Below are 57078 nucleotides of genomic sequence, written 5' to 3' on the forward strand. Positions count from 1 at the left end.
ATCCACGGCGTGCGCACGACACGAATCACAGCGCTACGCACCGTCCCCGCGGCCGACCAGCTCGGCATGACCTCACTCGTCGTCTCCTTCCGGGGCGACACCGAAGGCCCGGAGGTGCGGAACGGCGCCTCAGGCCTCGGAACCACGGAATGGCCCGACGTCGACGCGGCGATCGCCTACGCGCTCGAGCACGGCGCCGAACGCGTCTTCCTCTTCGCTTGGTCCATGGGCGCCAGCATCGCCCTACTACTCACCGAGCGCTCCCCGCACCGTGAGGCGATCGGGGGGCTGGTCCTTGTCGCGCCGTCGACCGACTGGCGGACCGTCATCCGCTATGGCGCGCACAAGGCACACCTCCCTGCATTCCTGGCCGCTGCTGCAGCAGGAGCCCTCGCCGGCCGCCTCAGCAGCCGAATTGTCGGCCTCGTCTCCCCCATCGACCTAGACGGTAGACGCCCTGGACTGGACCCGCGGCTCCCGCCTGCAGGTGCCGGCCCTGGTCATCCACTCCGACGGCGATACCGAGATCCCCGTGGTCCTCAGCCGAAAGTTCGCGGCCGCCAATCCTCACCAGGTCACCCTCGTTGAAATCGACGGCGCAGAGCACGCCTGGGAGTACAACCTCGACCCCGAGCGGTTTAACGCGGTCATCGCGGACTGGGTAAGTTCCACGACACGCTAACGGGGGTCGCATATAGGGACGGCTAATGCCCCTATACCGGGTAGTCTGCTGCTCGTGCATAAATCCGGAGCTAGTGAGACGGCTGATTCGGCCGACTCTGCAAACACGCCCGCGAGCCTGCCGTTAATCCCGGGATTAACGCGACAAGATGAGCGCATGGCAGGCAGGAACGCTGGTAAGAAGCGCAACTACTTCGTCCGAGGCAACAAGGACGCATGGAGAGCGGACCTTCTGCTCTCGCCCTTCATCGAAGAAGCCATCGACAGTGCCGCCGCCGAGTCAGGAAACTACTCGCCGGCGCTCTACCTCGAGCTGTTCATCCGCGAGTATGTCGCGGAGCACGGCCACTTGCCTGCCGTCCCGGTCGCACTGATGGAGTCATCGGAGGTGTCCTCTACGGCAGCCGCTTAAAGAGAAAGGGCCGCCTTACGGCGGCCCGTCCCAGGTTTTCACTCTGGAGCTCAAGTCCCTCACTCGCCAAAGTTTCGGCTTGAGCTTCTTCCCAAATAAATCCGGAATGGCCCGGAGGCTTTTCCGTACCCTCTGAGAGGAGTTGGCAGCATCGTAACCCAGATTTCGGGTTCCTGCACGTGCGCACGCGTCCCGCGTGTCGGCGTGTCGGCCACAGATCGCTCCGTCGCCCGTCTCGTCGACGTCGAGCTTCCGCTGTCCCTCTCCCCCACTACTTCCCCGTCCCGCCCCGCTACGACGACGTGCGCGGCCGCTGACGGGTCGCATCCTGCACGCCCGATCGACCTGGTCGACGGCGCGTGCGCGCAGCTCCTCACGGTGAGGAGGACGGTCACCTGATCTAGCGCAGAGACCGCGGCCGGCGCCTGACGCCCGCCCTCACCCCGCACCGGTCGGACCCGCAACAGCGGCCCCGACGCATCGCATCGAAGGAACGCCGAGTCACAGTCGGCGACCTTTGTGCGCCCAAAAACAGAGCCGAGCACATACCGGCAGCTTTGCTGCGCCCATTTTCAGGCCGGAGAGGTCACCAGAAGCCATGAGAACACACGTCGCCCCGATGCGCGGCCGCCGTAGCGCGGCCGACGCCGGCGACCGCTCATGGCTCCCCACCCCCGGCGAGGTCGCCGAAGCCCTCCATGCCCACGAAGCGAGCGACACGTTCCGACCGCCGAGGCAGCGGGGTGAGCCCGCACCGCGCAGTTGGGCGATCCACGTCCCAGCCGAGGAATGGGCCAAGATCCCCGCCTGGTGGTCCGGCGCCCACTGGTTCGACTGCGTCATCGACTGGCTGCACTCCCCCGAGCGAGAGAAAGCCCGGCAGCGGTGGCACGTCGCCGATGCCACCCTGCTGGCGATCGCGCACGTGCTCCGTTACGCCGCCGAACCGGCTACCGGCCGCCACGTCACTCTCTCCTACGCGACGATCCGCGCCCGCGTCCTGGCCAACACCGAGGCCGCCGAGGGACGCACGATCCGGCTCAAGGCCGACGAGAGCGTGCGCCTGGCCATCCGCACCCTCGAGGCCGGCGGTTTCGTGCACGTCCACGCCACGGGCCGGAACCTGCTCTCCCGGGAGGAGAAAGCCGAGGCGTTCGAAACGCACGGCGGCCACCAGGAGCAGGCCGCCAACGTCATGGCGCTCACGCTCCCCGCCCTCAAGGCTGTGGATAACTCCGCGTCTCTAGATCCCGTTTTGGGCCTAACCGCTTCCGTCCCGTCAAAACCTTCTTCTTCGGTAGATCTAGAACAACAATCCCCAAGGGGAATGGAGCGCGCTACGCGCGCCAGGCCGAATAGGAACAAGGGTTTTTCTGACGATCCGTCAGCAAACGTCCCCGAGAGGGTACGATCCCTCGACAGACTGCGACTTCTCGCGCACCTGGACCGGCACTACGGCGGCTCTCTCGCCGGTCCCCGACTCGGCAAGACCGGGAAGCTCCTCACGCGCCACATCGGCCAGCTCGACCACGCCCTCACCGCCGCAGGCGTCGACCTCGACGCCTGGACCTGGTGGCAGATCGCCGACCTGGTCGACGCCCGCCACTCCGGCGACAAGAGCACCGCCCAACAGAAGATCACCGCGGCCGCCGACCCACTGCGCTACTTCATCTGGATGGTCAAACAGGTCATCACCCCCGGCGAGAAGCCCCGCACCATCATCCGCACCAGCCCCGTCAAGCACGCCACTCCCTCCCCCGCCCGAGACGACGGAAGGCTGCCCCTGGCGCCGACCTCCGCGGAACGCCAGGCGATCGACACCACGATCCGCGAGATCCATCGGCAGCGGGCCGACGAACTCCAGGCGCAGCGCACCCGGCGCGCCACCGAACGTCGGCGCATCACCGACGTCCTCCTCGGCGAAGGCATGCACCCCGCCGACTTCCCCGCCGTCGTCCGCAAGCTCCACACCGAGGTGCAGCAGGTACACGAACTCCTCACCACCCGAGGCTGGCAGCTCGACCACGTCGAGCTCGGCCACGGCGACATCGTCTGGATCAACCCGAAGCAAAAGGCCGACATCCCAGACGACGCTGACCTGAACACCGTGACCACGATCCGCTTCGCTCCCCCGGCGACGGCCGATGACCACAACACGTACGTCGTAAACAAGGCCGGATCTGCTCACAGCGACCGAGCCGTCACCCTCGGCGAGCTGTTCCGCGAGTTGTAGTTACAGACTCTGTAAGTCACGAAGTCACGAAGTCACGAAGTCACGAAGTCTGTAACTTGGGCGGCCGTGTGCTATCGTACTCACGGAGTTACAGAGTTCCGAACTACGGAACTACGGAACTACGGAAGTACGGAACTACGGAAGTACGGAAGTACGGAAGTACGGAAGTACGGAAGTACGGAAGTACGGAAGTACGGAAGTACGGAAGTACGGAAGTACGGAAGTACCAGACTTTGGAACTTACAGAGCAAAAACGGAGCGATGGACCTGAAACTTACAAAGTCACGAACTCCCGAAGTCTGTTAGTCACGAACTCGCAGACTTCCAAAATCACGAACATACAGAGTTGCGAAACGCCGCGGGCGCAACTCTGTAACTTCCGAACCTACAGATTGGATAGGACCATGAGAATCGTTGCTGTAGCAGGCCAGAAGGGCGGGATCGGCAAGACGACGTCGGTGATGAACCTGTCGGCCGTACTAGCCAAAGGCGGGAATCGCGTCCTCGTGGTGGATGCCGACGGTCAGCGATCAACGACGTGGTGGGCTGGCAATGGGGGAGAGGATCTACCGTTCGACTTCGCCCCGGACGTTGATCCCAAGAACCTCGCTCGCTTGCGAGAGCTGCCCTACGACCTCATCTTTGTCGACACTCCGGGCAACCTCGAAGCTACATCGACGCTGTCTGCCGTGCTCGATTCCGCGGATTTCGTGATTCTGCCCCTGGTGCTCGACCCTCTCGCAGTGCAGCCGCTCGTTCGAACCGTTAAGTCTCTTGTGGAGCCTCGACACCTCGACTACCGCGTGCTTCTCAATAACATCGACCGCCGGCGAGGCGACGCACACCTCCAGGATTGGGAGGGGATCGTCGACAATCTGGGCCTTGCGCGATTCAAGAACCACGTCCGCAAGTCGGCGAGCGTGACCGACGCTCCTCTGACTGGCCGGGTCGTCACCGACTACACGGATACGCGACAGAACCGGGCCGCGATCTTCGACTACAACTCAGTCGCGCTCGAGCTTCAATCCATCTGGGCAAACGCCCCCGTTCAGGCAGGAGCAATCTGATGAGCCGCAAGGACCTCTCGACGCTGCTCGACAAGATCAACACTGACGACGTCGAGCCGCTGCAGCAACAAGGCGACTCTTCGCCAGCCTCTGACCCTGTCGTGGCCCCGCAGGCGCTAGCCGCTCCGGATGCCGAAACGCCGCTGGTGAAGTCAGCGTCGCCTCGAAAGCGGCAGCCTGCCCAGGCCAAGAAGGCTGCTGAACCCGCCGCGGCCGCGGCGCCGGCCGCTGTCGTCCCGGCGCCGGCCGGGGGAGAGCCCCTGTATCTGCGGTTCGTTCGCAAGGAGACCCGTCTTCGCGAGGAGCAGTACGAGACGCTCACGGAGTACGCGCGCAAGCTGAATCGAGCAAAGGCGCCTGGGGCAGGGGAGCGGATCACCGAGAACACCCTTATCCGGATCGCGATCGACCTCCTGATCCCGCACCTCAACGAGCTCAATGGAAACGACGAGGCACAACTCCGGGACTCTGTAACTAACAGAGTTTAGGGGCGAGGCCAGCTCACGTCGCCGGGAGATACCTCTGGGCGAGCCCTGACGAAACGTGCCGCATGACGAATTGTGCCGCCAATGATCGAAGTGTCCGCAGAGATTTCGACAGTGAGTGGCTCGATAAGCGTGAGCTTGGTCTCGCGTTTCGGCTGGAAGCGGTCGTACGTGCGAGACGAGATGACGTCGGGCCACGGATGATCCGCTGATGCGGGTCGGACTAGGGGAGTGAGCGCGCGGGCGGCCGTAGGCCGCACGGGTGTCGTGCGGCCAATGATTCGTAGCTCGCCGCCCTCATACCGGCCGAGAATCAGCTCGCCCGGCTGGGTCAACGTACCGGTCACCGCGCCCGCAACGACCTCGAAGGTGTCGCGATGCTTCACCTTGATCCTTATCTGCACTTGAACCGATCGTCCAGCCCTGCCATTTGTTCGATCACCCGAAGTTGACGACGGCTCGTGCTTTTGTGGGGCGTAGTCGATCAGCTGACATCTGAGCAAGTCCGCAAAAGTGACGACACAGGAATCTGCGTCTCGGCCCGATAGGTTCAAACAAGGGCGCTATTGGGGATAGCGGTTGAGAATTCCTGGGGGTGCTTCGAGGCGGCAATAGCCGCGATTGGATGATGGCGTCCGCGGGCGCCTGAAATTAGGGGTATTCAAATGATCAAAGGGAAAGTTGCTTCACTCATTGCTGCGGCGGCATTGGTTGCCGGGTCCGTCGCGGTTGCGGCGCCGGCCATGGCAGACAATTCGAACAGCGGGAACGGCTGTACGGCGACCGTAAAGACGCCGTCAAAGTCGGGGAACTACATCCATGTCGCCGGGAGCGCCTCGTGCAGCGCAAGCAGCTACCGATCGATGAACGTCCAGCTGTGGCACTACTACGATCTGCTTCCGGCCGCGCTGGTGACGACCGCCTACGACTCGGGAACGAAGACGAGCTACAACGTCAGCAAGAACGTCTGCGACAACGGTGGCACGACGACCTACTACACCAACGGCGCGCTGGAGAACTCTGGTGGTGGCATTCTCGTGAACGTCGGCGGTTCGGGCACGATCACCCTTAGCCATTGCTGACTCAAGAACGCATGACTGTATCCGCTTCCTCCCTCATTCTCAAGCGGGGGAGGAAGCGGGTGCTGTCTGACATCGCCTTTGAGTTCCGGCCAGGACTGAACATCGTTCTAGGACGTAACGGCGCTGGAAAGACGACACTATTGGAAGCCCTCGCGCTCCTGAAGGAGCCCGTGCTCGAGAGAGTAGCTTTCGGCCAAGATTCCTCCCGTGCCATGGATCGCAAGTCTCTTCTGGCGCGCATCGGATTCATCGCCCAGTCGGCCGACGCCTTCCCGTCGTTTACCGCAACCGAATCTGTCGAGTACGCGGCGTGGTTAAAGGGAGTCCCGAGCCGGGAGCTGACAGTGCGAGCAGCAGAAGCGCTTGATCGCGTGGGGATGACCGAGCATGCACGGACGAAATACCGAAAGCTTTCTGGGGGCATGAAACAGCGCGTCAACATCGCCGCGTCTTTGGTTCACGATCCAGCGCTGTGGATTCTTGATGAGCCGACTGTGGGACTCGATCCTGAGCAGCGCACTTACTTCCGAGGGGTGATTGCCGAGCAGGTGGCGACGTCCACCGTCATTCTGAGCACGCATCTGATCGATGATGTGGAGGACATGATGGCAAACGTGCTGGTGATCGGTGGTGGAGGCGTGATCTTTTCAGGGTCGGCCGCCCAGCTCGTCGCATGGGACGACGGCTCAAGCCCCGGCACAACGGCGTTGGAGCGCGGCTACGCCAGGTTGTCGAAGACGAAGCTTGATGCTGCGTGAAACACGTACTGCTTGAGGCCACGCATTCGCCTGGACGGTTCTTCTGCGGCGCGTATGCGGTGCTGGTGCTGCTGGCTGTTCTGGGGTTGCACAAACCCGGATTGTGGGAATGGGCAACCACCACTCAATCGTTGACGGCGTCGATCGCTATCTTAGGTCCGGCCGCTGTGGGCGCCGTCGCCCTTGAAGCGGGGCTACGCATGCGGCACAGTCATCGACTCGAGCTGAGGCAATCCGTCATCGGGGTGCTCCGGCCCGTGCTTAGCCACTACCTCGCGAGCCTCATTTGGCCCTTGCTCGGATTCGCTGCGGGCATCGTCGTTACTGGTGCGATCATGGTGCTCCAGAACGGGTACGGGACTCCGGTGTGGCTGTGGCTCCTCGCGACTGCGGCCGGGCTCATATTCGCCAGCACCTGTGGCTTCGCAGTGGGGATCTTCGCCACGTTTCGCTGGTTCGTCCCTCCGATCGCAGCCTTAGTCGCGTACTTCCTATTCATCCCGTTTAGCCAGTTCCTTCCAAACGAGGCTAGGTGGGTTTCTCACCTATATTTCATTACGGGTGACGCAACAGAGCTGTTCTCAGGCTATCGGTGGTCGACACTGGCCGGAGAAGCGATCTGGTACGTAGCGATTAGCGCGGTGGTCTTCCTCGTGTGCGTAGCTCGAATCGGGACTCGAGTCAGTCGGCTGTTCGTCGTTGCGCTTCCCGCCACTGCGGCAGTCGCTGTGGTTGGGATCTTGCTTGTTGCCAGCGGCAAAGGTGTGATCACCGAAGGCTACGTGCGGCCGGTTTACGCCTGCGCCGACGGGCGCCCGCAGGTATGCGTCGCGGAGCCATACAAGGCAGCCATTCCAGCTCTCGAGCGGCAATTCGAGCAGTTCAACCGCAAAACCGTCGGCACTTATCTCGAAGCCACGAAGCTCCAACAGAGCTATGCGGGGTCCGCCCAAGATTTGGACGGGAGCCGGGCGATCTACCTTCAAGATGTCGGAGTATCTGCCGCACCGATCGCGCTACAGATGTATGTCCAGTACACGCTCGCGCCGAACTGCCAAGGCACCGCCGAGTTCCAGAACCTCGCCGAGATTGTGTATTCGTGGCTGGTTGCCCAGCCGGACCCGTACGCTGCGCTCGAGGGAAAGGGTCCGGTCGGCGCGGCATCAGCGCGCTTTGAGCGAATGACAGAGAGCGGCAAGGTCGCGTGGTTGAAGGCACACGCCCAAGACATTCGGACCTGCTCGCTTACCTCTGCGGCATTCTGATGCGAGGGAGCAGTCTCTTCCTCAAGTCGCGGCGAACGCTGCCCTACCTAGCTGTCGCGGCCGTGGTTTTTGTTACCGCGTTCCTTGCCCGCGAATGGATCGTCCGACCCCATGAATTCGGCACACTCACCTTCCCTCTGGCCATGGTTGCCCCAGCGTTCTACGGCCTGGCAATCGGCGCGCTCTCTGGTTCACCGACACCCGAGTTGGACCGAGGCGCGACACGCAATCTCGTCCGCGCTCGAGGAGCCCAACTCGCATTTTTCCTGGTGGTTGCAGGCATCTTCGTTGGAGCCCTTGCCACCTCCCCAATCAATGGCCAAAGCATCCTCTCGGCAGAACGCAACCTACTCGGATTCACTGGCATAACGCTCGTTTGCGCTGCCATCGTGGGTCCCAAATTGAGCTGGTTTATCCCGCTCGCTTGGATCACCCTTCCTCCGTTCTACTTCGTCAATCGAGAAGACGACCCAGTGGGGATAGCGACCTTCTACGCGCAAGCAGACGATCAACTCAGCTCATTGATCTTCTGCCTCATTGTCGCGGGGGTGGGTCTGGCGTTGGCGGTTGGTTTCGAAACCGCTCGGTCTCCGCTGCGGGTGCTCCGCTAGCTTGCTTGCGCAAGCCATGAAGTTGCGCTTTCGTTAGAAAGGGTGATGACGTGGCGTGCTCGGTGCGCGTCTTTCAAGTTGTGGTCATCGCCAGAGCTCGGATTCAGATCTAAATTCGAAGTCGGCGACACATCAGCGTACGAACGCCCGGAAGGTCGGCATCGGTAGGTCGACAGCTCCTTCTGGCCGGAGCCGGATTGTCCGCTCGCGTTTGGTGCGCAGATGGTCTAGCGTCACGTCGATCCCCTCGATCTCCCCGCGCCAACCCTCAGCTTCTGCGCGTTCTCGACGTCCCAGAAGGTCGGATTCGAGGTAATCGAGTCGGGCGATCATTTGCGGCTCGACGTGAAGCATTGGGCAGCGTACGCAGGCGTGTTCGTGCGCGCATGGCGTTCCGTACGGGCGACCGCACGAGCCGAGCTCGACTTTGCGCTTGTCGAAGTGCTCCTCGAACTCTTGCCATTCGGAAACGGTTGTGTCGCGGTATTCGTCCTGAGGCCGAAGTCGCCGACGTCGGGTCAGGTGGAGCTGGTAGTGGCGGACGACGTCTTCGTCGAACACGGCGACGTAGCCGCGCGTTGTCTGGAGACTCGCGTGACCGAGGAGAGCCGCTCCGATGTGAATGGGTAGTCCGTTGTTCACGAGGTCCGTCGCGAACAGGCGCCGGAAGTCGTGCGGGGTGAAGGTCAGTCCTGCAAACTGCGGGTAGCGGCCCGCCACTTCTTGGCAGGCGCGGCGGATCATTCTGGCGACGGTCGTCGGACTCATCACACCGGTGGTCTGGCCGCTGCTGCGCTGGAAGAGGAACGGCATCGGTTCGGTGTGCTGCCGCTCGTGGGGGTCCCAGCGGCGCACCAGCGGGATCGCCCCGAACTTGTCCGTCTGTCGTCGGATGACCTGGGCGACCACGTGGAGAAGTTCGGGCGACATCGGGATGACACGCTCCCGGTCCGTCTTCGACGGTGTCACAACGAGCAGTGCGACCACCTCGCCATTCGAGCGCCGATATTGCCGGATCGAAAGGTGGGACAGCTCCAACAGCTCCTCGTGGCGGATGCCGGTCAGGCGTAGCACCTCGATGATCGCCCAAGTCCAGAAGGCCCGGGTTTCCTCGCTCTGGATCTCGATGCTCGGGCCGCCATCGGCCCGCTGAATCCGGAGCAAGCCGCTCTCGGGTGAGGGCTCGAGGGCGGCACCGCGACGTGCGCGCGGACCGGCGTGAGGGAACGTGGCTGCGTTTGGCGGTGACGTGAATCGCAGATAGCGGACGCCGTTCACCTCGAATTCGGTTTCCGCGGATGCCCGGGCCGCCGCGAGCAACGCGGTCATCTGGTCACGCACCACCACGACGTGGTCGACCAGCAACTCCAGCAGCGGCTGGCGCGTGCGGGTCCGGTCGGCGATCCGCTCAGCTTGTCGACGTCTGCCGGCGCTGTAGCCGCGGCTGGCGATCGGCGGGATCGGGCACCGGGCGACCCACGGTCCCCAGCGTGCCGGGTCCTCGATCGCCCAACTCTGGATGTCGAGGTAGAGCGCGCGGACAGTGACCAGGAGATCCCAGATGCTCTGGCGAGGACGTCGGCCCTCCGTGGTCTGTACGGTGTCGATCTCGGCGCGCCAGGCTTCGTATGTTGCCTCGTCGAGCTCCAGGCTCGTCTGGTCGGGGTTCACCCGCTCGATCACGCACCAGAAGTTGCGGGTCAATGCCCGGACCAGGTGGCTGAGGGTGGAGTAGTCCATTCCCAGTGCGCCGCGGTGAGCGATGTAGTCGATCAGGAGCTGGCGCACCCCGGCGTTGGAGACGCTGTATGAGTCGACCATTTCTGCCACGCTCTTCCGCCCGCCCACCGTGGCGATTCGCATCGTCACGGGAGTTCCCGCCGGGAACTTGTCGGCGTCGAACAGCACCTGCCAGACCAGGGCTCCCGCCAGCTTGCGGGTGTTCTTGTCCCGAGCGGTGCTGACCTCGCGCAACGCCAGACCGAAGTGCATCAAACCGCCCGGTGTGATGTCGGAGGCAGGGATGGCCTGGACGGCGAGCATGTAGGACAGGTCGGTGAGGGTCTGATGGCGCGACTTCGCACTCACCGGAGCAGCTTCGACCGCAGCCGTAAGGGCAGCCAGGTCGTCGTCTCCGTGTTGGCTCGCGATGAAGATCTTGAAGAAATCCGAGACCGCGGTCGTCCGCAGCACGCGCAGCGACGGGACCAGGACACGGAGAGCAACTAGCCAAGAGAAGCCGCTGGTCATCGTCCAGCTTGCAGCCGGCGCCGGGTTGAGCGACATCAGCCCGGTGGTCGAGGACTCCCAACCGCTCGCGTCCCACCGCTGCTGCCAGGTGTCACCCGGGAAGGCGCTCAGATGCTCGGCGAAACGCCGGATCGAGCGTGAGCGCTTATCAAGCTGGATAGCCGACCGCGGAAGCACCGAGCAGGCAGCTGCGACCAACGCTTCGATCGGCGTCGCGCTCAAGTCTCCCAGCGGCTGCGGCAGGCGAGGCTGCGGTGCGAGCGGCTCAACGACGTCGGCATTGCCCCAGGACTTCTTCGACGGCTCCTCGGAGCCGGTGTCGCCGTCGTCCGGTGCCTCTCTCCGGCTCCAGACACCGGTCGTCGACACCATCGCTCTACTCATGGGCGTCTCCGAAGACGATCGCGATGTCCTCGGCGGCGTAACCGGTCGCGAACCGTGGCGGCGGCGGCGTCGGGCGCGAGTAATGTTCGTGCACCTTGTCGATGACCTCCTCGATGCGCGGCGTGGTGTAGATGCTCGTGGTCCGCAGGTCAGCGTGGCCGAGCACGACCTGCACCTCTGGCAGGGTAAGCACGCCGCTGTTGACCATCCGCATCGCCGCCGTGTGTCGCAGATCGTGCAACGTCCAGTTCGTACCAAGCCTGCCGTTCGCTCGCTGCAACACACGGCGGGCGGCGCCGTAGGTCAGTGGGCTCGGCTCTCCCCGAACGGTCCTCCAGAGCGGCCCGCTGGAGGCATCATCGAAGCCCCGAAGGTACCGGCCAAGCCACATCAATGCTTCCGGTGACAACGGGACGAGACGCCGCTCCCGCGAGCCCTTCGAGACAACCGACATCCGCTGGCCAGCCCAGTCCACGTCCTCGATCTGAGCTCCCAGCATCTCCTCGGCGCGCGCTCCAGAGCTGACGAAGCAAGCGAGCAACGCCCGATCACGATCGCTCGGCATCTGCGCGAAGAACTCCTCCCACATCGCATCCGGGATCGACCGCGGCGCACGCGACAGTGCGCGCTGCCTGTAGGCCCCGCGCCGGTACGCTTGCCGAGGTTCAAGCGGGCTGCGCTGAGCGAGCGCGCGACGACGTGCAGGCGACTCCGGGACCGGGTTGACCACCGGCCCTCTGGCCCAATGGGCGTGGAACTCGTAGAACCCGTGCACCGCGGCCAGTGTGAGATTGATGGTCGCCGCACCGTAGCCTACGCCGAGGTTCGGTTTGCCTGTCTTGAGGTTGACGCCCGGGGCGCCGGCCTTGAGGCGACGCTGCGGGTTCGGTGCGACGCGGAGCCAGCCCACCAAAGCGGCTGTCTCCGCCTCAGTCGCCAGATCCCAGCCGACCTCGAGCTGCCAGAGCACCCTGAACCAAGTGAGCGCGGCGTAGCAATACGACCGGATCGTGCGAGGACTGTGGTCGCCGACGACCATGTATCGCACCCATGCGCTGACAGGCTCCACGACCCGGCCTTTCCCGTCGAGCAGCAGGTACGGCTCCGTCGGGCCCGGCCCGGTACGCACTTTGCCCACCCGCGCCAGCGGGACCTCGCCGGTACGTAGCCCGCGGCGCACGGGGTCCTCCGAGGTGTCCGGTTCGGTCACGCTAATGCTCCTCGCCACGGCTGGTCAGGGGCCGCACCACCGGTCTACCAACGCGAGATAGCCCGCTTTGGCGACGCGCTGGTAGTGCAGTCAACTCACCAGTCTCGTTGGCCGCCTCGGTACGGCTGCCCACCGCCTTTGACCACGACGCCCTCGATCCCACGGTCGGGCAACTCCTCGAACCAGCGCCGGCCCTCAGCGGTATCGGCAGTGGTGTCGATCAAGCTCAGTGGCGGCCGCCAGTCGACCGCGAGCTGTTCGAGTGCGCGGCGACGTTCGTCGTAAGGCAGGCCACGAAGGTCGCGGCCCCCTGCAGCGAGGATGTCGAAGACCACGAAGTCGATCGGCTCCTCGTCGACCAGCCGCCGGCGGCGCTGCTTGCCGGAGGCGAAGCGGCGCTGCAGAGCGTCGAAGTCGAGTCGTCCGTCCCTCCAGCGCACGAGCTCGCCGTCGAGGACGACACCCGCCTCTATCTGTTCGGCGATCGCCGCGGCGACGTCGGGGAACGATTCGGTCAGGTTCGTCTTCTGGCGCGACCAGAGTGTCACCCGGTCGACGTCGACGACCGCCGCCGCCCGCCACCCGTCCAGCTTCGGCTCGTAACCGCTCCCTCCGGGCAGCGCTGCCGCCTCTGGGACGCGTTCGGCGGCTTTCGCCAGTGCTAGGTCGATCTGGCCACGCAACAGCTCAGGCGGGCGTACAGCGGGGGAGGGGTCGAGTGCAGCGAGCAGATCACCCATCGCGTCGAATCGCTCGAGGACCTCCGAGAAGTCGAGCTGCGTAAGTCCAGGGGCAGCGATCTCGTTCCAGCTGCGCGGCGCGGCCGCGAACGGTCGGGCGGTGCCGCGCAGCGAGTAGGGAGAGATGGTGGTCTTCTTGGCGTTGTTCTGCGACCAATCGATGAAGACTTTGCCCACACGACGTTCCTTCGGCATGGTCGAGATGACCTCGGCCGGGTGGTCGGCCTCGAGCGCGCGTGCGAGCTCATGGGCGACATCGGAGACTTGGTCTGAGGAGAGCCGGCCGTCGAGGGGCACGTAGACGTGGATGCCCTTGTTCCCGGAGGTCACGGGGAAGGTCGCAAGGCCCATGTCGTCGAGGATCGCCTTCGCCCACAACGCCACCTGAGCGCACTCGGCAAGACCGGTTCCTTGGCCTGGGTCGAAGTCGAGCACCATCCGCGTCGGCCGGCGGTCAGTGTCGAAGCGCCACTGCGGCACGTGCAACTCGAGCGCCGCAGTCTGCGCAAGCCAGACGAGCGTCGCGCGATCGGTGACAACCGGGTAGCGCTTCTCCCCGCCCGAGTGAAGGATCGTCTGGCGCAGCACCCAGTCCGGCACGCCCATCCCGAGATCCTTCTCGAAGAACGCCTCGATCGGCGCGGCGGCCGAACCGACGCCGTCTGGCCAACGCTTCCGTGTCACAGGACGTTCCGTCAGGTGGGGGAGCAGCGCCGGTGCGATGGTCGCGTAGTAGTGAATGACATCGCCCTTGGTGGTCCCGGTCTCCGGGTATAGCACCTTGTCCAGGTTGGTTAGGCGCAAACGACGACCATCGACCTCGACGAGCGGGGTACCAACCATGGCCCGACGGTACCGCGGGGAGTCCGTCGAGCCTATGGACGATGTCGAGGGCAGTGGCCGAAGGTCGTCGTGTGGTTCAGGCGGCGGATTCGCCCGAGCCGAGCTCTTCGCCCGCTCGCCAGAAGTTGAGCGTGCAGACCACTCCCGCGATCACGAGCAGCAGCCCGAGGGCGAGGAAGGACAGGGGGGCGGGCAGCACGGAGGCGGTCTCCTCCGGCGACGCGCCCGGTCCGACGGCGTCGGAGAGCGGCGTGAGCGCCAGTACGGCCACCATCGCGCCGAGACCCGCCAGCCAGAGGTCGAACCGCCAGCGGTAGTCGAACCAGCGCCAGAACTTCTGGCCCGCCGCAGGCCGGCCGCTCACGATCCGGCCGGAGCGCAGCGCACGCAGGTACGCCGTCTTCTTGATCAGCGACACCGCGGAGGCCACGGTGACGCCGAAGGCGATGGAGCCGTAGATCAGCCAGTACTGCGCGAACTGCTCGGAGCCGTCGACGTCGCCCGGCCAGCCTCCGGTGAACCACGAGATGACGGGGAGCCCGACGAGGACGAACGACACCACGAGCCCGACGACCACCCAGAGCACGTGCCAGCCCGTCGGGAGCACCCGGAAGCGCGAGATGAAGGTGGCATTCGGCAGCACGGTGCCCGGCGGCGCGGGGTTGCGTCCCATCCCGCCGCGGCGGACCTGCTCGCCGGCGACCAGTCCGCACATGGCGAAGAGGGCCAGCACGCCCGGCACCGCGCTCATGCCGACGGCGGCGAGCCCGCGCAGGTCGTCGGCGCTCGACGCCTCGAGTCCCGGAGGGTCGGACGCGATCCAAGTGAGCAGGATGCCGCCGCCGATCAGGAGCAGGAGGGCGACGGCCGCGAGCACGACGCCGATGATCGAGAGGACCTTCCCGAACTTCCGGTTCGCCTCGGCGACGTGCGCGCGCCGCGCTGCGAGCGCCTCCCCGGTCAGTTCCTCCGTCACGCCGTGCATGTCCCTTCGATTAAGGCCGCCGACGTCGACGAGCGGATGTCGCAACCACGACACGACGTTACCGCTCCGGCCCTACGAGAGACGGGACGCCAGTACGCTGTCGCGCGTGGCCCTCATCGCCTTCCCGCCGGGCGCGGACGACGTCCCTCTCATCCACGCCGCGCTCGGAAGACCGCCCGCCGCGCGCTGGATAAATCCCGACCACATTACGAGCCTCATCCCAGTGACCATTCAGGGTGAGAACGACGTCGAGCTGGTGGTCGATCACAAGCTGCAGGGGTTGCCGGAGGGCCGCTGGCACCTCGGCCGATATCGCGGCGTCGACGAGGCGCGTGCGGCCTGGGATCAACTCATCCAGCACATCGCCGCGCACTCCCATGATCCGAGGCATCCATGAGCGATTCGTCTGAACTGCGACCGACAGAGGACGACTGGATTGCCTGGATCCGAGAAGCGTCCGAGTTGATCGAGCGCGAAGACTTTGTCGTCAAGGCCTCCGATGAAGTTGTGTTCAAGCAGCTCTGGGGCATCTGCGTCCAGGCGATCAGGCATGCGCGCGCCTACGTGCTGCTGGTCGATGCAGATTTTGAACGTGAGGCGATGGTGCTCGCGCGAGCGGCGCTGGAGCACGCCGTCACGGCCCAGTGGGCGTTCCACCGGCACGACGGACTCTCGAAGTTGCGGGTGTCGATGGTCCGCGGTGAGAAGGAGAACATCGAGATGGTGGGTGAGTGGTTCAGCGATGCGGGGCTGCTCGCGACGGCCGCAGCGATCAGTGTCCCGCAGGGGAGGGGGCTGCCATCGTTCACTGACATGATGCGCGATCTCGACGAGGAGCGCTTTCTCGAGAACTCCTACGGCAGTCTGTCCCTGGCGGTGCACGTACGTGCCAGCACCCAGACCTCCTACTTCGCCGGAAGTGCGGACGACCTGGTGCTTCGCCACGTTCCCGCGCATGCGCTCAGAGGTCCCGCGACGAACATGGCGGCCATGGCGGCCATGCTCGCCGTTGCGGTCATCATGGAGCTGGTCGATGATCAGGAGGCGCTGAGCCGGATCAACGAGGAATCAGAGAGGCTCATTCTGCCGCCCACGCTGCGCCCCGGTATTCCCGAGACGAAGCGCCGCCCCGGCCCGGGGGAGAACACCCCGTGGTAGAGAAAGCGCGGCTGAGTTCCGGCTTACAGCTCGTGCCGATAGACATCGACCTCGCCTTCGTGGATAGGGGCCGTCTCGTCTCTCCGATACTCCCCTTCCCACCGGCCGTTCTTGCCAAAGAGGACAGAGGTGGGAACGAATTCGAGGTCGAACTTCTGACTGACACCATCCAGTGGCCCGCCGTGATGCACCGTTGTGATTTCCATTGCCGCATGCTGCGCCCCAGCGGGGCAGTGCCGCAATAGCGCCACTTACGGGTAGACCCAGCCGGTCAGCGGGTCCGCGCACAGAGTGGGCATGACCCAACACCTTTTACGACACCGAAAGAGCTGCTGCCACGCGGCAGTCACCCCGCGCCCCGTGCGGAAGGCCGAGCGGAACATCCTGGCGGACGTCGCCAATCTCGTCGCTGTTCTGACCGGGGTCGGCATCCTTCCTCTGAACCCCATTGCTGCGCCTGTCGGCCATGCGACGTCGATGACTATCGTCGAGCGCATGAGCGATGTCGAGGGCTTGGAAGAGTTCGGCGGACTCGCACGCTGGTGCAATGTGGTCCTGCGGTACCCCGACGGGCGTACGGAACCTCATCGCATCATCGCGGTCGACGGCTACCTCCCGAGCGAGTTCAAGCGGCCGCTGAACGGCTCGCGGACGGTCTACGAGACTTTCGTGCTCACGAGCACTGCCGTCGACGTTGCTGTGTACGAGTGGCGAGACATCGAAGAGCGCTAAGCCGGGTAGGGCCCTCACGATGTAGAAGCAACGGGTTCGACTGGCTCGACTGAGCTCAGGCGTCCTCTCGCGGCTCCCCGGTGCGTGGATCGAGGCCGGCTCGCCAACGCTCGCGCTGTTCCTCGGGAGTGATGATCGACCCGTCTGGTGCTGTCGCTGGGGAGATGAAGGCTCGCTCTTCGAGCGCCAGCTCGCAGGCGCCCGTAGCGGCTCGAAGTTCGTCGTAGTAGCCCAGTGGCCACCTTTCCGAGCGTTTGAGAGTGAAGTGGTCGACTCGGTACTTCATGAGCGTCTCGCGCGTGACCTGGTTGACCGCGGGTCCGTACTCGATGATGAAGTGGATCCTGCTGGCGGCGTCGTCGACGATCAACCAGACCTTCTCGCCGGCGCGCAGGACTCTCCTCGCAACCTCCCTCACGATTCGAACATATGTTCTAATGGGCTCGCAAGGAAGGAGGTCGGCAGTGGGTCAGAATCGGCGCTATCCCGGCGCGGGGATGGACCGGGTGATCGAGCAGATCGTCACGCGCCCCCGGCCCGTGTGGCTGACGAACGAGGAGATCGACCTCGAGCACGATCCAGCCGTCGAGTCGCCGACGCCTACGCCGGCGGTCGCCTTCGTGCGGTTCCACGAAGCGGTGGTCCGCCCGGAGGTCGAAGTTCTTGCATGGAACGAACATGCGGTGCGGATCCGCTTCACCACGCGGGACGGGCAAAAGCACGAGGGGTGGGTGTGGAAGGACGCCGTGCGTAGCCGGCCACGCAGACAGGTGTCGCCGCGTCGTTGAAGCCGCGCGATCGTGCACTGCAGCTGCGCGCCTCCGCCATCTAGGTAGTGAGGGGAGGGGCTATGACCGCACGACGCTATGGACCGGTAGAGATCATCAACGCCGGCATCCGCGATGCTCGGGAAACCTTCGCCTGGATCTACGTCGAGCTCGACCGCGTGCGCGCCGCCTCCGCATGGGTCTGGCATCGAGCGTTTGTCGATCCCGCCGTGCCGCTGCTGGATGGTGTCGAGCGGCTACCGTGCCACCCGGCTCCGCCTGGCTTCGGTGGTCAGGAACTCGACCGGCTTCCTGCTCCGATTGCCCTCGACCGGCTCACCGACGACGGCTTAGTCCTCTATGCGGTCGGCGTTCGTTCGGCTGCTGCCGAGCGCGCGGCGCTAGAGCGCGCCCTGGAGAAGGCCAGCGCTGAACTCAACTCCCTTCGCGCGATTCCTGATCGCGCAACGCGGCAAAAGCTGGCGGCTGTCGGCATCCGCAAGAACCCGGTTCGGGAGACTGGCCAGCCCCTTCTCCCGGCCACTCCTGTTCCATGGCCCGACGTGCCCGTGCGCATTCCAGGGACCGACCGATACCTGGCGCCCAGAAACGAGATGGACGATCGCTCCAACGACCCCACCATCTCAGGCTGAACACGAACGGAGTTCGACCGTCGGTCGTGCAACATAGCCTGGCCTCATGCACATCCGAGGCCTGATTCAGTCCACCGTCGTGACAGAGATCACCGCGGAGGCCGACGACGCGCAAGAGGCGCGCGCGATGATCGAGGAACAGGTGCCCGACGGGTACGAACTGATCCAGGTCCACAACTCCATGCCTCGCGGTGGCCGCGTGATCGCCACCGGCCGGATTCGCCCTGCGGCCGTGAACGAGCTCGATGCCACCGGCTCCGACTACCAGGCCGCCCGAGCTGCCCTCCTGGCGAAGATGCCGGCGGATCACCGCCTGCTCAGCGTCCTCTCGCTGGACTGAGCGCTAGTCCGTCCAGCGAAGGTTGTGGAGGCGGAATGCGTCCACAAGTTCCGGCGTCTCCGGGTGCAGCTCGAATGTTTCCTCGTTCGTCAGATGCCCGCTGGTCACGCCATCTGCGGCGCGCTCGAAAATCGCCCACATGCGGTACTCGTCACCGAAGCGAGAGGTGAACTGGATCCCGTCGACCAGGTCGTTCTGGTTCTTGTCCCGCAGCTCGAAGATCCATCGGGCGATCGAGCGGGTGAGGTCGCGCTGGCGAGCGTCCTTCAAGACCGAGGTGTCGAGCTGGATCGGCGTCAGCTTGAACCGGGCGAACGGGAAGCGGGCTTGGATCGCCGCAAGGCTTTCGCTGTGGGTGACGAAGCAGTACCGGCCGGTCTGGTCAGCTTTGCCCCCGAAGCGCTCCTCGAGCCATCCGTAACCGACGGTGCCAGAGGGGGCGTCCGGGTAGAGGTCGACCTCGCCGGCCTCGTCTTCGATCTCGTCGAGTTCGGCGTCCGTCTGCGGCTCAGGCCGGAACTGCGCGAGCACTTCCAGTAGGCACGCCAGCAAGCTCTCGCCGGTGTAGAGCGTCCGGAAGAGCTCGGCCAGCTGGTCGTCCCAGCGGCCATTAAATCGCCCTGCGTCGTTCGCGTACCGCCAATCCGCCCATGCCCAGGGGTTCGGTCGATAACCGACCCGCCAGACTTGCTCGGAGACTTCCGCGATAGCCAGCCCCATCATCCGATGAAGGCGAACGCCTTGGCGGCCGCCATCACCTCGGGACCGACTTCGGTCGGGTCTCCCTCGCGCAGTACGCGCGCCGGAGAGGCGTCGTTGAGGGCCGGGTTCATGCCCTTGAACCAGGACTGGACCGTGACGGCCTCGTTCCGCTCACGTAGCAACGCGGCGATCTGGTAGGCGACGAAGAGTCGATCGCGGTCGGTCTCGCCGGGCTCCCGAGGGCCGACGGCCCACTCTGCTACGGGCTTTGTCGACTTGACGTTGCCGATGTAGGCGACCAGGCGCACGCCGATGATGTCGCGGAGCTTGCTGACCAGTTCGGGGAAGGTCGAACGCACCGCATCGTCGTACGCGCGCATTCCCGGCTTCTGGGTGGTTGTGGTGGTCATACCGCGAGAATACTCCCACCGACTGCAAGAACACTAGCAATTTCAGCCCAAAAAGCACCGTCAATACCGCCCCTCGAATCGCCCCAAAACTGGCAGGTACGGGCGTAAATGAGCCGAGGAGGAGAAGGCGATCAGTCGCGACAAACTACGGCGCGCCGTCGAAGCCGCTTCTTTCAAGGACGATTCCGAGGATTAGCCACGGCGCGAATCGGAACATGCTCCAAGGCGTGAAGACGGGGTGGGACTGGTCGCAACGTCAACCGTTCCGAGGATGATGGTTCAGCGGCCAGTCCCAGTACGTCACGTTAGCGTGGCGCTGCCCGGGCTTGCGAGCCAACGGGGTTGACTTCGGTTCCGGTTGCGTGGAGCGTGCGTGGTGGGTGCTCGGGCGGGCGGAATCGGACCGAGACAACGGTTTAGGGCCGACTCAGGCGGACGATCCGCTCGCCCGAGCCGGGGTATCTTCCGCTCGTATCGTGATCCTCCGTGTTAGGGCGTTCTGGAGGATCTGCGCCGCTAGTTGTTCCGGGAGTAGGTGGTGCTCGGCCGCTGCCTGCAGTAGCCGGACGTAGTCGCGGCTGCTGAAATGCGCGGTCAACGAGAAGCCGCCCCCCGGGGCTGCTCGAGCGAGGAATGCTGCGTCAGTCGTCCTGTCCATACCGCAAGGATGAGACAACGATTCACGCCGGCACCACCCCACTCACGTGAAGGAGATCACAGCTTCGCCGACACCAATGACGACGAGTGGTCGGGAATCGCGGAGCCACTCGTTGCGTGTCCCCCCGATCCGGTGGATGGTGGATGGGCGTAAGGGGATGGTTGAGATGGGCGTGGATGGGACGCGCTGCGTGGCGTGCGGCGGGAATTTGGCTATGGGGCGTAGGTTGGCGCCGGCCGCCAGGGGGCGTGGGTAGTGGTGACGACGCGGGCGCAATGCCTGAACCCGCGCTGCTGCCCCTCGATCATTGCAATTCAGGTCCCCTCCGGCCAGCCGTCGCAGGGGGCTTGAGGTATCTGTCGCGCGTTAGACGCATCGCCGATCTGTGGAAGCCGCGGCTGGGGGAGGGGTCCCGGCGCGAAGTCGGGGAGGGTCGCGTCGGGACCCCGGTTGTGTTGCTCCCGGTGAGGAGAGCGCTGCGCTGCGGAGCACAGTGATGCTACCAACGTACGGGTCGCGGAAGCTGTCTGACGATATTCCGGCGCAGATGCCTGAGAGATTGTGCAGGAATCCCGAATGTATTCGGCCACCCCTGCAACAGGCGAGGGGCGCCCTTTCCTATGTAGGGGCTCGGGGGGTTTCGATGATGCGGGTGAACGCAGCAGCGACGTGGATCTGGACCTGATTTCGTCCTGATTTCAAGACCCGCCTCTTGTGGGGAGACCGACACCGGTAACGGCGCCTGGGCAGCAGCTGGTCGCTTGGCCAAGTCGTGTTTGTTGTGCGGCGCGGATGCCGGACGCCGCGCAGGACTTGCAGCCCGGCTTCCGTGTTAGGCGTGTTCGATCGTCAACGATCAGATTGCGAAGGAAGGGGGCTAAGTCGATTGATGGCGTCGTCGGAGTTGCCGTTTTCGTTCCCTATCTGGGCCGGGACCTCGGGAAGGGTGATCTTTGGTCGATGATGGTGCAGAGGTCGTGATCCGAGCACGGCGGCGGCAGGCTCGGCGGGCCGCGCCCAAGTGATCGGCTGACCAAAGAATGTGACAATTTGGTAACGAGCGCATACCATTACCGGGTATTCCCATCGCGAAACTTGAGTTCCTTGCTCGGTTCGCGTCCCCCGGCGAAAGGCATTGTGTGGCACGCTTGAGCACGCCTGCGGGCAACTTGTCCTCGCCTCGCGACCTCGTCGAGCCTCACGCCGCGCTACGATCTGCAGCGACGGAACGGCGTTCGAACCCTCCGACTGTAGTGGGCGCTTTTTCGTCTCGACGTGAGAGACACGCCTTCGAACGCCGCGAAGTCGAGTTGGGTCCTCGCAAGACACCGGGTCGACGAGCTCAGCAAGCCGTATCTGCCTCGAGCCGCCGGGCCAGCCGTCGAGTTTCAGCGTCCCCGAGGCTTAGCGATGACGCCCTTTTCACCGAAGGTAACAGCCCGATGGCGCTTAGTTCGCGCCGGCTCGGCAATGGGCGGCCAGCGAATGCACCTTTTGCCTATCGGTCCTCAACAACGAGCAGATTGCGGAACCGGCGACTGCGCTCGATCTGGGCAAAGGTTGTTGTGGTTGTAGCGGCGAGTGGGCTCGTTGGCACAGCCGCGTTGCCCGCGTACGCCTCTTCAACTGACGGCTCCGCCACTGCGTCTCGAGCCGGTGCAGCAGTGCAAACGTTGCTGAGTGGCGGAGTGGCTATTCCAGCGGCCGCGCGGGACGCCTTCTCGATCACTGAGAACAGTGCGAAGCTGGACTCCACGGTGGAGTCGACCGTCTCGCCGACGGTTCAACGGTTGGCGCAGACTCTTATGGTCGCAGTTGGGCAAGGACGGTTGACAGGGTACGTTCCCGACCACATCCCGGAGATCCGGAACCTCGCGGAGGGCCGTGCCGTTCCTGGATGTGGTGTGGACTATCGGGTGCTGCAGACCATTGAAGTCGCGTTAGCGAACTTCAATACCGTCGGCGTCAGTGATATCAACCGACGGTGTACTGGTCAGATCGAGGGTGCCGGTAGTGCGTCCTCGCATTACGCCAACGGCGGAGGTCATGCCGTGGACTTCTATCTTCTCAATGGTCGCCCGCTCACGGGCGGAGATCCAGGCTCGCTGAAACTGATTCGCGCGCTAGATCCTCTGATGCCGCCGGATACAGATTTGGGTCAAGTGGGCTGCCGGGGGAGCGTGGCCGTCACCAACTTTCTGCCGTTCGACGACACCTGCGATCACCTCCACATCGACTTTCGGCAAGCGCAAGGCCCGACGCTCAAACTCTTCACCTAACCTGTAAACGCAGACAGGTCATCCGGTCTGCTGCCTCCCACCCAGCACCGCTCGCTAAGATGCGGGTGCCCCCAACCGTCAACCCCAGGACTGAAACCATGACGCTTACGCGACTTGACCCGAACCGGGTCGCTGCTATGCGTCGGCGTCGGATCCTACTCTCAGTGCTGTCCCTGTTGGCGTTGGCGGTCGGGATGTTTGTGATGACATCCATGAACTCGACGCACCCGCATGAGGTCGTCGCGGCTTCGGTTGGCAGCCAATCGAACGCCCACCCTGTCGTGACCCACGCGCACATTGCGCCGCCCATTCTGCTGGTTGCGCCAGCCGCAAGTGCACCCGTGAGCCTGCAGAGCTCTCCGGGACCGCAGTGCGATACCGTCTGCGAGCTCAGTTGTGCGATCGCCGGCGCTGCGTGCGTTCTGGTCGTGATCGCGGCCGCCGTCTCCCTCTTCGCGGTAAGTAGGGGGCTTGCGCTTGGTGACCTTGTGCAGCGATTCGTGCCTGTCGCCATATCGTCGATTACGTCTGTCCGAGCGCATGGTCCGTCGCTAGTCGCGCTCTCGGTAAGCCGCACCTAGACCGGCATTCTGGAACCCACGGCGCAACGCCGACCGGACTAGCAAAGGACTAGTGGTTGGCTGGCCTGGGCTTTTTGCGCTCCACTGCTGTGACGTGATCGACGCGTCTCGTCGAATGCTCTCTGTCACGCACCTTCCCCGTCATTCGGCGACTGAATGCGGCCTCCGGTCGGCATTTCTCGTCGTTACCGTTTCGAGCGGACCTACGGGTCTTCTCACGCAAAAACGTCGGAGCCTTTCGCCACGATGCCCGCACATTCTCGCCACCGACAAAGCGCGAACGCGCTTCTCTCGACCGCCTACCAGCACGAATCACGCCGCGCCCGACGCGACGCCGAGCGGCGTCGACCAGTCAGCCGTCCTGCGGCCGTCGCAAGGCAACGACGTACCCGCAAACGGTGGGCGCCTATTGCTGCACTGGCACTGGCCGGAACCTTGTTCGGAACCTACGCCCTGCCGGCCTATGCGGTCGTGCCCGGCGAGCGGCAACAGATTGCAACGGCGCGGCCGGGAGAGTTGCAAACGGTAACGGTCGCCGCCACTGAGCTGGCACCCGTCGCACGCGAAGGAGTCGCAGTGACCGCGCCGCCGAAACCGAAACCAAAAGCCACAGTCACTGCCCCGAACAGTGTCCGGCGGACAGCGAACACGTTCACAAATGACCCCGCTTCCCCGATCCAGTGGCCATTCGATGTTGGCGTGCCCATCAGCGACGGGTTCGGCTACCGAGTCGCGCCCTGCTCTGGCTGCTCCTCCTATCACGAGGGCATCGATATGAATCCGGGCGCCGGGTCCCCGATCCAGGCGATCGCGGATGGCGTCGTCCGCGAGGTGGGAAATCCGTCCGGAAGCCTGGGCGTGTACGCCATCATCGACCACCAAATCGACGGAGAAACCGTCAGCAGCCTATACGCCCACATGGCCTACGGTTCGCTGGCACTCCGTGTGGGACAAACCGTCAAAGTCCGGCAACTGGTCGGCCTGGTCGGCAGCACCGGCGCCAGCACCGGCGCCCATCTGCACCTCGGCATCTCCGTCAACGGAACCCCGGTCGACCCCTTTGCGTGGCTTACGCAGAAAGTGAAATAGCCATGCGCTCTCGCATCCGTCGGCACACCTCGGCCCTCATCGTCAGCACGCTCGCGGTCGCCCTCCTGCTCAGTGGTTGCAGTGCGACCACACCGGCGGCTCCGAGAATGAACGTGCTCGGACACGTGCATGGCCTGGATGCCACGCACGGTCGCATCTTCGCCGCAACCCACCAGGGAGTGTGGGCGATCGACGCGGCGAAACTAGGAGATGGTTTCGCCACCGAAACCACCGCCCGGGTCGGCGATAGTAGCCAGGACACAATGGGGTTCACCATCGCCCGTTCCGGCGTCATGTTCGCATCCGGGCACCCCGACCCCGGCAACAACCCGCAGCAGCTACCCGCGAACCTCGGTCTAATCCAAAGCCTCGACGCCGCACAAACCTGGACAACCGTGTCGCTTGCCGGTCACACCGACTTCCACGACCTCGTTACCGCCACCACAAGCGACGCCCGGGTACGGATCTACGGCTTCGACGCGGCCCAACAGCGCGTCCGGATCAGCGATGATGGCGGTCACACCTGGCACGATGGCGGGACACTGTCGTTGCGGAAGCTCGCGGTCAACCCAAACGGGCCGGATACGCTCCTTGCCACAACCCAGGCCGGTGTGCAGATCAGCCGGGATGCTGGCATGACCTTCTCCGCCCTGCCCGGCGGACCGATGCTGTATTTGCTCGCCCCGGTGGATGCCGCACCGGGACAATTCGTCGGCGTCGACGTCAGCAAGAAGATCTGGGCAACCACAGACGACGGTTCCACCTGGGCGCGGAAGGGAACGTTCGACACTCTGCCCGAGTCGCTGGCAACAGTGCAGGGCGCGTCAAGACTCTGGATCCTCGGTGCCCATGCCAACGGAATCGTCGCGACCGCCGATCACGGCGCCAGCTGGGTCACCTTGATCGAGGGCACCCCATGAGCGCCACACCGGGCTCGACGAAGAGCACCCGTCGAGTCCGACCAATTCGAGTGCGGTGGCCAGCGGCTGTGCTGATCCTGACCGTTCTACTCAGCAGCCAGCTAGTGGCAGCAGGCCCGGCACGAGGCGCCGACTATCCGTCCTGGTCGGAGGTTGAAGCCGCACGCTCAAGCGAGAGTGCGAAAGCAACCGAAATCAATCGGATCACCAATCTTCTGCGCACACTGGAAGACAACGTCCGCACCGCCGAGGCGGCAGCAGCCGACCGTGGCAGCGACTACGAGAAGGCGCAAGCACGACTCGATCTAGCAAATTACCGCGCACAAACGCTGCGTACTTCGGCCGATGCGGCGCAGGCGCTCGCGAACGCATCCCAAGCACGCGCCGGCCAACTTGTCGCCCAACTTGCACGCTTCGGCAACGGCGACCCGACCACGCTGCTCCTGCTGAACGGGCAACGAGCAGAGACGCTGCTGTTCCGACTCGGCACCATGAGCCAACTCACGCAACGCTCCAATCGGGCCTTCGCCGCCGCCACCACCAGCGCAAACACCGTCCGATCACTTACCCGCCAGGCCGATGCCGCCCAAGCCGCTCTGGCGAACCTTAGCCGCGCAGCCGAAAAGGCGCTGCAGGACGCGGTCGCTGCCAGCCGCACTGCAGCGAACCAGCTGGCTGAACAGCAACAGACACAGGGAACCCTGCAAGCCCAACTGGCAGTGCTGGTCGAGAATCGCAAAGCGACCGAAGCCGACTACTGCAAAGGGGAAGAGGCCCGACGTCAGCAAGAAGCGGCCGCCGCAGCCGCCGCAGCCGCCGCTGCTGCCGCCGCCGCTGCTGCCGCTGCCGCTGCTGCCGCGGCTGCGGCAGATGGTGCACCGGTGCCGTCGGGGGACGGCGGGCAACTCGGTGGACAGGGTTGGGCGAAGCCGGTGTCCGGATGGATCAGCGACCGGTTCGGGCCCCGCCCGGACAAACCGGTAGCCAGTTCGGGCGCATTCCACTACGGCACAGATCTTGCCGCCGGTTGCGGCACCGCGATCTTCGTCGCCGCCCCCGGACGCGTCGTATACGCAGGCTGGCTTGGAACCTACGGCAACTGGGTGCTCCTTGACCACGGCACCGGGGTGATGACCGGGTACGCGCACATCCGCGGGGGCGGAGTCCTGGTCAACGTGGGCCAAACCGTTCAAGCCGGCCAGAACATCGCCCAGGTCGGTACGACGGGCGGCTCCTCCGGCTGCCACCTGCACTTCGAAGTCCGCGTCAACGGTAACCGGATCGACCCGCAACCATTCATGAGCGCGAGAGGAATCACCCTTGGCTAACCGCATCATGCGAACCATCAGGCTGCGGACCGCCCTCACCTCGGTGGCCGCAGCTGTCATGCTCGTCGTCACGCTGGCGGGGTGCAGCAGCAACAATGATGCCCTCGCTCAGCAGTACAAAGACGGATCCGGGAAGAACTACGTCGCCGGCGACGGCACCATCACCGAAATCAAACCCCAGAATCGTGCGGCACCCGTCGCATTCGCGGGGAAGCTCGAAGACGGCAAACCGATCACTTCAGCGACGTACGCCGGGAAAGTTCTGGTCCTCAATTTCTGGTACGCCGGATGCGCCCCCTGCCGGGCGGAGGCACCAGCACTCGAAAAGACATACACAAAATTCGCCGGACAAGGTGTCGAATTCCTCGGCGTCAACGTCAGGGACCAAGCCGACACCGCCCGCGCGTTCGCTCGCACCTATGGGGTGACCTACCCCAGCGTGCTCGACGCCTCCGACGGCGCCCTGCAACTGGCGTTCAGCGGGATTGTCGCCCCCAACGCGGTCCCCACCACACTCGTCGTGGACAAGGACGGGCGCGTCGCCGCTCGCATCCTGGGCCAACTGCCGGACGCGTCCGTGCTCAGCGCACTAATCAGCACCGTTCTGACAGAACAGGGACCGTAACACCCTTCCGCGCGTTAGGAGCCCCCCGCAAACCCCTCACCGAAAGCCCTTTCATGAACCGCCATCTCAGCATTCCCAGCCCCGACCCCGTCTTCGCGCAGTTCACGGTGGGTCCGCTTACCATCCACACCTATGCGCTGTGCATTCTCGCCGGAATCGTCGCAGCCACGTTGATCACCTCCAAACGACTCGCCCAGCGCGGCGCCCGCGGCCCCGTCGTTCTCGACATCATTCTCTGGGCGGTGCCGTTAGGCATCGTCGGCGCCCGGTTCTACCACGTCTTCACCCACACCGGCGACTACTTCTACCCCGGCGCGAACCTGTGGAACGTGTTCGCCATCTGGGACGGCGGAAACGCCCTCTATGGATCCCTCATCGGCGGAGCCGTCGGCGCCTACATCGGGTGCCGGCAAACCAAGATCCGGTTCTGGTCCTTCGCAGACGCGCTGGCACCGGCCATGCTCGTCGCACAATCGCTTGGACGGTTCGGCAACTACTTCAACCACGAACTCTTCGGCCTGCCCACCACGTTGCCGTGGGGCCTGCAGATCGAAGCGAGCAATCCCAAATTCCCTGCCGGCCTGCCTGCTGGAACGCTCTTCCACCCGTTGTTCCTCTACGAGATCATCTGGAACCTGATCGGGGTCGGCATCATCCTGGTGTTGGAACGCCGCCTCAACTTGCGATGGGGGCGAGCCTTCGCCGTGTACCTGATCTGGTACGGCCTGGGCCGGAGCTGGCTGGAAGCCATCCGGATCGACCCCACCAGTAACACGTTCCTCGGTATCCCCGCCAACGTCTGGGCCTCCTTCCTCCTGGTCGCGCTCGGCGCGGCGCTCTTCCTCGTGCAAACCAAACGCCACCCCGAACCCGAGGACTCGCCGTACCGCGACGGCCACCAACCCGCACCCCTCGACGACCCGAATCCCGCCGTCACCACCGCCCCAGCCGTCGACGATGCTGCAGGAGCCCCCGAAGACGAACCCCGGTCGAACTCGATGCGAAAGCCGTCCGATGTCTAGGCCCCTGGACCACATCGACGTCAGACCACCCGGTGCGAGCAGAATCACCGAACCGGCGCTCGGGTTCACCGGATGGATGCGCTGGATGTGGCGACAGCTGACCAGCATGCGCGTCGCCCTGTTCCTGCTGCTGCTGCTCGCTCTGGCCGCCGTCCCCGGATCCCTGGTCCCACAACGCAGCTCCGACCCCAACGGTGTCGTTCAATACTTCAAAGACAACCCGGGCCTCGCCCCAGTCCTGGACAAACTCCAAGCCTTCGACGCCTACACCTCGTTCTGGTTCTCCAGCATCTATCTGCTGCTGTTCATCTCCCTGATCGGCTGCGTCCTGCCACGCACGATCCACCACCTCCACTCCCTGCGCGCGACACCACCAAGAACGCCCGCCCGACTATCACGGATGAGCGGCTACACCTCCATCGAGTTGTCAGCTGGTCGGGGAGCCGCCTCGGCGGCAACGGCCGCCACGGCAATCAGCACGGCGGCAACAATTCTCCGCAAACGCGGCTACCGGATTGCCGCCTTCCCCGGCACGCAGGCCGCTGGTCGGCGGGAGCTGTCGGTCAGCGCCGAACGGGGCTATCTGCGCGAAGCGGGCAACCTGACCTTCCACATCGCCTTGGTAGGGATCCTGATCACGGTGGGAATCGGCGGCGGGTTCGGGTTCAACGGCAACCGGGTGGTTGTCGAGGGGCAAAGCATGATCAACACCCTCGCCGCCTACGACTCGTTCAACCCCGGCCGCTTCTTCAGCCCCACAGAGCTGGCACCCTATTCGCTCACCCTGAACAACCTCGCGGTCACCTACGAAACCCAGAACAAGCGGGCACGCGGACTCCCGACCGACTACACCGCGACCGTCACCACCCAAACCCAAGGCTCGCCAGACAAGACGAGTCGGACAATCAAAGTCAACGACCCCCTGTCGATCGGGGGCACCGACGTCTATCTGCTGGGAAATGGGTACGCCCCCCGGATCACGGTCCGCGACCCGCAAGGCCACGCCGTGTTCAGCGACTTCATCCCCTTCCTCCCACAAGACGCGAACCTCACCTCCCTCGGCGTCGTGAAAGTCCCCGACGGACTTGCCAAACAAGTCGGTTTGATCGGGTTCTTCTACCCCACGAAGTCCACCGCACGCACCGGCGCGTTCTATTCCTCGTACCCCGACCTCACCAACCCCGTTCTGACGTTGAACGCCTACTCCGGCGACCTCGGCATCAACACCGGGGCACCTAAGTCCGTGTACGCACTTGACACCACGAAGCTCACCCAACTCACCGGCGGCACGACCGGGGTCCGGTCAATTGAGCTCAAACTCGGTCAGACGCAGCAACTTCCCGACGGTCTCGGCTCGATCACGCTGGAGCGCGTGTCCCGGTTCGCGTCCTTTGAAATCCATCACGACCCGGCCCAGGGGTGGGTGCTGTTCTTCGCCATCGCCGCGCTCGGCGGCCTTCTCACCTCCCTGTTCGTGCCACGCCGACGCCTGTGGGTGAAAGCGATTGTCGACGAAGCCAAACCCGTCCGCATCGAGTACGCCGGACTCGCTCGAGGCGACGACCCTCAACTACAGGACGCGGTGGCCGACTTGGCGTCTGCCCACCAAGCAGCCCTGCGTAGCACAAGTGCAGCCGATCAGGACTCACAACGAAACACCGACCTGAAGGGAACACCGTGACCGACTCTTTGTCACAGATCTCCGTCATCCTGCTCATCTGCTCGATGGTCCTCTACGCGGCAGCGTTCATTGCTTTCGCGCTGGACCTCGCCCGACGCAGCGGCCACGCGACCGCCGCCGTCCCTAGCGCCGTCGCCCGACGAGCGCAAGAAGCGGCGGCCAGCAACACGCCCGGTCCGGCACACACGACAACCCTCATCCGCGGATCCGTGGACCGGGCCGACTCCTCGAGGTTGGGGTCGGCGAGCTTACGCACCGGCTACTCACTCACCGTCCTCGCCTTCATCGTCCAACTCGGCGCCGACATCTTCCGCGGCATCGCCGCCGGACGCGTGCCATGGGCAAACATGTATGAATTCTCCATGACCGGCACCCTGCTCATCGTCGGCGTCTTCCTCGTAGTCACGCTCAGGTACGACCTACGATTCCTCGGCTCCTTCGTCACCGGGCTTGTGCTGATCCTCCTGGGGATCTCTAGCATGCGCTACTACGTCGAGGTCGCACCGCTACCGCCTGCGCTGCAGTCATACTGGCTCGTCATTCACGTCATGGTCGCGATCATCGCTACCGGCTTCTTCGCGATCGGCTTCGCGCTCTCCGCCGTACAACTCCTGCAGACACGCAGAGAGACACAGATCGCCGACAGTCGACCAGCCCCGCTGAGGTTCCTGGCAACCCTTCCCAGCTCCGGCACCCTGGAGAACCTGGCGTACCGGATCAACATCGTCGGTTTCATCCTCTGGACCTTCACGCTAATGGCTGGCGCGATCTGGGCAGAAAAGGCCTGGGGGCGCTACTGGGGGTGGGACACCAAGGAAGTGTGGACCTTCATCATCTGGGTCGTCTTCGCCGGCTACATCCACGCGCGCGCCACCCGCGGCTGGCGCGGATCCCGCTCGGCCTGGCTGGCGATCATCGGCTTCTCCGCGGTCATGTTCAACTTCGGCATCGTCAACGTCTTCTTCAAAGGCCTGCACTCATACAGCGGCCTCTGAAACCAACCACCCCCATCAACCACAAACAGCAACAGAAAGGCAAACCATGGCTCGCAAGAACGCAGAACCCCCTCGACGACGTTCCACTCACGAGGAAGCCAAACCAACCCCGGAGCAATTGCGTGCCCGCTACCTACGCAAACGCCGGTTCCTGCGCGTCGGCCAACTCATCATGCTGATCGGATTCCTGGTCGGCCTGCAACATTGGCTCGCCCACCTCGGCGTCTTCGGCACACAGCCCCCCGGCTGGGTCGACCTCGCCGCCGGATACCCGATGGCCGCAGCCCTCATTCTCGCCGGTGCCATCACTGCTGGCCAGAAATGACCAGACCCCTCCCGCACCCCAATTGGCGCCGATCGGCGGCGACCTAGTGGGCGCACAATTCGCCTCCATCATCGCCAACGGCGGACTGCTACTGGCCATCCCGATCGCGATCTTCGCCGGGCTGGTTTCGTTCGCCTCCCCATGCGTGCTCCCGTTGGTGCCCGGGTATCTGGCCTATGTCGGAGGAGTCACCGGGTCCACGGGGCGCGTCAGCCGACGTCGAACCGCCACCGGAGTCGCGCTTTTCGTCCTCGGCTTTGCCATCGTGTTCATCGCCTACGGTGCCCTGTTCGGCGCCTTCGGGTCCTGGCTGGTGCGCTGGCAAGACCTCATCACCCGTCTGCTCGGCCTTCTAGTGATCGTGATGGGCCTGGCCTTTATCGGCACCTTCTCGTTCTTCCAACGCACCCTGAAATTGCCCATCCGTCCCTCGACCGGCATCATCGGCGCACCCCTGCTCGGAATCGTCTTCGGGCTCGGCTGGACACCCTGCATGGGACCCACCCTTGCCGCCGTCCTCTCGCTCAGCCTGTCCAGTCAATCCGCCGCGCGCGGCGCCATCCTGACCGGCTTCTACTCAATCGGCCTCGGCATTCCCTTTGTCCTCCTCGCCCTCGGAATCGGTTGGGCGACCGGCGCCATCAGCTTCCTCCGTCGACACATCCGAGCCATCAACATCGCCGGCGGCACCGTCCTGATCGTGATCGGCGTCCTCATGGTCACCGGAGTCTGGACCGCGTGGATCTACAGCCTCCAAGCCCTCATCGGCGGGGTCACACTCCCGATCTGATCAACCGGTCCGACGAACGTCCCGAAGGAGTTCCTATGATCCGAGAACACAACATCGGCGAAAGCGCCGAACGCAACGACGCTCGGCTTCACCTGGTCTACACGGGTGTGTGGTCGATGGCGAAGGTATCCCTCCTCGTCGGCCTGATCATGGCCGCAGTCACCGTGCTTGCCAGCACCCTCCTGTGGACGTTCCTCACTCAGGTCGGCGCGTTCCACCAGATCGACACCCTCCTCTCTGGCCCGGCAGGCGAGACGACGGCATTCTCCGCCTCAAGCGTTACCAAAGTTGTGAACTTCGGAACCGTGCTCATCGGATCGATCGTGGTGGGACTCGCCGGTGCGCTGGCGACGATGGTGGGCGGGATGCTTATCGCACTGCTTTACAACCTCAGTTCCAAAGCGACCGGCGGACTGTTCGTCGGATTCAGACAGGACTGATACCCGAGGTAGCGCGGCACCTAAGGCGCTACGCGCGGCGCCTGCTGCACGCACCGCGCGGCGGGAAGGGGAAGACGTGGTGCCTGAAGATCAGAGTGAGCGACCCTGGTGGGAAACTGGAGCTGCGCCTGAACCCGTGCTCCCGGCAAAGGCGCGTAAACATCGCCTCGTTATCATCGGTGCTGTGCTGCTTGTCGCCGGCGGCGGGCTCGCCTTTTTCCTCTCAATGTTCTCAATGAGAATGTGACGGCACATTCCTCGCCCCAGCACGGGCACCTCATCACGACGACACGTCAATGATCATGGTCAGGCCGCCCGCGCCGTCCTGCTCCACATTGTTGTTCGTGGTGTGGTGATTGATATGGCAATGGATCAACCATCTTCCGGGCGCACGGGCCGTCCAGAGGACGTCATAGCGTTGCCCGGGGGCAACGTTGATCGTGTCAGCGGCAAACCGCGCCGATAGGGCAAGGGTCTCTCCGTCCCTTGCGACCACCTCGAACGGGCCACCGTGGATGTGCATCGGATGAATATCGACAGAGTTCGTTCCGATGAACCGAACTTTCAGCACCTGTCCGACCTTCATTCGAATCGTCTCGGTGGACGGGTACGCCTTCCCGTTGATCGTGAAGTAGTTTGCCAGCCCACCCTCCATCGGCATCGCCGGCCAAGTGAGGCCGTTCCGGTTGAGCCATTCGCCGAGCTGGATGGTGTAGTCCATATCCGCCGGAATCGCATCAGCAGGACGTTTCGGCGCAATGATCAGCGCCCCGTAAAGTCCTAACGCCTCTTGACGGTCGGCGTGATCATGCGAGTGGTAAAAGAACGTACCTGCCTGTTTCACCGTGTATTCGTAGGTGAACGTCTTGCCGGGCTCGATCGGATGTTGAGTGATCTGGGCCGGGCCGTCCATGTCATTGGGAACGTCGAGACCGTGCCAATGCACCGTGGTGGATTCCGGCAGTCGATTGGTCACATTGATGCGTACGCGATCACCTTGCACAAAATCCAAACGCGGACCGGGAACCTGGCCGTTATACGCGTAAGCGTCCACCCACACACCCGGAAGGATCTGCCACCTCACTATCGAGGCAGTGAGGTCGAAGACCTTCACACCGTCGACCATTCGCGGCTGAAGGGCCTGGTCGCCGCGGGCGTTCCCGGCAGCGGTGGCGGTCACGTCTCTTGGGTCGACCGCGGCCATATCCCGCATCGCAGCTCCCGGGGTGTCGCGCGTCATGATCATCCCGGGCGGCATGATGGAACCGCCCACGTCACGGGCGCTTAGGGACATGTTGACCGTCGTGGACGGCGCCGAGATCCCCGCAACAAGGGCAATCATGCCGACAAGGGCAACGGCCACCAGTTGCGGCCGAGTGGGCTGCTGGGCCCCCGGCAGGCCCATACCGCCCATGCCTTTCATGCCGCCTTCGTGGTTCTGGTGGCTCTCGGCTGGGGCGGATGGCCGGCGTGTCATCAAGCCGTGCTTGAGGCCCTTATAGACCAACCAGACATTCGCCGGATACGCCAACGCGAAACCCGCGGCAACACCTACCGACATCACCCCCCAAAACACGAGTTCAGTCGGCTCCATTGCCCGCATATCGGGACCCATCATCAGCAATGTCATCACCGGCGCCATGCCCGCCATCATGAAGTTCATGCTGATGAATTCCGGCAGAAACGTACTGCGCACGTTTTGCAGGTACGTGCCGCCCATCAGGCTTTTCATGAACAAGGATTGAAAAATTAGAAGCCCGAACGCGAACCCGGCCAGGTACTCGACGATGAGGTCCAGCCACATCGGCAGGCCAAGGGCGGCGGTGATCGCCGCAGCCGCGATGATGCCGGTGGCATCACCCGCGACACAATGGATCGTGGAGCCGACGCCCTGTTTCCATAATGGTTTCGTGAACTCTTCATGTTCGCCCGGATGCGGTTCCTTGTCGACCAGCACGTAGAGCAGTAACCCGATCGGTCCTAGATAGAGCGTGACGAGAATGAAGCCCCACTTCATCACGCCCGGTTCTGGGTTGTTTCGGAATTGGTCCACTCCCACGTAGAGGGCAGAGAGGGCCGCCAAGACAAACCAGGCAACGAGGAAATAGTCGATCGGTTGAATAAGCACGCTGCTCCTTCCCAGGGCGCAAGCGCTGATACCCCGGCGGGGTAAAAAGTACGCTCAGTTCTCTCGGCAGGCAAGATCGGCAATGGCGTTGCAGGGTCCTTCGAATCAGAGGATCGCGTCGAAGCCTGCCCGAGCTCGTTGACGGCGTGTTGCGGGAGATTGAGAAGCCGCCGCGGGTTAGCGTCGGGGGGCCAATGACCGATCTCTTTCCGAAAGCTTCGGCTTCGCACCTATGATTCGGACCCAGAATGCTACGACGTCACGCCTCAACTCCGTCACGCGGCCCGGGCCCGTGGAGACTTTGGGCTGGCCTGGTGATCGCGGTCCTCGTTGCAGCCTCGGGCGTCGTCACGGCCCCCACAGCGATGGCTGATAGCTATCCATCGTGGGGTGATGTTCAAGCCGCCCGTTCAAACGAGGCGGCAAAACAGGCCCAAGTCAATGCGATTACCGCGCTGATTTCGAATCTCAAGACGCAAGTGAAAGCGGCCGAAGACGCCGCCGTCGCCCGCGAGAGGGAGAATGAAGCTGCCCAGCTCGCACTCACTGCGGGCCAAGACAAGGCGGATGCGCTCACAGCCGTCGCCGCGAAGCTGAAGATCAAGTCCGAAACCTCCCACCAGCAGGCGGCGACGGTCCTGGCGAAGTTCGCCCGCACAGGCGGTCCGAATCTCACCGGCACGCTACTGATCAGCAAGTCCTCAGACCGGGCCGGCCTGCTCTATCGCTTGAGTAGTTTGGGCAAGCTGACATCGACCATCAACCGGCTGTATTCGCAGGCAGCGCAGGACAGCAACAACGCAAAAGCTGCCAGTGATCAGGCCGTTGCCGCGAAGGACGCTCTCGCCACGCTTGCCGCTGCCGCAAAGACCGCGTTGGCCAAAGCGGCCCAGGCACAGAAGGACATGATTGCGTCGCTGTCCGCTCAAACCGCCCACCAGAACGAGCTTCAGGCCCAACTTGCGTCGCTGACCAGCGCCACCGCTATGACCGAACAGCAGTATCAGGCTGGCGTTGCGGCACGAGCGGCAGCGGAAGCGGCCGCCGCGGCGGCCGCTCGCGCCGCGGGATCAAGTGCCCCGGTGTCCTCCGACGCCCGCGCCCTCGCCCAAGAGCTGATGGGGTATGTCGCAGCTGGTCAGCTTTCCGGCTCTTCCCCCGACCACATCATGGAGATCCGATGGATCGCGGAGGGCCGCTCGGTCCCGAACTGCGGGATCGACACCCAAGTCTTGCAGGTCATGGTGATCGCCCTGCATACCTTCGCAAGCGTCGGCGTCAGCGACATCAACCGGCGCTGTACCGGCCAGATCGAAGGGGCGGGGATCTACTCACAGCACTATGCCGGAGGTGGTGGCCACGCGGTGGACTTTTATAGCCTCGGCGGCAGCCAGGCGACCGGCGCAGACGGCAACTCCCTGGCGTTGATCCGAGTCCTCGACCCGAGGATGCCGTACGGTTCGGGCCTTGGCCAAAGCAACTGCCGAACGGCGGCGGGAAACGAACCCGCCCTGCGCAATTTCCAAGACTTCTACGACACCTGCAACCACCTTCACATCAACGACCCGATGTAACCCTCTCCCTGCCGCAGCACGTCTATGAGGGCGGAGCTGAGAATGCCCCGCGCGCGTTTCCGCGCCATACCACTGGTGGGTATTCTGGAGGAGATGGAGAGTGAGAACGGGCGGCCCCGGACCCGAGCGGCGACGATCGTCGGTCGGGTACTGATGGTGCTCGCACTCGTCTCCGGAATCGCTGCCATGCACACCGGAATCGACATGCCCATGGCGGCCGCTTCCACCGGGGCCTCCGTCCAGGCGGGCCTAATGAGCATGCCCTCTTCTCCGGCTGCGCCCACCACGCAACAATCCCCAGACGCGGCGGAGGTGGGAGGTACCTCCACGCCGGCACTAGACGCACCGATGAGCCACGACGCTATGCACGCCTGCCTGTTCCTGCTCGGTGCCGCCCTGCTTTTCCTGCTCGCTTCCCCGTTGGGAAACAAGGTTCCGTTCAGCGCGCCTCGACTCATCGTGAAATGGCGCCACGCCGCTGCCGTGCGTGTCCGCGATCGGACTCTGGTCCTCCAGGTATTGCGGATTTAGAGGCTCCCGGGGAGAGCTCTGCTTCTCCCCTCCGATACACCCTCGAAATCCCCAAACCAAACCTCTTGGAGTACTGATGAAAATCGCACCTCGTCTCGCCCTCGCCGGCGTGGCCTTGGCCGCTGGCGGCCTCCTCACCGCCTGTACCGGTTCCGGCATGGGGGACATGTCCGGCATGTCCGGTATGTCCTCGACACCCGCCGCGGCGCACAACGCGCAAGACGTCACATTCGCGCAGATGATGATCGTGCACCACGAAGGCGCCATCGAGATGGCCGACCTCGCCCCGTCCCGTGCCGCCTCAACTCAGGTCAAGGACCTGGCCGCGAAAATCAAAGCCGCCCAGCAGCCCGAGATCGAGCAGATGACGTCCTGGCTGAAGTCCTGGGGTGAACCGGTCACCATGCCCGGGATGGGCTCGAGCTCTCCGACCCCCAGCGACATGTCCGGAATGGACATGTCCACGCCGATGCCTACCGATTCCTCCAGCATGGGCTCCATGCCCGGGATGACGACGCAAGACATGGACAGCCTGAAGGCCGCAACCGGGACTGCGTTCGATAAGAGATTCCTCACCCTGATGATCCAGCACCACGAAGGTGCGCTCACCATGGCCAAGCAGGAACAGTCGGGTGGCAAGGACGGTGCCGCCATGAAGCTCGCGGATAACATCGTCAGCTCCCAAACTGCGGAGATCGCCGACATGAAAGCCATGCTGACAGCGCTCGGCTAGCGCGCGGGTCGCGATCTGTGAGTCGCGCCTGACCTTGACCCCGGTGGGGTGGAACCCGCATTCCCCCTGCTCCGCCTCACCGGGCCCCCTCTCTCTTGATCTGCTCTGCCCACCATGAGGTCCACCATGCCGCTTTCTGCTCAACCCCCACGCCCGCTCACCCGACGCACCTTCCTCAGCGCGAGCATCGGTGCCGCCACCCTCGCCGCACTGGCTGCGTGCACCCCGGCAACACCCGCTCTGATATCTCCAACTTCCGCTGCCATTGCAGCGGCGGAGAAGACGCGCCAGCGCACCGGACGGGTTACCGCTGTGGCGTTGGACGCCCAGCCCTCCCAACTCGATCTCGCCGGTCGGGTCGCGAACACATGGACGTTCGGGTCGACACCGGCACCTGTCATCCGAGCCCGTGCCGGTGACACTATCCAGGCGGACGTCTCCAACCAGTTACCTACGTCTACCTCGGTGCATTGGCATGGCGTTGCTCTGCGCAACGACATGGACGGTGTGCCTCCGCTGACCCAGAACCCGATCGCTGCCGGAGACGCCTTCCGCTATAGCTTTACTGCCGAGCACCCGGGAACCTACTGGTTCCACCCGCACGTCGGCGTGCAAATCGACCGGGGCCTCTATGGAGCGCTGATCATCGACGATCCGCGAGAACCCCTGAGCTACGACCAAGAATGGATCGTCATCCTCGACGACTGGCTCGATGGAGTAACCAGCACACCCGACCAAGTCTTGAACGATCTCTCCAAAGGGATGGGGGCAATGGGGATGAACGGAATGCTCATGAGGATGGGAAACATGCTGATGGGCACCAACTCGGCATTGCTCGGTGGCGACACCGGCGACGTCTACTACCCGCTCTATCTGATCAATGGCCGGCCCGCTGCTGACCCGGAAACCTTCACAAGCAAACCCGGATCGAAAATTCGGATCCGGTTCATCAACGCTGGCGCCGATACTGCATTCCGGGTCGCTATCAGCGGCCACACCCTGACAATCACCCACACCGACGGGTACCCCGTCCGGCATCGCGAGGTCGACAGTGTCCTAATCGGGATGGGGGAGCGCTACGACGTAATCGTCACCGCCGGCGACGGAGTCTTCCCACTCGTTGCATCCGCCGAGGGCAAGGACGCCGCCGCATACGCCATCCTCCGCACCGGCACTGGGGCCGCGCCAGCGCCCCTGAAGACGCTGCCCGAGCTGAACTCGCCGCGGGTGGGGGTGGCCGAAGATCTGATCGCGGACGACGCGGTGCAGCTGAGGCCACGCGCCGTCGACCGCACGGTGCAAATGAAGCTGTCCGGCAGCATGAACTCGTACAAGTGGGCAATCAACGGCCGACAGTTCAATCCGGACCGGCCCTTGCAAGATGCACTCGCGGTTCACCAGGGGGAGCGGGTGCAACTGGAATTTGTCAACGACACCACCATGTGGCATCCGATGCACCTGCACGGGCACACGTATCAACACCCCGGCCGCGGTCCCCGCAAAGACACCTCGATCGTCCTTCCGGGCAAGACTCTTCGTGTCGACTTCGACGCCGATAACCCCGGCCTCTGGCTAAGCCACTGCCACAACATCTACCACGGCGAGTCCGGCATGATGGCCGTGCTCGCCTACCAGAAATAGCAGCCGCGTCGACTGTCCGCGCGAACAGCTTGGCACCTTCGTGGTGCATGCCCACTTTGGCGGGAATACGGGCCGGGGGTATCATGTTGTTGAGGGAGGGATACCCCTTGCCCGTATTGCTGGAGGAATGACAATGTCGACTACTGAGTATGAAGTCACCGGGATGACCTGCGGTCACTGTGAGATGTCGGTCCGCGAAGAAGTGGAACAGATCGCAGGTATCGAAAACATCGACGTGTCCGCAACAACCGGCAAGCTGGTTGTGACCAGCGCGACCGACCTTGATGACGCGCAAGTCTTCGCCGCGGTCAAGGAGGCGGGCTACTCAGCCGTTCGTGTCTGAGCTGAGCTCACCCATCAAACAGGGTGGAGTGGGGCTGGATGCCCCTTTGGCGCGGGCCTCACCCTCGTCCGGCTGATGTTCCCGGCAGACGCGGTGGGATGTTCACCCACTCACGCTGAGCAGTCGCCCGTGAGTTACACCGGCCCCTCGCGCCGCCAATCCGTTCAACCGCCTGTTGGCGCTGCCCGATCCCGGAGGATCACATGCCCACAAACGAAGCGCTCGTACCACCTCCTGCCGCGAACATCGAACTCGAAATCGGGGGAATGACCTGCGCATCGTGCGCGATGCGCATCGAGAAGAAGCTGAACAAGCTCGACGGGATCAACGCGACGGTGAACTACGCTACCGAGAAGGCGCGGGTGAGCGCCCCGGCCGAATTCGATCCGCAGACGCTGATCGCCGAGGTGGAGAAGGCAGGATATAGCGCCACGCTTCCGGTCGTGGCTCCGCAAAGCGCAGCGCCCGAGGACGCCCCCGACGCGGAGCACATTGCGCTGCGACAGCGACTGGTCGGGAGCATCGCACTTTCTGTTCCGGTGATCGCGCTGGCAATGGTCCCGGCGTTCCAGTTCACCTATTGGCAATGGTTGTCACTGACGCTCGCCGCCCCGGTGATCGTGTGGGCCGGTTGGCCGTTCCACAAGGCCGCGTTCATCAACCTCCGGCATGGAGCAGCGACGATGGACACCCTTGTCTCCGTCGGCACGTCCGCTGCCCTGCTCTGGTCTCTATATGCCTTGTTCTTCGGCACGGCCGGAATGCCAGGGATGACCCACGGTTTTGAATTTTCGGTCGCCCCCAACAGCGGCGCCGGCAACATCTATCTCGAGGTCGCTGCCGGAGTGACGATGTTCGTCCTAGCCGGCCGATACTTCGAGAAACGTTCGAAGCGCCAGGCTGGTGCAGCATTGCGCGCCCTTCTGGCGCTCGGCGCCAAGGACGTGGCCGTGCTCCGTAACGGCATCGAGACGCGCATCCCCACCGATCAGCTCGCCGTCGCGGACGAGTTCGTGGTGCGCCCAGGGGAGAAGATCGCCACCGACGGTGTCGTCGTGGACGGCACGAGCGCGGTCGACGCGTCCATGCTGACCGGCGAATCCGTCCCAGTCGAGGTTGGTGTGGGCGACAGCGTGGTGGGAGCAACCGTGAACGCCGGCGGACGGCTGGTCGTCCGCGCGACGAGAGTCGGAACAGATACCCAGTTGGCACAGATGGCGAAGCTCGTCGAGGATGCACAATCGGGCAAGGCCGAAGTGCAGCGCCTGGCGGACAAAATCTCCGGCGTGTTCGTCCCCATCGTGATCGCAATCGCCGTCACCACACTCGTCGTCTGGCTGGCAAGCGGATTCCCGGTCGAAGCCGCCTTCACCGCCGCTGTCGCTGTCTTGATCATCGCCTGCCCGTGCGCGCTCGGGCTGGCCACACCGACCGCGCTGCTGGTCGGAACCGGCCGTGGGGCCCAGCTCGGCATCCTCATCAAGGGACCGGAAGTACTCGAATCCACCCGCAAGGTGGACACGATCGTGCTCGACAAGACGGGCACGGTCACCACCGGCAAGATGACCCTCCTGGCCATTCACACGGCCGAAGGGGTCGAGGAGGCCGAACTACTGAGACTGGCAGGCGCCGTCGAAGACGCCTCTGAGCACACCATCGCGCAAGCCGTCGCCAAGGGAGCCACGCAACGCGTCGGATCCCTTCCCACGGTCGAATCGTTCGCCAACATTGAAGGAATGGGCGTGCAGGGCGTCGTCAACGGTCACCTCGTATTGGTCGGGCGTGATTCGCTGCTGACAGAATGGTCGGTTCCGGCCGATTCGACGCTTGTCACTGCCAAGGAAGCTGCCGAAGAGGCAGGGCAAACCGCGATCGTCGTCGCCTGGGACGGAACCGCGCGTGGCGTTCTCGTCGTAGCGGATGCGATCAAAAACACCAGCGCCGAGGCAATCAGACAATTCAAACGACTGGGCCTAACGCCCGTACTCCTCACCGGCGACAACGAGACTGTCGCCAACCAGGTTGCCGCACAGGTGGGGATCGAGCAGGTCATCGCCGAGGTACTGCCCAGGGAGAAAGTCGCTGTCGTGACCCGGCTGCAGGCCGAAGGGAAAGTCGTTGCGATGGTCGGTGACGGCGTCAACGACGCCGCCGCCCTGGCCCAGGCCGATCTCGGCTTGGCGATGGGTACCGGCACGGACGTCGCCATCGAAGCCGCGGACCTCACCCTGGTGCGCGGCGACCTCCGCTCCGCCGCAGACGCAATCCGTCTCTCCCGGCGCACCCTCGGCACAATCAAAGTCAACCTCTTCTGGGCGTTCGCCTACAACGTGGCAGCCATCCCGTTGGCCGCTCTGGGCCTGCTGAATCCCATGCTCGCAGGCGCCGCGATGGCGTTCTCCAGCGTCTTCGTCGTAAGCAACAGCCTCCGCCTCCGCTCGTTCAAGTCGAACGCAAGCAACACAGAACGGCTCGTACAGCGCGCGACCGCCAAGCAGGCCCTTCAAAAAGCCTGAACCCACCCACCAACCCAACCGTCGAAGGAAGAAACCGCCATGACCGACAACCACCACCACACCCCCAGCGCACCCGATCACCACCACGGGGCGCCAACCGGGACCCGGAACCTCCTCGGACCGGCCGCCACCGACCTGGCAGAATGCCCGGTCATGAAGGGCAGCCTGGTCGTCAAGGCAGACGCAGAAGCGGCTGGCCTTTACCGCGACTACGAGGGCACCCGCTACTACCTCTGCTGCGCCGGATGCGGACCCAAGTTCGACGCCGACCCCGCCCGCTACGCCACCGCCTGACGCAACCGCGACTGGCATTAGCCGTCGTCTCGACGCCAGAGCTGATCTCGACAGAAACCTGCAACCGTTACAGGGTAGGAACCATGACCAATCACGCCGGGCGGGACAACCACTCCGTCCCCACCCAGACCGTGCAGACCGGTCCGGATGCGCACGCCCACCACGACACGGCCCGACCGGAAGAACCGAAGACGTCCACCCACGCCGGCCACGACGTGGCGGGCCACGACGGTCACGATATGGATGGGCATAGTGGGCACGACATGACTGGGCACGCCGGTCACGGCGACCACGTCGGGCAATTCCGTCGCCTATTCTGGATCATGCTGGTCGTGGCCGTGCCCGTCGTCGTCTTCTCGCAAATGTTCGCGATGATCCTCGGCTACCACCTCCCCGACGCTGCATGGATCGGCTGGATCTCGCCGGTCCTGGGCACGGTCATGTACGTGTGGGGTGGGAGGCCATTCCTCACCGGTGCCGTCGCTGAACTTCGTTCCCGGAAACCCGGGATGATGCTGCTGATCGCTTTGGCCATCACGGTCGCGTTCTTCGCATCGTGGGGCGCGAGCCTCGGGATCCTCGACCACCAGCTCGACTTTTGGTGGGAACTCGCCCTGCTGATCGTGATCATGCTTCTCGGGCACTGGATCGAAATGCGATCTCTCGCCCAAACAACCTCCGCGCTCGACTCCCTGGCCGCGCTCCTACCGGACGAGGCCGAACGGGTCGACGGTGACCAGACCATACCGGTACCACCGTCCGAGTTGCAGGTCGGGGACGTTGTCGTGGTTCGACCCGGCGGCCGCGTCCCGGCCGACGGAAAAATCGTGGACGGTTCGGCGAGCATGGACGAGTCCATGATCACCGGTGAATCGCGCACCGTCCGACGCGGTACAGGTGACACCGTCATCGCCGGGACGGTCGCCACCGACTCCGGCCTGCGGGTAGAGATCACCGCCGTCGGCGATGACACCGCCCTGGCCGGCATTCAACGCCTGGTCACTGAAGCGCAAAACTCATCCTCCCGCGCCCAACGGATTGCCGACACCGCTGCTGGATGGCTCTTCTGGTTCGCTCTCGGCTCCGGCATCATCACAGCGATCGTCTGGACCCTGATCGGACTCCCAGACGACGCCGTCGTGCGCACCATCACCGTTCTGGTGATCGCCTGCCCGCACGCACTCGGCCTCGCGATCCCGCTCGTCGTGTCGATCGCGACCGAGAGAGCGGCTCGTGGCGGCGTGCTGATCAAGGACCGGCTGGCGCTGGAGAGCATGCGGACGGTGAACACCGTCCTGTTCGACAAGACTGGAACGCTCACCAAGGGCGAACCAACCGTGTCCGCGATCGAAGCGACCGACGATCACGGAGAGGACCGTGTGCTCGCCCTGGCTGCCGCCGCAGAGACCGACTCCGAACATCCACTTGCCCGAGCGATCGTGAACGCGGCAAAGGAGCGGCAGCTCACCGTACCGAGAGCCACCGGATTCGAATCGTCCCCGGCGATCGGTGTAGCTGTAACGGTTGACGGTTCTCGAGTCCAGGTCGGCGGTCCGCGCCTTCTGGCGCAGGAGAACGGCTACGAACTCGATGTCGCCTACGACTGGCGCGAAGAGGGAGCGATCATCCTGCACGTACTGGTCGACGGGCAGGTCGTCGGCGCGCTCAAACTCGCCGACGAAGTGCGCGAAGAGTCCAGGCAAGCCGTCGAAGCGCTTCACGCCCAGAACGTGCACGTCGTCATGATCACCGGCGACGCTGACGCTGTCGCAAAATCCGTTGCCACCGAACTCGGAATCGACCGCTACTTCGCTGGTGTGCGCCCGGAAGACAAATCCGCCAAGGTGAAAGAACTCCAGGCCGAAGGACGCAAGGTGGCGATGGTGGGTGATGGTGTCAACGACGCGCCCGCGCTGGCCCAGGCCGACGTCGGGATCGCGATCGGCGCCGGCACTGATGTCGCGATCGCGTCCGCCGGCGTCATTCTCGCCAGCGACGATCCCCGTTCGGTGCTCTCGGTCATCCAGCTGTCCCGAGCCAGTTACCAGAAGATGAAGCAAAACTTGTGGTGGGCGGCCGGCTACAACTTGATCTCGGTCCCGCTCGCGGCGGGCGTTCTGGCTCCCATAGGATTCGTGTTGCCGATGTCGGTCGGTGCGATCTTGATGTCGCTGTCCACGATCGTCGTCGCACTGAACGCGCAGCTGTTGCGTCGCCTGGACTTGCGACCAGAAGTGAGCACCCGTGCCATGCTCGATCGAACCGATCAACCCGCTCAGCCAGAGCTGGCGCGTCAGTCGTAAAACGCACCCGAAGAAAGACAGACGATGGACACCGCTACCGAATCAACGCATGGCTACATCACCGACAAGGACAAGTACCTCAACCGTCTGAAGCGGATCGAGGGCCAGACCCGTGGGGTGTATCGGATGGTCGACGAGGAGCAATATTGCATCGACATCCTCACCCAGATTTCCGCGCTCACCTCGGCGCTGCAATCGGTGGCTCTCGGACTCGTCGACGACCACCTCAAACACTGCGTCACAGACGCGGTCAAGCTAGGCGGCGCGGAAGCGGACGCCAAGATCAAAGAAGCATCGGACGCGATAGCGCGGTTAGTCCGGTCGTAAGCACCCGCGAAGGCGGCCTAGACGAGGGCGGCCGGGAGAAGCTTCAATCCTCATCGACCGGGCAATGATGGGGGAGCGCCGCTCGTGTAAGGCCGCTCCGTGGCTCCCAAGGTCGGGACTCGGCGTACGCGGACCATCAACCAGACCACGAGCACCGCTCCGATCGCGACAAGTGACAGGGCAAAGAGGTACTGCGGCGGGGACCATTCACGAGTTTCCGTCGGTTGATATAGCGCCCGAGTTTGGGTGATGGTTCCAGTGAAGTTCTGGGAAATCGGAAGCCACACCTCGAGCGTCCCGACAGAGGATGAAACGTCCGCGTAGACGAACCACAGTCCTGGGTGTGGAAGTGAGATTCGACCGGTCGCCCGGCCGGACCTGCTCACCGACCCGGCCGCCAGCGGTACCGTAATGGTTTGGCCGGCCCGCCGGGCAACCAGCCAAGCCCGGCCCGGCATTGTCGCCGTGGTGCTGAAGTCGTCCACGGTAACGGTGAGTTCGCCGCTCCCGTCACCCTGAACCGAAAGTGCCGCCGTTCCGAAGGACGGCCCCTGCCCAGGATCATGAGCGCTAGCCGGCACCGGTGTGACCAGTGCAAAACTCAACCCGAGCAGGAGAACGATCGTCGCTGTAACAGCGCGATTCCTGACGCCGACCACAAAGACAGCTACGAGAGCCGCGCCCACCACTGCCATCGTCCACGGCAGAATCGACCCTATCTGCACGCTGCTGAGCCCGATTGCAGAGAGGAGGGATTCAAGGGCGGCCACGATGCTGGCGGCGACCAGCCATCGCAACCGTGGCAGGCTCTGAAGAAGATCAACGGCCGCCAGCCCGAGAAGCGCAAGCGGCAGATCCGGCGCCAACCAGCCCGCCCCGGTGAGCCCGGCGGTCAGCGCCGCGCGCAACAGGATGTACGCGACGATCGCCGTTGTGAGGGCGAATGGGAACCCGGTCATGCGAATGATCACCCACCCAGCGCTCAGCAACGAGAGCAGGGCAACAGGCAGATAGAGCGTCTCGCTGAACTGGGGGACGTCCGTGTCGTACTCCATCACAAGGATCTGAGCTGCAGCCAGCACGACGGCGGATAGCCCGATCTGCAACTGGCGCCACGGTCGATCCGAAACGCTGACCAGCATCGCACCCAAGAGGACCGTCGTTGAAATTACCGACAGCAGGTGCGGAGGCGACCACAAGACTGCGTCGCGACCAAAAGTGCTGTGCCAAAAGGCATCAGCGGGAGCGGCGATTGCTGTGGCAGCAGCGCTTGCCGCGGCGAGGATGAACCCCGGCGCGCGACCAAGGGCATTCAGGGAACGAGTATCGCGAAGTATCCGCATCGCCCAGAGACCCAAAATGACGCCAACTGCGACGATCGATGCGTACAAGAGAAGGTGCGGAGGAATCAGGGCACTATCTCGCCCGAGGGTGGAATGCCACGAGTCGTCCCAATACGCCGACGCGAGCCCCATCCCGGTCGCGCCGACAATCATCCACCCGCTCGGGCGCCCAACACCGGTCGGCAAGGTGGGATCCATAACTGGATGGTATACCCACCCCGGGTATACGGGGAGGTTACCTGGTGGTAGTTACAGCGGACCCTACTCGCGCTGGTGTCTGTTCCTCGGGTCGAAGGGAGCGTGCGACAGCGTCTAGCTAGTGTGCGGTCATTTCTGCTTGGTCCGAATAGTTGGGAGCGGGAGCAAGCCCGAAGAGCTCTTCGAATGTCCGCTTTCCGCTGTCGCGGAGCTGGGACGCCAACGCTGTGCCGACCCACCGAAAGTGCCATGGCTCGTACGCGAACCCCGTGACGGCCGATTTGTTGGGCGGGTATCGCAGGACCCATCCGTATCGGTAGGCGTTGGCAGCAAGCCACACTCCCGTGGGCGACCTTCCGAAACAATCGTCCTCGAGCCCGCAACCGCTTTGCGTGTCGAGAATGTCAACAGCCATCCCCGTCTGATGTTCGCTGTAACCGGGCCGTGCGCTCGTTGTGTCCGCGTTCGCAACTCCGCCATCGGACTTCGTGTAGGAGGCGTACACATCGGTCTGGTATTTGAAGGAGCGGTATCCGCTTTGGGCGACGAGAGTCGCTCCGGTTTCAGCTTTCGCGGCCGCGGCGAGCTGGACGAATGCTGCTGCAGCAGCCCGGCGGAGGGTTTGACCATTTGGGTTGGGGATATCCGGGGGGAGGGTTGTCAGGTCACTGGGTTCGTAGGTGGCAGCGCCGGGGATGGGGCGGAGCTTGTTGACGATGAACCAGGGGCTGCTGGGTTCAGTCAGCGAGTACACCCCCAACTGCACCGGCGTGGGCACGATGCTGGGGACCGGTCGCGTCTCTGGGGGAGAGGTAGTGGTCGCAGGTTCGCTGCGGCCGTGGTCGATAGTGCCGGCCGGAGCGATGATGCCGTAGACAGCTCCAAGGCTCACCATCACTGCCGCGATGAGAATCGCGCCGATAACAATTGACCACGCGAAGGTCAGGCGCTCCCGGTAAGGCCTTCGCGCCAGCGGCCGCAAGTGCGTATAGTCAGCCCACATCGAGCGCAGCAGAGCGAACGTTTCGCGACTAGCCCTTCCGGCTTGCGCGATTCGAGTTTCCAACCCTCGGGCATGTCGAGGCGTCACCGACGCCGACTTCCGGAGACCCGCGCCAGCTGCTCGGCAGCGTGGCTGAGACCGGGCAGCTCGACATGACCGAAGCGACGCTCCAGCGCGACGCGGATCAGGTGATCGGCGAAGAGGGGATTGCGTGGAAGGAGAGGCCCGTGGAGGTAGGTGCCGAAGGTGGCCCACTTGCGCGCGCCTTCTGTGCGGTCTTTGCCGTTGTTCCCTTGGCCGGCCGCAACTGTGCCCAGGGGTTGCGCTTCTGGGCCAAGAGTGGTCGCTCCGGCGTGGTTTTCGTATCCGACGAGCGTTCCAAAATCCGACGTTTCGGCGGAGATGTTGCCGATGCTGCGCTGGGGTGCCGGCTGGGTCTCCATGTCTAGGATCCCGATCCCGGCTAGTCGGGTGCCGTCGGTTACTTGCAAGGAATGGCCGAACAACTGGTATAGCCCGCACACCATCAGTATTGGGGTGCCGTCTTCGGCCATTGCCCGCAAGTCGTAACGGTGTCGAAGAAGGTCCGGTTGGATGGCGACCTGTCCGCGGTCTTGGCCGCCGCCGCCGACGATGAGATCGACGTTTCGGGGGAGCGTTTCGCCGGGATGGAGTTCGTGAACGACGGCTCGGTAGCCTCGCCACTCCAGGCGACGCCGGAGGACAAGCACATTGCCGCGGTCGCCGTAGACGTTCATCTGCGAGGGGTAAAGCGACAGGATTGTGAGCGTGCGCTTCATGCTGCTTCTCCAAGGAATCCGGGACGGAGCGCACGTCTGACCGCGAGCATCGCCGTGTACGTGCAGTAGATGCGCTTGAGAGTCGGCGTTGGAGTCTTGACGAAGAGGTCCAATGCGCGTCGAATATCAGGTTCGCGGATGGCCACCGCTATGTCGTCGTAGTGAAGCCGCAACTCAAGATCGGGCGCGCGTGTTCCGGTCACGAGCTGCACTTTGTCGGATTTAAGCAGGGCGAAGTCGACATCCCAAATCCAGGAGACGTCTCTCCCGTCGGCGTCATGATCATTGAGCGCGATCATCGTCTGAGCGCCGTCGCCCGAGTACGATTCCAACGCTGCCCGGAATGCGCCGGGATTCTTAACCAAGACCAGGTGGATCGTCTGTCCTTTGAACGTGATGAGTTCGCCGCGCCCAAACGCGGGCGCTGCATGGGCTAGCGCTTCGGAAGCGCGGTGTGGATCGAAATCGCTACCTAGAACCGCGCGACTGATCGACAGGGCAGCGACCGCGTTGAGGGAGTTGAACGAACCTCCGAATGAGAGCGTGAATGGAAGCGAAGCGCCGTCAAATGATGCGACAGGAGTTGGCTCAATCCGCTCAAGCGTGGTCTGGTCGAAGATTGCGATGTTTGCCCGTTGATCCGTCTCAAGCAGCTCGTCGTCCCCGGGAAATAGGGGTTGAAGTTCAGGGGATGCGCTGAAGGCTGATACAGCAGCGTCGACACCTTGCAGAAAGCGTTCACTGTGCAGCCGGGGATCCAGATCGTTGACGATGACATCGCGAGTAGTTGCCACAGCGACTTGATGCAGCAGGCTCGTCGTGTGGTCGATCTCGCCATATCGATCCATTTGATCTCGCATCACATTCAAAATGAGCGAGTGTCGTGGCGGCACCATGCTCACAAACGCGGCCGCGTGTCCCTCGTCGAGTTCAAGCACGGCAATGTCTGCATTGAGTCGGCCTGAGAACGAGATTTGCCCCAAAAGCGACGAGAGGATGCCGCGGCTGTAATTGCTGCCGCTCGGGTTCGAGAAGACTTTCAGGTCGTGCGCTCGAAGAACTTCAACGATGAGTTTTGTTGTCGTGGTCTTCCCGTTAGTTCCGGCGACCACCACCACGCCGCGGGGTAGGGAGCCAAGCACGTCCGGGAGGAGCGCAACATCGATTCGTTCGACGATCAGGCCGGGGAGCGCAGATCCGCGGCGGGCGAGTCGCAGCAAAGATCGAACAGTCTTTCCTAGACAAATGGGGAGGAAGTGTTTCATGGTTGGGGCTTTCAATGAGTCGGCGAAGCGTGGCGCGCAGAGGATGGCGCGAGAACATGCCGCACCTGGCGGCTAGTAGGTACATCGGATCGGGACGCGACGGTCCCGGGAAGATGATTCCTAAGTTCGACTCACTGAAAGTTTGACCACTGCGACAGACCAGTCCGGAGGAGCAACTAGCCATTCATTGGGTGCACGCGTCAGAACGTGCCTGAGCTCGATGGGCGCCGTGGCGGCGCTTCGAGCGGCCAATATGTTGGCTAGGGGGAGAGGTGTGTCGCTGTGGCGAGAACGGAGGTACGAATGGTCCTCTGATTCCGCGGAGGAGCTATTGTCACTGTGGCTTTCGGACATGTCATGCACAGCGTCAACCGGGCTTGGCTGCGCCGCCACCACGGCATCCGCAGGGAAGCCGCCGACGGCATGGCGAGGACTTGAATGGACCCACGCCATGGTCACCAGAACTGCGACAAACAACATGGCCAATGCCATCAGAAACGCGCGCGTGCGAGGATGCCCATTAGCATCGTGTACGCGAATCATGTTCATCCCTTACTAGCTCGATCAGGATCATTCTCGCAAACGGTCCTGAACGGTCGCTTCGCCCGCGCTCCGCTGGCGTTGCGGTTGCCGGAGAGGATCTGGAGCGATGCTGAAAAAGTGCGAGCGGGCATTGTGGGAAGAAGTTGAGTGATCCATTTGCCCGGTTTTTCCCAAAGCTCGTGGAACCGTCGCCCGAACTACACCGCTGATCAGGCCGATGCGTTCATCTTGCTGGGCATCGCGGCTTGCAGCTCGGAAAGGGTCCGTCTGTCGGGGATCGGTTGCCGTTAGGGGTACGTGGGTGCAGCCTTGCGTCTGCACCTCATTTCTGATGCCCGCAATGGATCGGAAACCAATCGCGTGGGTGCGGATCGTGCCGTTTGCACTTTCGGCGTACTCTCGCCCGTGCAGGGGGCTGCTGATCGTGAAGGAGAAGCATTATGTCTACCGTTGAACAAATGCTCGACAGCTACCCCGCCGACCTCGGAGACATCGACCGGCAAAAGCTCGTGGCGTGCATCGAAGCGTGCATCGAGTGCGCGCAAACCTGTACCGCCTGCGCCGACGCCTGTCTCAGCGAAGAGATGGTCGCAGACCTGGTCAAGTGCGTACGCACCGACCTCGACTGCGCCGACAACTGCGCCTCCACCGCCAACGTGCTCTCCCGACACACCGGCTACGACGCAAACGTCACCCGAGCGGCACTCGAATCGTGCCGAGCGGCCTGTGGTGCGTGCGCAGACGAATGTGACAAGCACGCCAGCATGCACGAACACTGCCGCATTTGCGCCGAAGTTTGCCGGCGCTGCGAACGGGCCTGCGCCGACCTCATCGCCAGCCTCTAGCCGGCATGCGGGTTCGAGCGGTCGCGGCCGTCATGGCCGTGATCGCCTGAGTGGTTGTGCTCGAAGCGGGCCAGAATGTGCTCCCTCGTCAGCGCCGGACCCACGTGGCCGTGCCCGCGGGCATGTTCTCGAGCGTTCTCCACAAAGTCGTCGTCGGTGTCACCCACAATGACCTCGCCACACGCCTTACACGTCAGATTGCGCGCCATAAGTTCTCCTCCATCGACGTCCCGGCCAGGTTCTCACGCGACGCTGTGACCTCGGTCCCGACAACCTATGCAATAATCTGCGTATGGATGCAGATAACGCGATATGTGGGCGCTTGCCCGACAGTCAGTACGTCGAGTTGGCCGTGGAAGTGTTCGGCATGCTCGCCGATGCCACCCGGGTGCGGATCATTCTTGCCCTCCGCGACCAGGAACTCTCGGTCAACCATCTCGCCGACATCCTGGACAAGACACCCGCTTCAGTCTCCCAACACCTGGCCAAACTCCGCCTCGCCCGGATTGTTTCCACCCGGCAGGAAGGCACCCGTGTCTTCTACCAGCTGGCGAACGAGCACGCACGACAGCTGGTTACGGACGCCATCTTCCAAGCCGAACACGCCCTCGGCGGCAGCCCCCGGCACCACCACAACCAGACCGAACCCGATGAGGCGACAGCGTGACCACTCCGCACCCCCACCACGGAGCCATCGGCGAGCACAACCAGGACGATGGCCGCCACCACGGAGCCATCGGCGAGCACGAGCATGATCACGCGCACGGCGAGCACGGACATGGGCACGACCACGACCACGACCACGACCATGGTCACCCCACCGGGTTCAAGGGGTTCCTCTACAACCTGTTCGTACCGCACTCGCACGACGCCGCTGACTCCATCGACGACGCTCTCGAGGCCAGCCGCGAAGGGGTTCGGGCGCTGAAGATCAGCCTGTTCCTGCTTCTGGGAACAACGATCCTGCAGTTCGTCGTCGTGCTTCTCAGTGGTTCGGTGGCTCTGCTGGCGGACACGGCCCATAATTTCTCGGACGCGCTGACCGCTGTCCCGCTGTGGATCGCATTCATCCTCGGCCGTCGCGTCGCCACCCGCCGCTACACCTACGGATTCGGTCGGGCAGAAGACCTCGCGGGCCTCTTCATAATCGCCGTCGTCGCCCTCTCGGCGATCGTCGCCGCCTGGCAATCGATCGAACGCTTCATTAGCCCGCAGCCGCTGCACAACCTGTGGTGGGTCGTTGCTGCCGGTTTCATCGGCTTCGCCGGCAACGAGGCGGTCGCTATCTACCGGATCCGCGTAGGGCAGAAGATCGGCTCCGCCGCGCTCGTCGCCGACGGTGTGCACGCCCGGATGGATGGTTTCACCTCGCTCGCCGTCGTCCTGGGTGCCTTCGGAGCAATGCTCGGCTTCCCGATCGCCGACCCGATTGTCGGCCTGCTAATCTCCATCGCGATCGTCATCCTCCTGTGGGGCACCGTGCGCAGCATCGGCCGCCGGCTGATGGACGGCATCGAACCAGAACTCGTCCACAAGGTCGAACACGTCCTCGCCGACACCCCCGGCGTGCGCGGCGTCAACCAGGTACAGCTGCGGTGGGTCGGTCACCGTTTGCAGGGCGCGGCCGAGATCCAGGTCGAAAATGACACCCTGGCTGCAGCTGACACCATCCGACTGGATGCTCTCGCGCACCTGCGCAGCACCGTAGGAAACGTCGACGACTTCCACATCAGCCCGGTGCCCGCTCGCTCGACCTGATGCCCGCACTTACCGCTGATCTATGTCATACAACCGCCGGGGCCGAGTGTTCGATGAGTAGGCTCGGTCTGCGGCTGGAGCTGTGGACCAAATGGCGGTCTGCCCCGCCGTTCACCCAGGCGTCTATGTCCGCTTGCTCGCTGTTCTTTAGGCGTATCGGGATGTCACCCGCGACTGTATAGTCAGTCTGTGCTGACTATTGCTTCTCGTCTTAACGTGATGAACCGGCTGGGTCGTGCGATGGCGGATCCGACCCGTTCCCGGATCTTGATGACCTTGCTAGAAGGTCCAAGTTATCCGGTGGTGTTGTCGCGGGAATTGGAGTTGACGCGTTCGAATGTGTCGAACCATCTGACGTGTCTGCGAGATTGCGGGATCGTCGTGGCGGAACCGGAAGGCCGGCAGACCCGCTACGAGATCGCCGACCCGCACCTGGCCGCCGCACTGACCGCGCTCGTCGATGTGACGCTCGCTGTGGACGAGGACGCGCCATGCTTGGATGCGGGCTGCACAGTCCGCGGGTGCTGCGAGCAGGTGACCGAGTGAGTGCTGTAGACACCCACGCCGGTGTGCACATCGAGGACGAGCGCGAGGAGGACTCGCCGTGGTGGCGGGATCGCGAGGTTCTGCTACCGATTGCCTCGGGGGTGTTCTTCCTCACCGGGCTCGGCTTGGAATGGGGTGGCGCGCATGTCCTCGCCCTAGTTTTGTTCTGGATCGGTCTGTTGCTGGGCGCGTTCACCTTCGCGCCGGGCGCGATTCGGAAGCTCTTCCGCGGCAGAATCGGTATTGGCCTGCTGATGACAATCAGCGCGACCGGTGCCGTCATCCTGGGTTACGTGGAGGAGGCGGCCGCGCTGGCCTTCCTCTACTCCATCGCGGAAGCCTTAGAAGACAAGGCGATGGACCGGGCGCGCAACGGCCTCCGCGCGCTGCTTTCACTCGTGCCGCAAACCGCCCGCATCCTCGATCGCGGCGCAACGCCTGAGGTCCCGGCAAAGGACCTCACGGTCGGACAGTTGATGATCGTCCGCCCAGGCGAGCGGGTCGCAACCGACGGTGTTGTGCGCACCGGAAGCAGCAGCTTGGACACATCGGCGGTCACCGGCGAATCAATCCCGGTCGACGTGAGGCCCGGCGAGGCGGTGGCCGCTGGTGTGATCAATCTCTCTGGTGCGCTCGAGGTGGAAACGACGGCGGCTGGTGCGGACAACTCGCTGACCACGATCGTGAAGCTGGTCGAGCAGGCGCAGGCCGAAAAGGGCCAGCGGGCACGGTTGGCTGATCGGATCGCGAGGCCGCTGGTTCCCGGCGTGCTGATCCTCGCCGCGCTCGTCGCAGTGATCGGTTCACTACTCTCCGGTGACCCCGCATTCTGGATCAGTCGGGCACTCGTTGTGCTGGTCGCCGCGTCTCCGTGTGCGCTGGCGATCGCGGTGCCAGTGACCGTCGTCTCCGCGATCGGCGCAGCAAGCAAGTTCGGTGTCGTGATCAAATCCGGTGCCGTGTTCGAACGGCTCGGCTCCATCCGGCACATCGCTTTCGACAAGACCGGCACCCTCACCCGCAACCAGCCCACCGTCACCGCAGTGCTCACGGCAGACGGCAGCACGAAAGACGAGGTACTGAACCTGGCGGCCGCGCTAGAGCAACTGAGCACACACCCACTCGCAATTGCGGTCACCACGGCTGCCCCAAACGCGGCCACCGCGTCCGACATCAGCGAGATAGCTGGCCACGGCATCCGTGGCACCGTCGACGGGCAGGTCATCACGGTCGGCAGCCCCCGCTGGCTCAACCCCGGCATCCTCGCAGCCGAAGTCGAAGCCTTGGAGGGGCGGGGGATGACCGTCATCATCGTCCACCGGGACGACACCGCCGCTGGCGCCATCGGTATCCGCGACGAGTTCCGCCCCGAAGTACCAGAAGTGATCGCAGCCCTGCGCCACGACGGGGTAGAGACCACGATGCTCACCGGTGACAACAAGCGCACCGCCACCGCCCTCGCACGAACCGCGCAGATCAGCGACGTCCGCGCGGAGCTCCGCCCGGAAGACAAAGCCGCCAACATCCACGCGCTGGCCAAGGTGCGACCCACCGCGATGATCGGCGACGGCATCAACGATGCCCCAGCCCTCGCTGCCGCGGACGTCGGAATCGCAATGGGTGCCACCGGCTCCGATGCCGCAATCGAATCCGCCGACGTCGCCTTCACCGGACACGACCTGCGCCTGATCCCACAAGCGCTCACCCACGCCCGCCGCGGTCGGCGGATCGTGAATCAAAACATCGTCCTCTCCCTCGCCATCATCACCGTGCTTCTCCCGTTAGCAATCACTGGCATCCTCGGCCTGGCAGCCGTTGTATTGGTCCACGAACTCGCGGAAGTCATCGTCATCCTCAATGGCCTCCGCGCCGCCCAGGCGAAGCGACGCCCGCTCGGCGACGTCGACTCACCCCGGCAGACCGTGAGCGTGCCATAACCGGACCCCACAAAGAGGCTCCATCTGGCATAGGGGTGGGGGCAGCTTGGAGAAGCGGTGTTGTGTAAGCCGCCATGCCGAAAGGCACGATCCGGTTCGACGCCTCAACCAGGTACGTAAGTCGACGGGGAAGCCAGATGGTATCCACGTTCGCGTTGTGCCCGCTCGAATGAGTTTCGTGGGCTTAGTCCGACAGAGCTTCCTCATTGAGGTTCACGGCTCGCGATTCACCCATCGCTGCCACACAACAGCATTAAGACCTCAGGTCTTACTGGCAGGAGCGGGTGTCACTGAGGAGGGAGTTGTGCCGCTGTCGGCGGCTGGGCTGAAGCCAGGTTCGGCTTGTCCTATCGCACCCGGCCGAAGTCCGCTCATGGCGGAACCTCTTTTCGAAGGATCGACTCAGAGCATGTAGTGGAGGTCGGAGCCAATCGAGGGGTAATTTGCGGAGAATGACGTTAGCTGTCGGGTGGTTAGCCCGAGTTTTATCGCGAGACCGAAGAGGTTGACCAACTCCGCATATCCGGGACCGAGCAAGTGGGCGCCGAGGATCTGGTCGGTGTCCTTGTCGATCAGTAGTTTCGTTGCGGCGGTCGACTCACCGACCCGGAAGTTGGAGTACCACCGGCTCGTGTCGTTGTATCGGACCGTGACGTTGTACCCGTTTTCGTGCGCATCGCTTTCGAGCATGCCCACCCGGGTCAGCTCCGGAACCGTGAATACGGTCGTGGGGACACCTGCGTAGTCAGGAACGGTCTTTGCGTTCTTAAGTAGGTTGGAGGCGGCGACCTTGCCCTCAATCACAGCAACCGGCGTGAGCGGCTTGCCCACTGTGTCCGCGACGTCGCCGGCCGCATATACGTCGGGGTTACTGATGCTCTGGAGATGCTCGAAAACGCTGACACCCCGCATGCTCGATGCGATGTTGCCGGCCTCGAGATTTAGCCCATCGAGGTTAGGCACACGGCCAGCACCGTGAACCACGAGATCCGCCCGGATCGTGGATGTTACGCCTCCTCTCTCGACCGCTACTTCAAGTTCGGCCGGCGCGCGGGTGACCGCGGTGACCGTGCTGGCCTGGTGCACTCGGATTCCGGCTTGTTGGGTCCTTCTAACAAGGAGCTCGACGAGGTCGGGATCGAACTCTCGAAGTGGCCGGTCGCCGTGTTGGACGATCACGCATTCCGCACCGGCGCGAGCAGCAATGTGTGCGAACTCGAACGAGATGAACCCGCCGCCAACGAAGACAATTCGCTACGGCAGCGCGTCCAGGTTGAGGAAGTCTGTGCTGTCGGTGACGTATTCGCGCCCAGGAAAGCCCAAGGATCGCGGCCGGGCTCCAGCTGCGATGAGGAATCGTTTAGCACGGTGCTCCGTGCCGTCGATATCAAGCTGATTCGGGCTGACAAATTGGGCGTGGCCGTGGAACGTTGCTATTCCGTTATCGGCGAGCCTCTTTTCCGCGCCCTCGGGTACACGGTCGGTGTAGGCGCGTTTGTGGCGAATCAGATCAGCCCAATCGGTCGACAACCCGGTGGCGGAAAGGCCCTTGCCTTGCATCAAATAGGCCGCGTCCACAATTTCCGCACCCCGCCGGAGGATCTTCTTCGGGTCACACCCGCGTAAGGCACACGTACCGCCATAAGGAAGCGCATCAACAATTCCGACTCGCCAACCTTGGGCGGCGCATTTGTTCGCCGCTGTCGTGCCAGCATCCCCCGTGCCGATTACGAATAGGTCGAAATCCTCGCTCATGATGTCCTTTCTGTCCGGCGTCCGAATGGCGCTTCTCTTTCCTCCGAGGGAGGAGCGTGGCTCACATTGTTGATAGGGCTGCACGCAGTTGAGCAAGCGTCGGCGAACCGGCCGTCCCATCAGGAGTGGAATAGATCCGGCACGCAAAACCGACCGAAGCAGATGGGTCGGGAAAGGCATCCATCCCGTTCACG

The 57078-nt window shown here is 63.8% G+C and carries 56 protein-coding genes and 1 pseudogene (2 of these 57 cut by a window edge); 39 read left to right on the forward strand and 18 right to left on the reverse strand.

Annotation, left to right across the window (positions count from 1 at the left end; translation table 11 throughout):
• The 5 genes from F1C12_RS21930 to F1C12_RS21950 form a co-directional block, all read left to right on the forward strand.
• On the forward strand, nt 1-588 hold the 3' portion of the coding sequence (locus F1C12_RS21930) for an alpha/beta hydrolase family protein (RefSeq protein WP_185279197.1). The gene continues 462 nt to the left of window position 1, outside the view; the window shows 588 of its 1050 coding nt (coding positions 463-1050); its start codon lies beyond the left edge, outside the window; it ends in the stop codon at nt 586-588.
• Between the two features lie 250 nt (nt 589-838).
• A complete protein-coding gene (locus F1C12_RS21935; protein WP_185279198.1) occupies nt 839-1093 on the forward strand; it encodes a hypothetical protein in 255 nt (84 codons plus the stop codon).
• A gap of 598 nt (nt 1094-1691) precedes the next feature.
• Nucleotides 1692-3326 (forward strand): hypothetical protein, encoded by a 1635-nt coding sequence (locus F1C12_RS21940; protein WP_185279199.1) that lies wholly within the window; start codon nt 1692-1694, stop codon nt 3324-3326.
• A gap of 404 nt (nt 3327-3730) precedes the next feature.
• Complete coding sequence (locus F1C12_RS21945) at nt 3731-4393, forward strand: ParA family protein (RefSeq protein ID WP_185279119.1); 663 nt, start codon at nt 3731-3733, stop codon at nt 4391-4393.
• Nucleotides 4393-4881 carry a hypothetical protein gene (locus F1C12_RS21950; RefSeq protein ID WP_185279120.1) on the forward strand — a complete coding sequence of 163 codons (489 nt, stop codon included), beginning with the start codon at nt 4393-4395 and terminating at the stop codon, nt 4879-4881. Before F1C12_RS21945 ends, F1C12_RS21950 begins: the two co-directional genes overlap by 1 nt.
• Here the strand turns inward: F1C12_RS21950 and F1C12_RS21955 are convergent.
• Complete coding sequence (locus F1C12_RS21955; RefSeq protein WP_185279121.1) at nt 4878-5264, reverse strand: hypothetical protein; 387 nt, start codon at nt 5262-5264, stop codon at nt 4878-4880. The two genes, F1C12_RS21950 and F1C12_RS21955, sit on opposite strands and share 4 nt — an antisense overlap.
• Before the next feature lie 279 nt (nt 5265-5543).
• Between F1C12_RS21955 and F1C12_RS21960 the strand changes: the two genes are divergently transcribed.
• From F1C12_RS21960 to F1C12_RS21975, 4 genes are all read left to right on the forward strand, one after another.
• Nucleotides 5544-5960 (forward strand): hypothetical protein, encoded by a 417-nt coding sequence (locus F1C12_RS21960; RefSeq protein WP_185276272.1) that lies wholly within the window; start codon nt 5544-5546, stop codon nt 5958-5960.
• A gap of 59 nt (nt 5961-6019) precedes the next feature.
• Complete coding sequence (locus F1C12_RS21965) at nt 6020-6718, forward strand: ATP-binding cassette domain-containing protein (RefSeq protein WP_185276273.1); 699 nt, start codon at nt 6020-6022, stop codon at nt 6716-6718.
• The gene (locus F1C12_RS21970; RefSeq protein WP_185276274.1) at nt 6715-7983 is read left to right on the forward strand and encodes a hypothetical protein; all 1269 of its coding nucleotides are present in this window, start codon (nt 6715-6717) and stop codon (nt 7981-7983) included. The genes F1C12_RS21965 and F1C12_RS21970 overlap by 4 nt, the downstream gene beginning before the upstream one ends.
• 62 nt (nt 7984-8045) lie before the next feature.
• Nucleotides 8046-8594: a hypothetical protein gene (locus F1C12_RS21975; protein WP_185276275.1), complete on the forward strand. Its 549-nt coding sequence runs from the start codon at nt 8046-8048 to the stop codon at nt 8592-8594.
• 132 nt (nt 8595-8726) lie between these two features.
• Here the strand turns inward: F1C12_RS21975 and F1C12_RS21980 are convergent, their stop codons facing one another.
• From F1C12_RS21980 to F1C12_RS21995, 4 genes are all read right to left on the reverse strand, one after another.
• Nucleotides 8727-11228, reverse strand: coding sequence for a tyrosine-type recombinase/integrase (locus F1C12_RS21980; RefSeq protein ID WP_185276276.1), 2502 nt, complete (start codon nt 11226-11228; stop codon nt 8727-8729).
• The gene (locus F1C12_RS21985; RefSeq protein ID WP_219732644.1) at nt 11221-12438 is read right to left on the reverse strand and encodes a tyrosine-type recombinase/integrase; all 1218 of its coding nucleotides are present in this window, start codon (nt 12436-12438) and stop codon (nt 11221-11223) included. Before F1C12_RS21985 ends, F1C12_RS21980 begins: the two co-directional genes overlap by 8 nt.
• A gap of 95 nt (nt 12439-12533) precedes the next feature.
• Complete coding sequence (ligD, locus tag F1C12_RS21990) at nt 12534-14021, reverse strand: non-homologous end-joining DNA ligase (protein WP_185279122.1); 1488 nt, start codon at nt 14019-14021, stop codon at nt 12534-12536.
• A 76-nt stretch (nt 14022-14097) separates the two neighbouring features.
• Nucleotides 14098-14997, reverse strand: coding sequence for a hypothetical protein (locus tag F1C12_RS21995; protein WP_185279123.1), 900 nt, complete (start codon nt 14995-14997; stop codon nt 14098-14100).
• A gap of 115 nt (nt 14998-15112) precedes the next feature.
• Here F1C12_RS21995 and F1C12_RS22000 point away from each other — a divergent pair, with 115 nt between their 5' ends.
• Both F1C12_RS22000 and F1C12_RS22005 read left to right on the forward strand, forming a co-directional pair.
• Nucleotides 15113-15403: a hypothetical protein gene (locus F1C12_RS22000; protein ID WP_185279124.1), complete on the forward strand. Its 291-nt coding sequence runs from the start codon at nt 15113-15115 to the stop codon at nt 15401-15403.
• A complete protein-coding gene (locus F1C12_RS22005) occupies nt 15400-16164 on the forward strand; it encodes a hypothetical protein (RefSeq protein WP_185279125.1) in 765 nt (254 codons plus the stop codon). The genes F1C12_RS22000 and F1C12_RS22005 overlap by 4 nt, the downstream gene beginning before the upstream one ends.
• Before the next feature lie 23 nt (nt 16165-16187).
• On the opposite strand, the gene F1C12_RS22010 is transcribed toward F1C12_RS22005, so the two are convergent.
• On the reverse strand, nt 16188-16370 hold the full coding sequence (locus tag F1C12_RS22010) for a hypothetical protein (RefSeq protein WP_185279126.1): 183 nt from the start codon (nt 16368-16370) through the stop codon (nt 16188-16190).
• 154 nt (nt 16371-16524) lie between these two features.
• Between F1C12_RS22010 and F1C12_RS22015 the strand changes: the two genes are divergently transcribed.
• Nucleotides 16525-16896 carry a hypothetical protein gene (locus F1C12_RS22015; RefSeq protein ID WP_185279127.1) on the forward strand — a complete coding sequence of 124 codons (372 nt, stop codon included), beginning with the start codon at nt 16525-16527 and terminating at the stop codon, nt 16894-16896.
• A gap of 55 nt (nt 16897-16951) precedes the next feature.
• Here F1C12_RS22015 and F1C12_RS22020 read toward each other — a convergent pair whose 3' ends face one another.
• Nucleotides 16952-17314: a hypothetical protein gene (locus F1C12_RS22020; RefSeq protein ID WP_185279128.1), complete on the reverse strand. Its 363-nt coding sequence runs from the start codon at nt 17312-17314 to the stop codon at nt 16952-16954.
• 46 nt (nt 17315-17360) lie between these two features.
• Here F1C12_RS22020 and F1C12_RS22025 point away from each other — a divergent pair, with 46 nt between their 5' ends.
• The 3 genes from F1C12_RS22025 to F1C12_RS22035 all read left to right on the forward strand — a co-directional run bounded on the left by F1C12_RS22025 (nt 17361) and on the right by F1C12_RS22035 (nt 18656).
• The gene (locus F1C12_RS22025; protein WP_185279129.1) at nt 17361-17684 is read left to right on the forward strand and encodes a hypothetical protein; all 324 of its coding nucleotides are present in this window, start codon (nt 17361-17363) and stop codon (nt 17682-17684) included.
• Between the two features lie 62 nt (nt 17685-17746).
• Nucleotides 17747-18316, forward strand: coding sequence for a hypothetical protein (locus F1C12_RS22030; protein WP_147295954.1), 570 nt, complete (start codon nt 17747-17749; stop codon nt 18314-18316).
• Nucleotides 18317-18362: 46 nt separating this feature from the next.
• Complete coding sequence (locus F1C12_RS22035) at nt 18363-18656, forward strand: hypothetical protein (protein WP_115697610.1); 294 nt, start codon at nt 18363-18365, stop codon at nt 18654-18656.
• Nucleotides 18657-18659: 3 nt separating this feature from the next.
• On the opposite strand, the gene F1C12_RS22040 is transcribed toward F1C12_RS22035, so the two are convergent.
• Together F1C12_RS22040 and F1C12_RS22045 are read right to left on the reverse strand one after the other, a co-directional pair.
• Complete coding sequence (locus F1C12_RS22040) at nt 18660-19379, reverse strand: RES domain-containing protein (RefSeq protein ID WP_115697609.1); 720 nt, start codon at nt 19377-19379, stop codon at nt 18660-18662.
• A complete protein-coding gene (locus F1C12_RS22045; protein WP_115697608.1) occupies nt 19376-19768 on the reverse strand; it encodes a hypothetical protein in 393 nt (130 codons plus the stop codon). Before F1C12_RS22045 ends, F1C12_RS22040 begins: the two co-directional genes overlap by 4 nt.
• A 2346-nt stretch (nt 19769-22114) precedes the next feature.
• On the opposite strand from F1C12_RS22045, the gene F1C12_RS22050 reads away from it, so the two are divergent.
• From F1C12_RS22050 to F1C12_RS22100, 11 genes are all read left to right on the forward strand, one after another.
• Nucleotides 22115-22705, forward strand: a complete 591-nt coding sequence (locus F1C12_RS22050; RefSeq protein ID WP_147295953.1) for a hypothetical protein — start codon at nt 22115-22117, stop codon at nt 22703-22705.
• Between the two features lie 1280 nt (nt 22706-23985).
• On the forward strand, nt 23986-24375 hold the full coding sequence (locus F1C12_RS22825; RefSeq protein WP_258046279.1) for a M23 family metallopeptidase: 390 nt from the start codon (nt 23986-23988) through the stop codon (nt 24373-24375).
• A 2-nt stretch (nt 24376-24377) separates the two neighbouring features.
• Nucleotides 24378-25295, forward strand: coding sequence for a F510_1955 family glycosylhydrolase (locus F1C12_RS22060; RefSeq protein WP_115697605.1), 918 nt, complete (start codon nt 24378-24380; stop codon nt 25293-25295).
• Between the two features lie 68 nt (nt 25296-25363).
• On the forward strand, nt 25364-26623 hold the full coding sequence (locus tag F1C12_RS22065) for a M23 family metallopeptidase (protein ID WP_185279130.1): 1260 nt from the start codon (nt 25364-25366) through the stop codon (nt 26621-26623).
• Nucleotides 26624-26630: 7 nt separating this feature from the next.
• On the forward strand, nt 26631-27248 hold the full coding sequence (locus tag F1C12_RS22070) for a TlpA family protein disulfide reductase (protein WP_115697602.1): 618 nt from the start codon (nt 26631-26633) through the stop codon (nt 27246-27248).
• Between the two features lie 53 nt (nt 27249-27301).
• A complete protein-coding gene (gene lgt / locus F1C12_RS22075) occupies nt 27302-28270 on the forward strand; it encodes a prolipoprotein diacylglyceryl transferase (protein WP_115697601.1) in 969 nt (322 codons plus the stop codon).
• Nucleotides 28263-29951, forward strand: a complete 1689-nt coding sequence (gene resB / locus F1C12_RS22080; protein ID WP_185279131.1) for a cytochrome c biogenesis protein ResB — start codon at nt 28263-28265, stop codon at nt 29949-29951. Before lgt ends, resB begins: the two co-directional genes overlap by 8 nt.
• Complete coding sequence (gene ccsB, locus F1C12_RS22085) at nt 29948-30946, forward strand: c-type cytochrome biogenesis protein CcsB (RefSeq protein WP_258046281.1); 999 nt, start codon at nt 29948-29950, stop codon at nt 30944-30946. Before resB ends, ccsB begins: the two co-directional genes overlap by 4 nt.
• A gap of 46 nt (nt 30947-30992) precedes the next feature.
• Nucleotides 30993-31271 (forward strand): hypothetical protein, encoded by a 279-nt coding sequence (locus tag F1C12_RS22090; RefSeq protein WP_051336973.1) that lies wholly within the window; start codon nt 30993-30995, stop codon nt 31269-31271.
• A 46-nt stretch (nt 31272-31317) separates the two neighbouring features.
• Nucleotides 31318-32061 (forward strand): cytochrome c biogenesis CcdA family protein, encoded by a 744-nt coding sequence (locus tag F1C12_RS22095; protein ID WP_115697598.1) that lies wholly within the window; start codon nt 31318-31320, stop codon nt 32059-32061.
• Nucleotides 32062-32096: 35 nt separating this feature from the next.
• A complete protein-coding gene (locus F1C12_RS22100) occupies nt 32097-32501 on the forward strand; it encodes a DUF3566 domain-containing protein (protein ID WP_115697597.1) in 405 nt (134 codons plus the stop codon).
• A gap of 280 nt (nt 32502-32781) precedes the next feature.
• On the opposite strand, the gene F1C12_RS22105 is transcribed toward F1C12_RS22100, so the two are convergent.
• Nucleotides 32782-34629, reverse strand: a complete 1848-nt coding sequence (locus F1C12_RS22105; protein ID WP_115697596.1) for a multicopper oxidase domain-containing protein — start codon at nt 34627-34629, stop codon at nt 32782-32784.
• Between the two features lie 314 nt (nt 34630-34943).
• Here F1C12_RS22105 and F1C12_RS22110 point away from each other — a divergent pair, with 314 nt between their 5' ends.
• The 8 genes from F1C12_RS22110 (at nt 34944) to F1C12_RS22150 (ending at nt 44891) form a co-directional block, all read left to right on the forward strand.
• The gene (locus F1C12_RS22110; protein WP_147295951.1) at nt 34944-36203 is read left to right on the forward strand and encodes a hypothetical protein; all 1260 of its coding nucleotides are present in this window, start codon (nt 34944-34946) and stop codon (nt 36201-36203) included.
• Between the two features lie 607 nt (nt 36204-36810).
• Nucleotides 36811-37467 carry a DUF305 domain-containing protein gene (locus tag F1C12_RS22120; protein WP_115697593.1) on the forward strand — a complete coding sequence of 219 codons (657 nt, stop codon included), beginning with the start codon at nt 36811-36813 and terminating at the stop codon, nt 37465-37467.
• 114 nt (nt 37468-37581) lie between these two features.
• Nucleotides 37582-39108, forward strand: a complete 1527-nt coding sequence (locus F1C12_RS22125; protein ID WP_147295949.1) for a multicopper oxidase family protein — start codon at nt 37582-37584, stop codon at nt 39106-39108.
• A gap of 133 nt (nt 39109-39241) precedes the next feature.
• The gene (locus tag F1C12_RS22130; protein WP_115697591.1) at nt 39242-39451 is read left to right on the forward strand and encodes a heavy-metal-associated domain-containing protein; all 210 of its coding nucleotides are present in this window, start codon (nt 39242-39244) and stop codon (nt 39449-39451) included.
• Nucleotides 39452-39654: 203 nt separating this feature from the next.
• A complete protein-coding gene (locus F1C12_RS22135; RefSeq protein WP_115697590.1) occupies nt 39655-41967 on the forward strand; it encodes a heavy metal translocating P-type ATPase in 2313 nt (770 codons plus the stop codon).
• A gap of 39 nt (nt 41968-42006) precedes the next feature.
• Nucleotides 42007-42261 (forward strand): YHS domain-containing protein, encoded by a 255-nt coding sequence (locus F1C12_RS22140; protein ID WP_115697589.1) that lies wholly within the window; start codon nt 42007-42009, stop codon nt 42259-42261.
• Nucleotides 42262-42344: 83 nt separating this feature from the next.
• Nucleotides 42345-44564 carry a heavy metal translocating P-type ATPase gene (locus tag F1C12_RS22145; RefSeq protein ID WP_115697588.1) on the forward strand — a complete coding sequence of 740 codons (2220 nt, stop codon included), beginning with the start codon at nt 42345-42347 and terminating at the stop codon, nt 44562-44564.
• Nucleotides 44565-44588: 24 nt separating this feature from the next.
• Nucleotides 44589-44891, forward strand: a complete 303-nt coding sequence (locus F1C12_RS22150) for a metal-sensitive transcriptional regulator (RefSeq protein WP_115697587.1) — start codon at nt 44589-44591, stop codon at nt 44889-44891.
• 50 nt (nt 44892-44941) lie between these two features.
• Here F1C12_RS22150 and F1C12_RS22155 read toward each other — a convergent pair whose 3' ends face one another.
• The 4 genes from F1C12_RS22155 to F1C12_RS22170 all read right to left on the reverse strand — a co-directional run bounded on the left by F1C12_RS22155 (nt 44942) and on the right by F1C12_RS22170 (nt 49500).
• Entirely contained in the window at nt 44942-46432 is a 1491-nt protein-coding gene (locus F1C12_RS22155; protein ID WP_185279132.1) for a hypothetical protein, read from the reverse strand.
• Nucleotides 46433-46550: 118 nt separating this feature from the next.
• The gene (locus F1C12_RS22160; RefSeq protein ID WP_115697585.1) at nt 46551-47435 is read right to left on the reverse strand and encodes a M15 family metallopeptidase; all 885 of its coding nucleotides are present in this window, start codon (nt 47433-47435) and stop codon (nt 46551-46553) included.
• Between the two features lie 83 nt (nt 47436-47518).
• On the reverse strand, nt 47519-48235 hold the full coding sequence (locus F1C12_RS22165; RefSeq protein WP_185279133.1) for a type 1 glutamine amidotransferase: 717 nt from the start codon (nt 48233-48235) through the stop codon (nt 47519-47521).
• Nucleotides 48232-49500 carry a Mur ligase family protein gene (locus F1C12_RS22170; protein ID WP_185279134.1) on the reverse strand — a complete coding sequence of 423 codons (1269 nt, stop codon included), beginning with the start codon at nt 49498-49500 and terminating at the stop codon, nt 48232-48234. The genes F1C12_RS22165 and F1C12_RS22170 overlap by 4 nt, the downstream gene beginning before the upstream one ends.
• A 983-nt stretch (nt 49501-50483) precedes the next feature.
• On the opposite strand from F1C12_RS22170, the gene F1C12_RS22175 reads away from it, so the two are divergent.
• Nucleotides 50484-50888, forward strand: coding sequence for a four-helix bundle copper-binding protein (locus tag F1C12_RS22175; RefSeq protein WP_185279135.1), 405 nt, complete (start codon nt 50484-50486; stop codon nt 50886-50888).
• On the opposite strand, the gene F1C12_RS22180 is transcribed toward F1C12_RS22175, so the two are convergent.
• Nucleotides 50885-51097 (reverse strand): hypothetical protein, encoded by a 213-nt coding sequence (locus tag F1C12_RS22180; protein ID WP_185279136.1) that lies wholly within the window; start codon nt 51095-51097, stop codon nt 50885-50887. The two genes, F1C12_RS22175 and F1C12_RS22180, sit on opposite strands and share 4 nt — an antisense overlap.
• A gap of 83 nt (nt 51098-51180) precedes the next feature.
• On the opposite strand from F1C12_RS22180, the gene F1C12_RS22185 reads away from it, so the two are divergent.
• From F1C12_RS22185 to F1C12_RS22200, 4 genes are all read left to right on the forward strand, one after another.
• Nucleotides 51181-51555: an ArsR/SmtB family transcription factor gene (locus tag F1C12_RS22185; RefSeq protein WP_115697580.1), complete on the forward strand. Its 375-nt coding sequence runs from the start codon at nt 51181-51183 to the stop codon at nt 51553-51555.
• 68 nt (nt 51556-51623) lie between these two features.
• The gene (locus F1C12_RS22190; RefSeq protein ID WP_185279201.1) at nt 51624-52646 is read left to right on the forward strand and encodes a cation diffusion facilitator family transporter; all 1023 of its coding nucleotides are present in this window, start codon (nt 51624-51626) and stop codon (nt 52644-52646) included.
• Between the two features lie 189 nt (nt 52647-52835).
• Entirely contained in the window at nt 52836-53192 is a 357-nt protein-coding gene (cmtR, locus tag F1C12_RS22195; RefSeq protein ID WP_185279137.1) for a Cd(II)/Pb(II)-sensing metalloregulatory transcriptional regulator CmtR, read from the forward strand.
• On the forward strand, nt 53138-55129 hold the full coding sequence (locus F1C12_RS22200) for a heavy metal translocating P-type ATPase (protein WP_115697578.1): 1992 nt from the start codon (nt 53138-53140) through the stop codon (nt 55127-55129). Before cmtR ends, F1C12_RS22200 begins: the two co-directional genes overlap by 55 nt.
• Before the next feature lie 402 nt (nt 55130-55531).
• Here the strand turns inward: F1C12_RS22200 and F1C12_RS22865 are convergent, their stop codons facing one another.
• The 3 genes and pseudogenes from F1C12_RS22865 to F1C12_RS22210 form a co-directional block, all read right to left on the reverse strand.
• Nucleotides 55532-55819, reverse strand: a complete 288-nt coding sequence (locus F1C12_RS22865) for an NAD(P)/FAD-dependent oxidoreductase (protein ID WP_374939583.1) — start codon at nt 55817-55819, stop codon at nt 55532-55534.
• Between the two features lie 165 nt (nt 55820-55984).
• A pseudogene (locus F1C12_RS22870) lies at nt 55985-57064 on the reverse strand (dihydrolipoyl dehydrogenase family protein); the annotation flags it as partial.
• On the reverse strand, nt 56946-57078 hold the final stretch of the coding sequence (locus F1C12_RS22210) for a thioredoxin family protein (protein ID WP_185279138.1). It continues 167 nt past the right edge of the window; 133 of the gene's 300 nt are visible here — the last part of the coding sequence; the start codon falls outside the window, past its right edge — the gene reads right to left on this strand; its stop codon occupies nt 56946-56948. The pseudogene F1C12_RS22870 and the gene F1C12_RS22210, both read right to left, overlap by 119 nt.

The sequence above is a fragment of the Leifsonia shinshuensis genome (genome assembly GCF_014217625.1).
GTDB lineage: Bacteria > Actinomycetota > Actinomycetes > Actinomycetales > Microbacteriaceae > Leifsonia > Leifsonia shinshuensis_A.

Bases quoted from the DNA above. Each gene is read 5' to 3' on its own strand.
- resB (WP_185279131.1), top strand. From the start codon at position 28,263: ATGTCTAGGCCCCTGGACCACATCGACGTCAGACCACCCGGTGCGAGC.
- ligD (WP_185279122.1), bottom strand. From the start codon at position 14,021: ATGGTTGGTACCCCGCTCGTCGAGGTCGATGGTCGTCGTTTGCGCCTA.
- F1C12_RS22030 (WP_147295954.1), top strand. From the start codon at position 17,747: ATGACCGCACGACGCTATGGACCGGTAGAGATCATCAACGCCGGCATC.
- F1C12_RS22180 (WP_185279136.1), bottom strand. From the start codon at position 51,097: ATGGCGCGCAATCTGACGTGTAAGGCGTGTGGCGAGGTCATTGTGGGT.
- F1C12_RS22175 (WP_185279135.1), top strand. From the start codon at position 50,484: ATGTCTACCGTTGAACAAATGCTCGACAGCTACCCCGCCGACCTCGGA.
- F1C12_RS21950 (WP_185279120.1), top strand. From the start codon at position 4,393: ATGAGCCGCAAGGACCTCTCGACGCTGCTCGACAAGATCAACACTGAC.
- F1C12_RS22185 (WP_115697580.1), top strand. From the start codon at position 51,181: ATGGATGCAGATAACGCGATATGTGGGCGCTTGCCCGACAGTCAGTAC.
- lgt (WP_115697601.1), top strand. From the start codon at position 27,302: ATGAACCGCCATCTCAGCATTCCCAGCCCCGACCCCGTCTTCGCGCAG.
- F1C12_RS22140 (WP_115697589.1), top strand. From the start codon at position 42,007: ATGACCGACAACCACCACCACACCCCCAGCGCACCCGATCACCACCAC.
- F1C12_RS22165 (WP_185279133.1), bottom strand. From the start codon at position 48,235: ATGAAGCGCACGCTCACAATCCTGTCGCTTTACCCCTCGCAGATGAAC.
- F1C12_RS22150 (WP_115697587.1), top strand. From the start codon at position 44,589: ATGGACACCGCTACCGAATCAACGCATGGCTACATCACCGACAAGGAC.
- F1C12_RS22005 (WP_185279125.1), top strand. From the start codon at position 15,400: ATGAGCGATTCGTCTGAACTGCGACCGACAGAGGACGACTGGATTGCC.
- F1C12_RS22120 (WP_115697593.1), top strand. From the start codon at position 36,811: ATGAAAATCGCACCTCGTCTCGCCCTCGCCGGCGTGGCCTTGGCCGCT.
- F1C12_RS22155 (WP_185279132.1), bottom strand. From the start codon at position 46,432: ATGGATCCCACCTTGCCGACCGGTGTTGGGCGCCCGAGCGGGTGGATG.
- F1C12_RS22045 (WP_115697608.1), bottom strand. From the start codon at position 19,768: ATGACCACCACAACCACCCAGAAGCCGGGAATGCGCGCGTACGACGAT.
- F1C12_RS21960 (WP_185276272.1), top strand. From the start codon at position 5,544: ATGATCAAAGGGAAAGTTGCTTCACTCATTGCTGCGGCGGCATTGGTT.
- F1C12_RS22035 (WP_115697610.1), top strand. From the start codon at position 18,363: ATGCACATCCGAGGCCTGATTCAGTCCACCGTCGTGACAGAGATCACC.
- F1C12_RS22070 (WP_115697602.1), top strand. From the start codon at position 26,631: ATGCGAACCATCAGGCTGCGGACCGCCCTCACCTCGGTGGCCGCAGCT.
- F1C12_RS22145 (WP_115697588.1), top strand. From the start codon at position 42,345: ATGACCAATCACGCCGGGCGGGACAACCACTCCGTCCCCACCCAGACC.
- F1C12_RS22040 (WP_115697609.1), bottom strand. From the start codon at position 19,379: ATGATGGGGCTGGCTATCGCGGAAGTCTCCGAGCAAGTCTGGCGGGTC.
- F1C12_RS22160 (WP_115697585.1), bottom strand. From the start codon at position 47,435: ATGTGGGCTGACTATACGCACTTGCGGCCGCTGGCGCGAAGGCCTTAC.
- F1C12_RS22170 (WP_185279134.1), bottom strand. From the start codon at position 49,500: ATGAAACACTTCCTCCCCATTTGTCTAGGAAAGACTGTTCGATCTTTG.
- F1C12_RS22200 (WP_115697578.1), top strand. From the start codon at position 53,138: ATGCTTGGATGCGGGCTGCACAGTCCGCGGGTGCTGCGAGCAGGTGAC.
- F1C12_RS22100 (WP_115697597.1), top strand. From the start codon at position 32,097: ATGATCCGAGAACACAACATCGGCGAAAGCGCCGAACGCAACGACGCT.
- F1C12_RS21940 (WP_185279199.1), top strand. From the start codon at position 1,692: ATGAGAACACACGTCGCCCCGATGCGCGGCCGCCGTAGCGCGGCCGAC.
- F1C12_RS22060 (WP_115697605.1), top strand. From the start codon at position 24,378: ATGCGCTCTCGCATCCGTCGGCACACCTCGGCCCTCATCGTCAGCACG.
- F1C12_RS22125 (WP_147295949.1), top strand. From the start codon at position 37,582: ATGAGGTCCACCATGCCGCTTTCTGCTCAACCCCCACGCCCGCTCACC.
- F1C12_RS22135 (WP_115697590.1), top strand. From the start codon at position 39,655: ATGCCCACAAACGAAGCGCTCGTACCACCTCCTGCCGCGAACATCGAA.
- F1C12_RS22090 (WP_051336973.1), top strand. From the start codon at position 30,993: ATGGCTCGCAAGAACGCAGAACCCCCTCGACGACGTTCCACTCACGAG.
- F1C12_RS22010 (WP_185279126.1), bottom strand. From the start codon at position 16,370: ATGGAAATCACAACGGTGCATCACGGCGGGCCACTGGATGGTGTCAGT.
- F1C12_RS21935 (WP_185279198.1), top strand. From the start codon at position 839: ATGGCAGGCAGGAACGCTGGTAAGAAGCGCAACTACTTCGTCCGAGGC.
- F1C12_RS22865 (WP_374939583.1), bottom strand. From the start codon at position 55,819: ATGCTCGAAAGCGATGCGCACGAAAACGGGTACAACGTCACGGTCCGA.
- F1C12_RS21945 (WP_185279119.1), top strand. From the start codon at position 3,731: ATGAGAATCGTTGCTGTAGCAGGCCAGAAGGGCGGGATCGGCAAGACG.
- F1C12_RS22130 (WP_115697591.1), top strand. From the start codon at position 39,242: ATGTCGACTACTGAGTATGAAGTCACCGGGATGACCTGCGGTCACTGT.
- F1C12_RS21980 (WP_185276276.1), bottom strand. From the start codon at position 11,228: ATGAGTAGAGCGATGGTGTCGACGACCGGTGTCTGGAGCCGGAGAGAG.